At 40.4% G+C, this 57671-nt stretch carries 48 protein-coding genes (2 of these 48 cut by a window edge); 34 read left to right on the top strand and 14 right to left on the bottom strand.

All coding sequences use genetic code 11. From position 1 onward, the window contains the following. Nucleotides 1–14, bottom strand: the 5' end (the start) of a protein-coding gene (bfr, locus tag ACHUE3_RS02875) for a bacterioferritin (protein ID WP_149980077.1). It extends 460 nt beyond the left edge of the window; the window shows 14 of its 474 coding nt (coding positions 1–14); its start codon is at nucleotides 12–14; its stop codon lies beyond the left edge, outside the window. Between the two features lie 413 nt (nucleotides 15–427). On the opposite strand from bfr, the gene ACHUE3_RS02870 reads away from it, so the two are divergent. From ACHUE3_RS02870 to ACHUE3_RS02825, 10 genes are all read left to right on the top strand, one after another. Beyond that, on the top strand, nucleotides 428–808 hold the full coding sequence (locus ACHUE3_RS02870; RefSeq protein WP_394189981.1) for a hypothetical protein: 381 nt from the start codon (nucleotides 428–430) through the stop codon (nucleotides 806–808). A gap of 232 nt (nucleotides 809–1040) precedes the next feature. Continuing rightward, nucleotides 1041–2129: an efflux RND transporter periplasmic adaptor subunit gene (locus ACHUE3_RS02865; RefSeq protein ID WP_394189979.1), complete on the top strand. Its 1089-nt coding sequence runs from the start codon at nucleotides 1041–1043 to the stop codon at nucleotides 2127–2129. An 11-nt stretch (nucleotides 2130–2140) separates the two neighbouring features. After that, complete coding sequence (locus ACHUE3_RS02860) at nucleotides 2141–5293, top strand: efflux RND transporter permease subunit (protein ID WP_394189977.1); 3153 nt, start codon at nucleotides 2141–2143, stop codon at nucleotides 5291–5293. A gap of 376 nt (nucleotides 5294–5669) precedes the next feature. Next, entirely contained in the window at nucleotides 5670–10418 is a 4749-nt protein-coding gene (locus ACHUE3_RS02855; protein WP_394189975.1) for a PAS domain-containing protein, read from the top strand. Between the two features lie 11 nt (nucleotides 10419–10429). After that, nucleotides 10430–10912, top strand: a complete 483-nt coding sequence (locus tag ACHUE3_RS02850; RefSeq protein WP_394189973.1) for a GNAT family N-acetyltransferase — start codon at nucleotides 10430–10432, stop codon at nucleotides 10910–10912. An 87-nt stretch (nucleotides 10913–10999) separates the two neighbouring features. Further along, nucleotides 11000–11506, top strand: coding sequence for a hypothetical protein (locus ACHUE3_RS02845; RefSeq protein ID WP_394189971.1), 507 nt, complete (start codon nucleotides 11000–11002; stop codon nucleotides 11504–11506). A 31-nt stretch (nucleotides 11507–11537) separates the two neighbouring features. Continuing rightward, on the top strand, nucleotides 11538–12146 hold the full coding sequence (locus ACHUE3_RS02840; protein WP_394189969.1) for a superoxide dismutase: 609 nt from the start codon (nucleotides 11538–11540) through the stop codon (nucleotides 12144–12146). Nucleotides 12147–12228: 82 nt separating this feature from the next. After that, entirely contained in the window at nucleotides 12229–13590 is a 1362-nt protein-coding gene (locus tag ACHUE3_RS02835) for a DNA-3-methyladenine glycosylase 2 family protein (RefSeq protein WP_394189967.1), read from the top strand. Further along, on the top strand, nucleotides 13587–14069 hold the full coding sequence (locus ACHUE3_RS02830) for a methylated-DNA--[protein]-cysteine S-methyltransferase (RefSeq protein WP_394189965.1): 483 nt from the start codon (nucleotides 13587–13589) through the stop codon (nucleotides 14067–14069). The genes ACHUE3_RS02835 and ACHUE3_RS02830 overlap by 4 nt, the downstream gene beginning before the upstream one ends. 127 nt (nucleotides 14070–14196) lie before the next feature. Continuing rightward, nucleotides 14197–14781 (top strand): thymidine kinase, encoded by a 585-nt coding sequence (locus ACHUE3_RS02825; protein WP_394189963.1) that lies wholly within the window; start codon nucleotides 14197–14199, stop codon nucleotides 14779–14781. On the opposite strand, the gene ltaE is transcribed toward ACHUE3_RS02825, so the two are convergent. Next, nucleotides 14764–15771 (bottom strand): low-specificity L-threonine aldolase, encoded by a 1008-nt coding sequence (gene ltaE / locus ACHUE3_RS02820; RefSeq protein WP_394189961.1) that lies wholly within the window; start codon nucleotides 15769–15771, stop codon nucleotides 14764–14766. The two genes, ACHUE3_RS02825 and ltaE, sit on opposite strands and share 18 nt — an antisense overlap. A gap of 25 nt (nucleotides 15772–15796) precedes the next feature. Next, nucleotides 15797–16729, bottom strand: coding sequence for a 23S rRNA (adenine(1618)-N(6))-methyltransferase RlmF (gene rlmF, locus ACHUE3_RS02815; protein WP_394189959.1), 933 nt, complete (start codon nucleotides 16727–16729; stop codon nucleotides 15797–15799). 140 nt (nucleotides 16730–16869) lie between these two features. Between rlmF and ACHUE3_RS02810 the strand changes: the two genes are divergently transcribed. Next, complete coding sequence (locus ACHUE3_RS02810) at nucleotides 16870–17769, top strand: alpha/beta fold hydrolase (RefSeq protein WP_394189957.1); 900 nt, start codon at nucleotides 16870–16872, stop codon at nucleotides 17767–17769. Here the strand turns inward: ACHUE3_RS02810 and ACHUE3_RS02805 are convergent. From ACHUE3_RS02805 to ACHUE3_RS02795, 3 genes are all read right to left on the bottom strand, one after another. Beyond that, the gene (locus tag ACHUE3_RS02805; RefSeq protein WP_394189955.1) at nucleotides 17747–19189 is read right to left on the bottom strand and encodes a tetratricopeptide repeat-containing sulfotransferase family protein; all 1443 of its coding nucleotides are present in this window, start codon (nucleotides 19187–19189) and stop codon (nucleotides 17747–17749) included. The two genes, ACHUE3_RS02810 and ACHUE3_RS02805, sit on opposite strands and share 23 nt — an antisense overlap. A 109-nt stretch (nucleotides 19190–19298) precedes the next feature. Beyond that, nucleotides 19299–21941, bottom strand: coding sequence for a TonB-dependent receptor plug domain-containing protein (locus ACHUE3_RS02800; protein ID WP_394189953.1), 2643 nt, complete (start codon nucleotides 21939–21941; stop codon nucleotides 19299–19301). 287 nt (nucleotides 21942–22228) lie between these two features. After that, entirely contained in the window at nucleotides 22229–22402 is a 174-nt protein-coding gene (locus tag ACHUE3_RS02795; RefSeq protein WP_394189951.1) for an oxidoreductase-like domain-containing protein, read from the bottom strand. 100 nt (nucleotides 22403–22502) lie between these two features. Here ACHUE3_RS02795 and ACHUE3_RS02790 point away from each other — a divergent pair, with 100 nt between their 5' ends. Both ACHUE3_RS02790 and ACHUE3_RS02785 read left to right on the top strand, forming a co-directional pair. Continuing rightward, entirely contained in the window at nucleotides 22503–22928 is a 426-nt protein-coding gene (locus ACHUE3_RS02790) for a hypothetical protein (protein WP_394189949.1), read from the top strand. A gap of 93 nt (nucleotides 22929–23021) precedes the next feature. Further along, on the top strand, nucleotides 23022–24389 hold the full coding sequence (locus ACHUE3_RS02785; protein ID WP_394189947.1) for a leucyl aminopeptidase family protein: 1368 nt from the start codon (nucleotides 23022–23024) through the stop codon (nucleotides 24387–24389). A 1-nt stretch (nucleotide 24390) separates the two neighbouring features. Here ACHUE3_RS02785 and gloA2 read toward each other — a convergent pair whose 3' ends face one another. Together gloA2 and ACHUE3_RS02775 are read right to left on the bottom strand one after the other, a co-directional pair. Next, entirely contained in the window at nucleotides 24391–24777 is a 387-nt protein-coding gene (gloA2, locus tag ACHUE3_RS02780; protein ID WP_394189945.1) for an SMU1112c/YaeR family gloxylase I-like metalloprotein, read from the bottom strand. 53 nt (nucleotides 24778–24830) lie between these two features. Continuing rightward, nucleotides 24831–25904 (bottom strand): ketoacyl-ACP synthase III, encoded by a 1074-nt coding sequence (locus ACHUE3_RS02775; protein WP_394189943.1) that lies wholly within the window; start codon nucleotides 25902–25904, stop codon nucleotides 24831–24833. Nucleotides 25905–26057: 153 nt separating this feature from the next. Between ACHUE3_RS02775 and ACHUE3_RS02770 the strand changes: the two genes are divergently transcribed. From ACHUE3_RS02770 to ACHUE3_RS02710, 13 genes are all read left to right on the top strand, one after another. Continuing rightward, nucleotides 26058–27368, top strand: coding sequence for a metal-dependent hydrolase family protein (locus tag ACHUE3_RS02770; protein WP_394189941.1), 1311 nt, complete (start codon nucleotides 26058–26060; stop codon nucleotides 27366–27368). An 8-nt stretch (nucleotides 27369–27376) separates the two neighbouring features. Beyond that, a complete protein-coding gene (locus ACHUE3_RS02765) occupies nucleotides 27377–27781 on the top strand; it encodes a nuclear transport factor 2 family protein (protein WP_394189939.1) in 405 nt (134 codons plus the stop codon). Between the two features lie 32 nt (nucleotides 27782–27813). Further along, nucleotides 27814–29049 (top strand): ATP-binding protein, encoded by a 1236-nt coding sequence (locus ACHUE3_RS02760; protein ID WP_394190270.1) that lies wholly within the window; start codon nucleotides 27814–27816, stop codon nucleotides 29047–29049. Then, nucleotides 29049–29579, top strand: coding sequence for a response regulator transcription factor (locus ACHUE3_RS02755; RefSeq protein WP_394189937.1), 531 nt, complete (start codon nucleotides 29049–29051; stop codon nucleotides 29577–29579). The genes ACHUE3_RS02760 and ACHUE3_RS02755 overlap by 1 nt, the downstream gene beginning before the upstream one ends. Nucleotides 29580–29817: 238 nt before the next feature. Next, the gene (locus ACHUE3_RS02750; RefSeq protein WP_394189935.1) at nucleotides 29818–30222 is read left to right on the top strand and encodes a DUF1761 domain-containing protein; all 405 of its coding nucleotides are present in this window, start codon (nucleotides 29818–29820) and stop codon (nucleotides 30220–30222) included. 48 nt (nucleotides 30223–30270) lie between these two features. Further along, nucleotides 30271–30522, top strand: a complete 252-nt coding sequence (locus ACHUE3_RS02745) for a hypothetical protein (protein WP_394189933.1) — start codon at nucleotides 30271–30273, stop codon at nucleotides 30520–30522. Nucleotides 30523–31455: 933 nt separating this feature from the next. Continuing rightward, nucleotides 31456–31719: a CBU_0592 family membrane protein gene (locus ACHUE3_RS02740; RefSeq protein WP_058559215.1), complete on the top strand. Its 264-nt coding sequence runs from the start codon at nucleotides 31456–31458 to the stop codon at nucleotides 31717–31719. Between the two features lie 198 nt (nucleotides 31720–31917). Next, nucleotides 31918–33813 (top strand): TonB-dependent receptor plug domain-containing protein, encoded by a 1896-nt coding sequence (locus tag ACHUE3_RS02735; protein ID WP_394189931.1) that lies wholly within the window; start codon nucleotides 31918–31920, stop codon nucleotides 33811–33813. A 46-nt stretch (nucleotides 33814–33859) separates the two neighbouring features. Then, entirely contained in the window at nucleotides 33860–35596 is a 1737-nt protein-coding gene (locus tag ACHUE3_RS02730) for a sensor histidine kinase (RefSeq protein WP_394189929.1), read from the top strand. Beyond that, nucleotides 35593–36957, top strand: coding sequence for a sigma-54-dependent transcriptional regulator (locus ACHUE3_RS02725; protein WP_394189927.1), 1365 nt, complete (start codon nucleotides 35593–35595; stop codon nucleotides 36955–36957). Before ACHUE3_RS02730 ends, ACHUE3_RS02725 begins: the two co-directional genes overlap by 4 nt. Nucleotides 36958–37155: 198 nt before the next feature. Continuing rightward, entirely contained in the window at nucleotides 37156–38118 is a 963-nt protein-coding gene (locus tag ACHUE3_RS02720; RefSeq protein WP_394189925.1) for a porin, read from the top strand. Nucleotides 38119–38128: 10 nt separating this feature from the next. Continuing rightward, nucleotides 38129–39601 carry an SLC13 family permease gene (locus ACHUE3_RS02715; RefSeq protein ID WP_394189923.1) on the top strand — a complete coding sequence of 491 codons (1473 nt, stop codon included), beginning with the start codon at nucleotides 38129–38131 and terminating at the stop codon, nucleotides 39599–39601. 145 nt (nucleotides 39602–39746) lie between these two features. Continuing rightward, the gene (locus ACHUE3_RS02710; RefSeq protein WP_394189921.1) at nucleotides 39747–41168 is read left to right on the top strand and encodes a coniferyl aldehyde dehydrogenase; all 1422 of its coding nucleotides are present in this window, start codon (nucleotides 39747–39749) and stop codon (nucleotides 41166–41168) included. Between the two features lie 128 nt (nucleotides 41169–41296). On the opposite strand, the gene ACHUE3_RS02705 is transcribed toward ACHUE3_RS02710, so the two are convergent. Further along, nucleotides 41297–42022 carry a tetratricopeptide repeat protein gene (locus tag ACHUE3_RS02705; protein ID WP_394189919.1) on the bottom strand — a complete coding sequence of 242 codons (726 nt, stop codon included), beginning with the start codon at nucleotides 42020–42022 and terminating at the stop codon, nucleotides 41297–41299. A gap of 542 nt (nucleotides 42023–42564) precedes the next feature. On the opposite strand from ACHUE3_RS02705, the gene ACHUE3_RS02700 reads away from it, so the two are divergent. Then, on the top strand, nucleotides 42565–43380 hold the full coding sequence (locus ACHUE3_RS02700; protein ID WP_394189917.1) for a DUF6279 family lipoprotein: 816 nt from the start codon (nucleotides 42565–42567) through the stop codon (nucleotides 43378–43380). A gap of 158 nt (nucleotides 43381–43538) precedes the next feature. Continuing rightward, nucleotides 43539–44582, top strand: a complete 1044-nt coding sequence (locus tag ACHUE3_RS02695) for a GGDEF domain-containing protein (RefSeq protein WP_394189915.1) — start codon at nucleotides 43539–43541, stop codon at nucleotides 44580–44582. Here the strand turns inward: ACHUE3_RS02695 and ACHUE3_RS02690 are convergent. Then, the gene (locus ACHUE3_RS02690) at nucleotides 44579–45526 is read right to left on the bottom strand and encodes a LysR family transcriptional regulator (protein ID WP_394189913.1); all 948 of its coding nucleotides are present in this window, start codon (nucleotides 45524–45526) and stop codon (nucleotides 44579–44581) included. The genes ACHUE3_RS02695 and ACHUE3_RS02690 overlap by 4 nt on opposite strands. A gap of 121 nt (nucleotides 45527–45647) precedes the next feature. On the opposite strand from ACHUE3_RS02690, the gene ACHUE3_RS02685 reads away from it, so the two are divergent. From ACHUE3_RS02685 to ACHUE3_RS02665, 5 genes are read left to right on the top strand one after another with little or no spacing between them, the layout of a single operon-like run. Next, nucleotides 45648–46814, top strand: coding sequence for an efflux RND transporter periplasmic adaptor subunit (locus ACHUE3_RS02685; RefSeq protein WP_394189911.1), 1167 nt, complete (start codon nucleotides 45648–45650; stop codon nucleotides 46812–46814). An 8-nt stretch (nucleotides 46815–46822) separates the two neighbouring features. After that, nucleotides 46823–49978, top strand: a complete 3156-nt coding sequence (locus tag ACHUE3_RS02680) for an efflux RND transporter permease subunit (protein WP_394189909.1) — start codon at nucleotides 46823–46825, stop codon at nucleotides 49976–49978. Further along, nucleotides 49971–51347, top strand: a complete 1377-nt coding sequence (locus ACHUE3_RS02675) for a TolC family protein (RefSeq protein ID WP_394189907.1) — start codon at nucleotides 49971–49973, stop codon at nucleotides 51345–51347. The genes ACHUE3_RS02680 and ACHUE3_RS02675 overlap by 8 nt, the downstream gene beginning before the upstream one ends. A 16-nt stretch (nucleotides 51348–51363) precedes the next feature. Beyond that, nucleotides 51364–52383, top strand: a complete 1020-nt coding sequence (locus tag ACHUE3_RS02670; protein ID WP_394189905.1) for a zinc-binding dehydrogenase — start codon at nucleotides 51364–51366, stop codon at nucleotides 52381–52383. A gap of 43 nt (nucleotides 52384–52426) precedes the next feature. Continuing rightward, entirely contained in the window at nucleotides 52427–52927 is a 501-nt protein-coding gene (locus tag ACHUE3_RS02665) for a GNAT family N-acetyltransferase (protein ID WP_394189903.1), read from the top strand. On the opposite strand, the gene ACHUE3_RS02660 is transcribed toward ACHUE3_RS02665, so the two are convergent. The 3 genes from ACHUE3_RS02660 to ACHUE3_RS02650 are packed head-to-tail and all read right to left on the bottom strand — an operon-like array spanning nucleotide 52914 to nucleotide 56435. Then, entirely contained in the window at nucleotides 52914–53549 is a 636-nt protein-coding gene (locus ACHUE3_RS02660) for a PqiC family protein (RefSeq protein WP_394189901.1), read from the bottom strand. The genes ACHUE3_RS02665 and ACHUE3_RS02660 overlap by 14 nt on opposite strands. Further along, complete coding sequence (gene pqiB / locus ACHUE3_RS02655; RefSeq protein ID WP_394189899.1) at nucleotides 53550–55205, bottom strand: intermembrane transport protein PqiB; 1656 nt, start codon at nucleotides 55203–55205, stop codon at nucleotides 53550–53552. Between the two features lie 9 nt (nucleotides 55206–55214). Continuing rightward, a complete protein-coding gene (locus ACHUE3_RS02650) occupies nucleotides 55215–56435 on the bottom strand; it encodes a PqiA/YebS family transporter subunit (RefSeq protein ID WP_394190268.1) in 1221 nt (406 codons plus the stop codon). Between the two features lie 157 nt (nucleotides 56436–56592). Between ACHUE3_RS02650 and ACHUE3_RS02645 the strand changes: the two genes are divergently transcribed. Continuing rightward, complete coding sequence (locus ACHUE3_RS02645) at nucleotides 56593–57369, top strand: substrate-binding periplasmic protein (RefSeq protein ID WP_394189897.1); 777 nt, start codon at nucleotides 56593–56595, stop codon at nucleotides 57367–57369. Here ACHUE3_RS02645 and ACHUE3_RS02640 read toward each other — a convergent pair. Continuing rightward, nucleotides 57358–57671 carry the 3' portion of an acyl-CoA thioesterase gene (locus ACHUE3_RS02640; RefSeq protein ID WP_394189895.1) on the bottom strand. The gene runs 502 nt beyond the window's last position, so only the last 314 of its 816 coding nucleotides appear in the window; its start codon lies off the right edge, out of view; the stop codon is at nucleotides 57358–57360. The two genes, ACHUE3_RS02645 and ACHUE3_RS02640, sit on opposite strands and share 12 nt — an antisense overlap.

Genomic DNA, 57671 nt, shown 5'->3' with positions numbered 1-57671 from the left:
TGATTACCTTTCATAATGGTGGCCTCTTAAAATACTCAATGTGGCTAGTGTAGTAGAAAATCCAATAATAGCAAGTATTTTCCTTTTAAATCAGTTGGTTACTATTGAGTGTGATTCTCGTTTAAGTTTGCATTGTTGGTTGCTTTATGAACGGATTGTTATTTATATTCAAGATAAAAGGTTTAAGGTAAGTAATATATAACTCGCTTATTACCCTATATAATGAACGAGTTAGAAAAGCAGAGCATTAAAACAGCTTTTTAACACCGATTGTGGAGGTTGTACCGAGTCCCTTTATATTGTAACCGCCGTATGTATATGAGTGAGTATGGGCAGGGAAGTCGCCTTTATTAAATCGGTTTTTTATGCTTTTTAGTTTTATTATTTTCTGTTACTGTTTACGGTATGTATCCTTGAGGTTTAATCTTTGAAACAGTCGCTGTTATTTCTTTTAGCTTTTATATTAATTCAACCCGTGTTGGATAGCTTTGATGTGGCTAATTATAATAGTGCGATTAAACACACCTCTAATTTACTGCAACAGCAATCAGCCTTAGATGAGCATTGTTTATTGAATCGCGATCATCTATCGCATCAAGTTGAGCATGACGCGCTTAATACCGCTTTGACAGACGCGCTAGAAGACAGTCACTGTCATGTGTGCCATATTCCTGCCTTTTTTAGTTACGTTTGGCATTATCCTGTTTTACCTGCCTTTAAAGATGAAATAAACTTACTTGATGTGCGTTTTAATTCCCATCTGATTTCTCCTGATTTAAGACCGCCCATTTTTTCTCTAATAAGTTAACGGATTGATGGCCTCAAGGCCTGTTATTAATTTATAAATTAGAGAATAAATAATGATTTTTACCAAACTATTTAAGTTTGTGCGTGCGTGCGCGCGTGCAAATCTCCCCCGTTTTTTTATAACATTTTCACATATTTTTGCCCAACTTATTCAAGGTGATCGCACTTGCCAAAAGCCATATCGTTTTAATGGGGCTTTACTCATGAGGCCTATTTATTTGGGGTGTGTGCTGTTGAACCTGTCATCATTGGCTGCCAATAGTACAGAGCTTGCTAGCGAGCATGCAGAAGGGGGGCATGAAAACGAATCAAAGCAGGTCATTTACTTAACCCAAGCACAGCAAAGCTTGGCGGGCATTAAAGTGACAAAGCTGAGCAAACAGTTTTTTAAATCACAAATGTACGCGCCGGGCGAAATTAAAGCCAATGGCTATAGCAGTTATGTGTTGTCGCCACGGGTTGATTCAATCGTGGTGAAACGTCATGCAACGCTGGGCCAGCACATTAAAGCAGGTGAACCATTGGTGAGCTTATTTAGTGCTGAGGTTGCCAGTGCGCAAACTACTTATCGATTAGCAAAAGCACAGTGGCAACGAGTGCAAAAAATGGGCAAAGGCACCGTGAGTGAAAAAGGTTTACTGACTGCAAAAGCTGAATATGAGGTGGCGCAGAGCCAGCTGGTAGCCTTTGGTTTATCTAGCAAAGCGATTGAACAAAGTGCAGATATCGCCGCTGAAAAACTAGGTGAATACACGCTTTACGCGGGCACATCAGGTGCTGTACTCAGTGATAACTTTGCCCAAGGCCAGCGAGTCAATTCAGGCATTGAGCTGATGTTAATTGCCGATGAAAGTTTACTGTGGGTTGAGGCAAAACTATCTGCAAATCAAACAATCGAAATTGCCAAAGGGGCTAAGGCTCAAGTGAAAGTAAACCAAGTATTGTACCCAGCTACGGTGATCCAAGAAGCGCACACGATAGATCAAGTGACCCGTTCGAGGGTGGTTCGTTTAGCTGTTAAAAACAGTCAACATACTTTGCACCCGGGTATGTTCAGTGATGTGTATTTTGAATTTGCCACTGCGCAAAAAGTACTTGCAGTGCCTGAGCAAGCATTAATGAGAAACCCTGATGGTGATTGGGCGGTGTTTGTCCAAGATGAAGATGGTGAGTTTATTTCAACAGAAGTTGAACTAGGCCAACGCTTTGCTGGTTTTCGTGAAATAAAAGGCGTGTTAGAGGGCACTAAAGTGGTGACAGAAGGTGCTTTTTTTGCTGCATCAGAGCAAGCCAAAGGCGGCTTTGATCCGCATAACCATTAGGAGCGACGAGTATGTTTAATAAAATAGTTAATGCAGCTATTAGCAATCGACTACTGGTTTTTTTAGCCCTGTGCGTGGTTGTTGCGATGAGCGCTGTGGTTATTCCTAAATTGAATTTAGATGCGTTTCCTGATGTGACCAATGTTCAAGTGGCGATTAATACCGAAGCGCCAGGTTTGGCTGCTGTTGAAGTTGAGCAGTTGATCACCTATCCCATTGAAGCTGTGATGTATGCGTTACCTGATGTTGATCAAGTAAGGTCGATTTCAAAAACCGGTTTATCTGGCGTGACTGTGGTGTTTAAAGAAGGGGTGGATATTTATTTTGCACGGCAGTTGGTGTTTGAACGCCTGCAAGCAGCAAAAGAGCTGATCCCAGAAGGAATAGGCTTGCCAGAAATGGGACCGAATACCTCTGGGCTTGGTCAAGTGTATCAATACTTATTGGCTGCATCACCGGAGTCTGGCCTGGATAGTATGGCGCTTCGCAGCTTAAACGATTGGATTGTAAAACTACTCATTTTACCTGTTGATGGCGTAACAGAAGTATTGTCGTTTGGTGGTGATGTGCGCCAATATCAAGTTAACCTTAATCCAAATAAGTTACTTGCTTATCAATTAGATCAGCAACAAGTTGTGAGCGCACTTGAAGAAAACAACACCAATGTAGGTGGCTGGTATATGAACCGTGGTCAAGAGCAATTAGTGATCCGTGGTACTGGCTGGTTTAATGCAGGTAAACAAGGCTTACAAGAAATAGCGCAAACGCCGCTAAAAACCATTAATGGCACGGTTGTAACCATTGCTGATGTGGCTGAAGTGTCATTAGGCAGTGAAATTCGCCAAGGCGCGGCAACGATGAGTACCAAAGATGCGCAAGGTAACATTACCTCACTGGGCGAAGTAGTAACAGGTGTGGTGCTAAAGCGCATTGGCGCTAATACTAAACAAACCATTGACGGCATAACCTCTCGTATTGAACTAATCAATCAAGCGTTGCCTGAAGGCGTTACGTTTGAGCCGCTGTATGATCAAGCCGATTTGATCACCAAAGCGGTTGATACTGTGGTTGATGCACTGCTATTAGCATTTGTGTTTATAGTTGTCGTGCTAGCGTTATTTTTAATGAATTTACGAGCCACATTATTGGTTTTATTGTCGATCCCAATTTCAATTGGCTTAGCGCTTTGTGTGATGGCGTGGTTTGGGCTCTCTGCTAATTTAATGTCACTGGGTGGGATTGCTGTTGCGATTGGTATGTTAGTGGATGGCTCGGTGGTCATGGTAGAAAACATCTTCCGTCATTTAACGCAGCCGCCTGCACAATCAACCAATAAATCAGTTAACCATATTGATCGTATTAAGTTAGCTGCCCAAGAAGTGGCGCGTCCAGTGTTTTTTGCGGCGCTGATCATATTGGTGGTATTTATGCCATTATTTAGCTTTGAAGGCGTTGAAGCGAAACTGTTTCAGCCGATGGCAATCAGTATTATGTTAGCAATTATTGCGGCGGTTATTGTCGCACTGGTAATTGTGCCGGCGTTGGCGGTGTATTTATTTGCCAATGGCGTGACCTTAAGACGCAGTGTGGTGTTAGAGCCACTCGATAAAGCCTATAAAGTGTGCTTAGGCTGGGCGATGAATGCGCGTAAAACAGTCATTGCCATAGCGGGCGTGTTGGTGGTCATTGCGGGCGTATTATTGCCGCAGTTAGGTACTGAGTTTGTCCCTGAGCTTGAAGAAGGCACCATTAATTTACGAGTGACTCTGGCACCTTCCGCCAGTTTAGATACGGCATTGGCGGTTGCACCAAAACTTGAAGCAATATTGCTTGAGTTTCCTGAGGTCGAGTATGCGTTAAGTCGTGTGGGTCGTCCTGAAGTGGGGGGCGATCCAGAGCCGGTAAATAATATTGAAATTTACTTAGGGTTAAAGCCGGTGAGTGAGTGGCAATCGGCTGAAAACCGCATCCAATTGCAAGTCTTAATGGAGAAAAAGCTAGAGCAGTTCCCGGGCTTGCTCTTTAACTTTTCACAGCCGATAGCCACTCGGGTGGATGAGCTATTGTCTGGGGTAAAAGCGCAGCTGGCGATCAAGCTGTTTGGTGCTGATTTAGATGTACTAGTCAGCAAAGGCCAAGCAATTGAGCAAGCTGTAAAAGGCGTTGCTGGCGCAAAGGATGTCGCAATGGAGCAAATTGCTGGTGAAGCACAATTAGTGATCAAACCTAACCGCTTAGCGCTTTCTCGCTTTGGCTTATCGGTGGGCGATTTAATGACCATAGTACAGCATGGTATTGGCGGCACAGCGGCAGGGCAAATTATTAATGCCAATGAGCGTTATGATATTTATGTACGCATTGGTGCAGAGTTTCGTGACAGCCCTGAAGCTATTGCAGACTTACGTTTATCATCCCCGACCGGTGCCTTGGTGCGGGTTGGCGATGTAGCAAGTGTTGAAATAGAATCAGGTCCACCACAAGTGCGCCGTGACGATGTGCAGCGCCGCGTTGTTATTCAAGCTAATGTACAGGGGCGCGATATGGGCTCTGTGGTTGCAGATATTCGCACCGCGATTGCTGAGCAAGTCGATATACCAGCAGGTTATGGCATTAGTATTGGCGGCCAGTTTGAAAACCAACAGCGAGCACAACAAAGGTTATCAATCGTTGTTCCTATCTCATTGGCGCTCATTGCACTATTGTTATACTTTGCATTTGGCTCGATTGGCCAAGCTATGCTTATTTTAGTGAATGTACCATTAGCGGTGATTGGTGGTGTGGTAGCGCTGTATGTATCAGGCCAATATTTATCAGTTCCCAGTTCAGTCGGTTTTATTACCTTGTTTGGGGTGGCCGTACTCAATGGGGTGGTTATGGTAGAGAGTATTAATAACCGCGTTAAAAGTGGTGATAGTTTAGATACCGCTGCATTTAATGGCGCATTATCGCGATTACGACCAGTCCTAATGACGGCTTTAACCTCGGCGCTTGGTTTGATCCCGATGTTAATATCAACTGGTATTGGCGCTGAGATTCAAAAGCCATTGGCAACTGTTATTGTTGGCGGTTTGTTTACTGCAACATTCTTGACTTTATTTGTATTGCCAGTGCTTTACGCAATATTTAGTCAGCAGTTCTATCGGAGCAATAACGACAGTAAATAGGTTTAATTTATACCCAAACCACCTCAAAATGTGAGTGTCAGTTGGAATTAAAAGCGATTTAGGCAAGGCATTGATTGCAAGTAATAGTGGTTCTATTGTTAAAATCAATAACGCCGTATAAATCGCTTTTAAACCAACCCATTGGGCTTTTCACAGGCACTTAGTCTCATCTTTGTTCCTTCTTAAAAGGGATGGCCATTGTTGCAAAGTAACGCCTTGATATTAAGCCCCTGTGAAACGCTGAATTCTGCATCTTGAGGTAGCTTGGGTATATACCCTAACACAAGGTGTGCAAACTTGCGTCTTGTGTTATTTAGTGCATTATTATAGATGCGCGTGCTTGCGTAACTGATTAAATATTGATAATGGAAACATAATGCTACATAGCCTGATAAAAAATAAAGGCCAATCCATACGGACGAAATTGATTGTCACTTTTATTGTGGTTGCACTTGCTCCATTATTTTTAATGTCTTGGTTTAGCTATCAACATGTAAGCAACTCCCTTGAAAAAAATGCCCAAGTAGAGCTTGGCGAATTAAGTAGTATTGGTAAGCAATTTGCCAATATATGGTTTGCTGATCATATTGAAGATTTATATTTACTCAATGATCAAATCAGCCACAGTCAGCTTAATAAGCAACTGTTGATGGATAAGTTTGTTACTCGTTATGATTTTGTAAATGAAATTCATATTATTTTCAATCCCTTAAATACTCCAAACCCGATTAATAACGGTGCGTTTGCTGCTTTACAGCGCGATCAATTAATCGCAATGTTAGCAGCCATTGAACAAGGGCAGCAAAGTGTATTTATATCTTCAACGGGGAAACAACCACATCACTTTGTAGCGGTACCGATGGCAGATAAAACGCGCGGTTTATACGCAATAATTGTAGTTGATGTTAATTTGCAAGGCTTACTCGATAATCTAGAACATATACACAACGATAATGAAGAACTGACATTTTTTATTGTAAAAGGCGGTGAAATAACAGGCACTCAGTTACATCCTAATTTATTACCGATGACTAGCCTTTTAACTGACACAGTAAATACTGAGCAGGTGTTTACCTACCACAAAACAGATAACACATTACATTATGCAATTTTAACTGACTTAAATTTTGCCAATGCAGAAGGTTGGCAGTTATTGGTGGAAAAACCAGCAGCGGCCATGTTACAAAGTGCCAGTGACTATAAATTTGTTGCTGTGCTTGCCAATGGGTTGACATTTGTCGTGGTTTTACTCCTATCTTGGTGGTTTGGGCGGCGTTTATCTCGCCCGCTTATTAGCCTTGCCAATGCCAGTGCCGAAATTACTAAAGGTGAACGCAGCCATATTCCTATTTTGCATGATAGTAGTGAGTTGCATCAACTATCGATTGACCTTGAACATTTAGTAAGTAGTAAAGTGCGACATCAGCAGCGGCTTGAAGAGCAAAGCTCAGCATTGAAAATTGCCTTAAAGCAATTAGCTGAGCAAAAAAGTGCCCTTGATGAGCATGCAATTGTGGCTGTTACGGATATTAAAGGACAGATCACTTTTGTAAATAGAAAATTTTGTGAAATAAGCGGCTATAGCCAAAGCGAATTAATTGGTCAAAATCATCGATTATTAAATTCAGGTGTCCATCCGAAAGGCTTTTTTAAAAGTATGTACAAAACCCTCAAGCAGGGTAAAGTTTGGCACGAGCAAATTTGTAATAGGGCGAAAAATGGTGCTTTTTATTGGGTTGATACCACCATAGCACCATTTTTAGATGAGCATGGAAGGCCGCAAAGTTATATCGCTATTCGTACCGATATCACTGATTTAAAGCAACAAGAATTAGAACTTGAACAGCATAAAACTCAGTTACAATTAGTCCTTGATAGCACGGCAGTTGGTATTTGGGATTGGTATGTTGATACCGGCAAAGCGTATTTTAATAACCGTTGGGCGAGCATTATCGGTTATACATTAGATGAACTGCACGCAACCGATTTTAATACGTGGCTTAAGTACACTCACCCTGACGATATAATTACTTCAGGAAAGCTTTTAGAGCAGCATTTTGTTGGTGAGAGTGACTATTATGTCTGCGAAGTACGCATGCGACATCGATTAGGGCATTGGGTGTGGGTGCTAACCACAGGTCGAGTTGTTGAATATAACAGTGATGGCTCTGCAAAGCGCATGATAGGGACCCACCTTGATATTACAGAGCGAAAAGAGACAGAGTCACAGCTACAATCAAGTCGCGATCGCTTTGTATCTTTAGTTGGGAATATTCCAGGCATTGTTTATCGTTGCAAATATGATGAGCAATGGAGCATGCTGTATCTGAGTGAGCAAATAAAGCTCATTACCGGCTATGAAGCAGCTGATTTAGTAGACAATTTTAAGCTCAGCTTTGTTGAGCTAATCCATCCGGATGATGTTGCTAGCGTCGCTGAAAAAGTGAAAACCGATATAGATACAAATAAACCATGGTCATTAGAATACCGCTTGGTTGCTTTTGACGGCAGTATCCATTGGGTACATGAGAAAGGTCAAGCCGTGTATGATCAGGCAGGTAATGTTTTGTATTTAGATGGCTTTATTCACGATATTACCGAGCGATACCATACCCAGTCGCAACTATATCGTCAGCAAAGTCTGCTTGAAGCCATGAGTAAGCAAGGTCAAATAGGTGCCTGGGAAATAGATTTAGAGACTAATACCATGTATTGGTCTGACGAAGTTAAGGCAATTCATGAAGTAACCGAAGATTACCAACCTGTAATTGCAACGGCGATCGATTTTTATCAACAGGGTGAACACAGAGAAAGGATCAAACAATTATTTTCAAAGGCTGTGAACGACGGCAGTAGTTGGGAAGTTGAATCTATTATTGTTACTGCACTTGGCAATAATTGCTGGGTTAAATCAATCGGCCAAGCTGAATTTAAAGAAGGTCGCTGTATCCGGGTTTATGGTTCATTTCAAAATATTGATACCTATAAGCATCTTGAATTGGAAAGTAAAAAAGCCAATCAATACAACAAAAACTTAGCAAGCTTAACGGTGTCACATGAAGTATTAGCTGGTCATTTTGATGAGGTGAAAAGTTTAGTCACGCAGTCAATGTGTGAAGTACTGGGTGTGCATCGAGCGTCTGTGTGGTTATTCGACGAGCATAGCGATGAAATACGGTGTGTGAGTTTGTTTGTTGATCAGCAAGGCTTTGTCGAACAATCAGTAGTGCTTAAAGCGTGTGACTTTCCAATTTATTATCAAGCTTTATTTGAACAAGGCTTAGTAGCAATTGATGATGTTAATACGCACCCCGCAACAGTAGAATTTATTGACAACTATTTGGTAGGTTCAAACATCAAATCTATGCTTGATGCGGTGATCTCAACAGGTGAGGGGATTTTAGGCGTGTTATGCGCAGAAAGTGTTGGTCAACATCGCAGCTGGAGTCAAAATGAAGAAACTTACTTACGTTCGTTAGCCACATTGGTTGGCAGTGTATTGATGTCGCAAAGCCGTAAAAAAACAGCTGAAGAGTTAAAAGTCGCTCTGGTTAAAGCGAATGATGCGGCGACTGCAAAAAGCCAGTTTTTAGCAACCATGAGCCATGAAATACGCACTCCAATGAATGGGGTGTTGGGCATGTTAGAGCTGATTGGCCTCGAGACATTGCCAAAGCCTGTGCAAACTAAAGTGGCAATCGCTAAAAATAGTGCACACTCACTTCTATCGGTTATTAATGATATTTTAGACTTCTCAAAAGTCGAAGCGGGTAAAATCGAGCTTGAAAGCATCAACTTTAATGTTTGTAACTTACTGGGTGATGTGGCGGAATCTCAAGCCCTTGCTGCACAAGATAAGGGCATTGAAATTATTCTTGATTTGGTTGCGGTTGTGCCAAGCCATTTTAGAGGCGATCCGGGACGAATTCGCCAAGTGTTAACAAATTTACTCAGCAATGCTGTTAAATTTACGCCTCAAGGTGAGATAGTGATCACTGCTGCAATTACTGCAATTGATAAACAGTATCAGTTGAGTATAAGTGTAAAAGATTCGGGAATTGGAATTGATAAAGCCAAGCAAAAAGATTTATTTAGTCCTTTTTCGCAAGTAGATGCTTCGACTACCCGTGAGTATGGCGGTACTGGGTTAGGTTTGGCTATTAGCAAGCAATTGTGTGAGCTGATGGGTGGAGAAGTGACTTTAGTCAGTGAAGACGGACAAGGTTGTGAGTTTACCGCAACGGTGATGTTAGAGCCGGGCAATGAAACCGAACGCAGTATACCGACCATTGATATGAGCAAGCTCACCATATTAGTAGTTGATGATAACGAAACCAGCCGCATTGTAATAAGCCAACAGCTTGCCCAATGGGGCGCTAAAGTAGAGCTTGCCTGTAATGCAGCACAAGCTCTTCAGCTATGTAAAAAGCGCCTCGAAGATAAACTTAATATTTATGATATTGCTGTGCTAGATATGCAAATGCCAGAAATGGATGGCTTAGAATTGTGCCGAATACTAAAAGCTGACGCAGACTTAAAAGCAATGCCATTAGTAATGATGACCAGTATTGCAGGCATGGAAGGAGCGCAGAGCTTTAGTGATGCAGGGTTTCAAGCGTATTTTCCTAAACCGATCACTACGGCAGATTTAATTAGTGCAATGGCGGTGATAGCCCATGATAGCGGCTCAAATGATTTACCTTTAGTTACTTCGAGTTATATTTCATCGTTGCGTAGCCCTCATGATCAAAATATAAATATTTTATTGGTTGAAGATAACCCAATTAATCAACAAGTATCTAAGCTGATGTTAGGCAAGTTAGATTATAAAGTTACCTTGGCAGAAGATGGTCAACACGCACTCGATATTTTACAAAATGTACCAGATGGGCATTTTAGTTTAGTTCTTATGGACTGCCAAATGCCTATCATGGATGGCTTTGATGCTACTCGTGCTATTCGATCAGGGCAGGCTGGCACCAAACACCAAAATTTAACTATTATTGCGTTAACTGCCAATGCGATGGATGAAGATAAAGAGCAGTGTTTAGCCAGCGGCATGGATGATTACCTTGCAAAACCTATACAATTACAAACGCTCAAAGATAAACTCGAGCAGTATTAATAAGAGAATTTATGACAGATATTATTTTAAGAGACGCTACCCCTAGCGATGCGGCCACTATTTTGCATTTTATTACTGAGCTGGCCATTTATGAAAAAGAGCCCGATGCGGTTAAAACTGATGAGCAAGCAATTTTAAACACCTTGTTCAGTGATGGCGCCACAGCACATAGCATAATTTGTTTAGAGGGCGATACGCCAATTGGTTTTGCTGTTTATTTTTATAACTACTCTACGTGGCTTGGTAAAAATGGTCTGTACTTAGAAGATTTATATGTGAGCCCCGATAGCAGAGGTAAAGGAGCGGGCAAATTAATAATGAAGCACCTAGCACGCCAAGCAATTAGTAAAGACTGTGGTCGTTTCGAATGGGTAGTATTAGATTGGAATAAACCTGCGATTGATTTTTATAATAGCATTAACGCAAAGCCGCAAGATGAGTGGATTATCTATCGATTAACAGGGCAAGAATTGATCGACTTTGCTGAAAGTTAAAATAACAATATAAATAAAAATCATTTGCATTAAGTTGTGTTGCTGTGTAAATTAAACGCATCAATATAATTTTGTGCAGGTGATTTAATGTCACGCCCTCAACTTAATGACAAGTTAGACTTACCACAAGTCGATCAAGCACTGACTCCTTGGCAATCCAATATAATGGCGGGCAACTATGCCTTTGAACGCGGTGCTTTGCTTGAAGCAAGAGATAAATACACCACAGCGCACACTCTTGCAGCCCATCTATTAAGCCAGTTTAGTCGAGCAAAAGTTTGCCAGTCGGTTATCGGTGCAATTGAACATTGCTGTCCGGCGTTGGTGGTTGCAGCCCATAACCTCGCAGATACCTACCGTGCGATGAATCAATGTGAACAGGCTTGTAAATGGTTATGCAATGTACACCTTACTTTGATCCACCTTATTGAGCATCCATGTAATTCGGTGCGAGCTGTGGTGTTACATCATCACCATAAAACCTATTTAGAACTTGTCCAATTTGCCCAGATGCATAGCCATCACCCACATTTGATTGAACAAATAAATCACACTTTAAGTTATTCATCTGATCAAACTGCAACCATGCATTGATCAACTAACCTTAAGCCTTAAAGGAGTAATCATGGCATATACACTTCCTACACTACCTTATGAGTACGATGCATTAGAACCACATATTGACGCTAAAACCATGGAAATACACCATACATTGCATCACCAAACCTATATAAATAAAGCTAATGCAGCGCTTGAAGGGACTCATTACGCGCAGCAAGACACAGAAACATTATTACGTAAAATAACGACACTACCAGAGTCATTACAAAAAGCGGTGCAAGAGCATGTTGGTGGTCATAACAACCATTCATTATTTTGGACTATTATGAGCCCTGATGGGGGAGGCGAACCGCAAGGCGAATTGGCTCAGGCAATTGACAGTGCGTTTACTGATTTTGATAGTTTTAAAACGCAATTTACCAATGCAGCTGTAAGCCGCTTTGGCAGTGGTTGGGCGTGGTTATGTGTTACTGCAAATAAAGAGCTAGTGGTTCAAAGCAGCTTGAACCAAGATAGTCCTTTAATGCAGGGTAATACACCTATTTTAGCATTAGATGTGTGGGAGCACGCCTACTACTTAAAATATCAAAACCGTCGTCCAGAATACATTGCAGCGTTTTATAATGTTATTAATTGGGACGAAGTGCAGCGTCGCTACCTTGCCGCAATTTAAACGTTGAGTGCCGAAAATGGCTAGTAAACTGTTTTTTTTCGCGTAATCTAGTTGCCAGTAGCAGTTAGTTGAGCATTAATTTATGGATACTCGTCATTGGCAACATGCCCGTCAAAGTCGCGATCATCGCTTTGACGGACTCTTTTTTATTGCCGTTAAAAGCACAGGTATATATTGTAGGCCAATTTGCCCTGCTCCCACCGCAAAAGAGCACAATGTCGAATATTATCAATATGCACACAGTGCTGCTCAAGCAGGCTTTAGGCCGTGTATTCGTTGTCGCCCTGATAGTGCGCCAGGTAGTAGTGCATGGCAAGGCGTAAAAACCACGGCACTGCGTGCGAAACAGCTTCTTGACAGTAACTTTAGCGAGCCGCAAAGCTGTGAACAATTAGCAGAGCGATTAGGTGTAACCAGCCGATACCTTCGGCGTTTATTTAGTCAACACTTTGGTATTTCAATAACGCAATATCGTATATTTAATCAATGCCATTTTGCCAAAAGGTTGTTACAAGAAACCCGTTTACCTATTGCTGATATTGCTTTTGCATCGGGGTTTAATAGTATTCGACGTTTTAACGATGCGTTTTTGCAGCAGTTACATATTTGCCCAAGTAAAATGCGGACCAGTGTTAAACCCAGCGAATCGACCATAAAATTAAAGCTACCTTTTCGCCCCCCTTATAACTGGCAAGCTTTAAAGCAATTTCTTGCCAAAAGATTAATCGCCCCCATAGAGTGGCTAACTGATACTAGTTATGGTCGTAGTTTTAGTAACAACCATTGCCAAGGACAATTTACAGTCACTTTTGTTGAGGATAAGCATCATTTTTTAGTCGCTATTGATATCAACGAACCCCGCTATTTACACCCTATTGTCACTAATATACGGCGAATACTTGATTTAGATGCCGACACAACGCTGATTGAGCGGCATTTAAGTACTCATATTCATGCTGCGTTCCCTTTAACACAAGGGCTACGTTTACCTGGGATTTGGTCAACATTTGAAGCTGGGATCAGAGCGGTATTAGGCCAGCAAGTGAGTGTAACAGCCGCGCATAATTTAGTTGAAAAACTAGTCAATCATTTAGGACAGATTGATAATGGACGAGTGTACTTTCCGACACCTGAAGCTGTAGCAGCCTGCGAGTTAGACTTTTTTAAGATGCCACAGGCACGTAAAAATGCCTTAAGAAACTTAGCCAATTTTTGCCTACAGCAGCCAGATTGTGATGATTTAGAGCAATGGCTGGCATTAAAAGGAATCGGGCCTTGGACAGTGAACTATGCAAAATTGCGTGGTCAAAGTCAGCCTGATATTTTACTTGATGGTGATTTAGGGATTAAAAAGGTGCAAGCTAAAACAGCCGATTTTGACAGTGATGGCTGCTCACCTTTTCGAAGTTATCTAACCTTTCAATTATGGCAGCAATTAGTATGAATAAGCCCAAGCATATAATTCAAACGAGTATATCAAGCCCGATTGACTCTATTATTATCCAAGCAACAGATGAAGGGGTAAGTTACGTTGGGTTTTATCCACCGACGCAACACCCGCAAATAAGCATTGAGCACGTCACTAACCAGCATATTATTGAATGTGCAAAACAGTTAGCGCAATATTTTAATAAGCAACGAGAGAGTTTTTCACTCTCATTGGATACGCAAGGTACTGCGTTTCAGAAGTCGGTATGGCAGGCGTTAATGACAGTGCCTTTTGGTCAAACCCAAAGCTACAGTGATATCGCAAATGCGTTAAATAATCCTAAAGCTGTTCGTGCAGTTGGGGCGGCCAATGGTAAAAACCCAATCAGTATTATTGTGCCATGCCATCGTATTATTGGTGCTAGCGGTAAATTAACAGGTTATGCTGGTGGGCTAGAGCGCAAAGAGTGGTTGTTAAAACATGAAGGGATATAAATAACGAGATTTCAAAAAGCCGATTAATAACTGTTTTTGTTCAAGATGACATATAAAAGGTGATGAAAGGGTGAATATGCGCTAGCATACTCGCTCTTTTTTATGGTGATCAGTTCAAGGTAAATAGATGGCTCAGCTGTATTTTTATTACTCTGCAATGAACGCGGGTAAATCAACCACATTACTCCAATCGGCATTTAATTATCGTGAAAGAGGCATGGAGCCTGTGATATTAACCGCTGCAATTGATGATAGAGCCGGGGTGGGTAAAGTGTCATCTCGCATAGGTTTGCAAGCCGACGCACATATTTTTGATGCAGATAAAGATGTATTTGAACTCATAAAAAGCCTTAATTCAGAACAAAAACGACACTGTGTTTTAGTCGATGAGAGTCAATTTTTATCAAAAGATCAGGTTTTACAATTAACGGATGTGGTTGATGAGCTGGGTATTCCTGTGTTGTGCTATGGCTTGCGTAATGACTTTAGAGGCGAGCTCTTTATTGGGTCACAGTATTTACTCGCGTGGGCTGATAAGTTAATTGAACTTAAAACCGTGTGTTATTGTGGCCGAAAAGCAAACCATGTTCTGCGTACAGATGAAAATGGGCAAGCGATTGCTGATGGTAATCAAGTAGAAATTGGCGGCAATGACCGTTATGTTTCGGTTTGCCGCAAACATTACAAAGCAGCGTTAAATCTCAGCCGCTAATGCCTGTACAAACGTATCGACCGATTGTTTAGTGATACCCAAATGTGTCACTAGTCGAAGCGGTGCACCGGGTGAAAACAGTATATTTTGAGTTGCTAAGCGTTTACTGACAGCCGCCAAATCAATGTTAGCATCGACATTTACGTAGACAATATTTGTTTCTACGCTATTAAGCTCTACATTAAAGCCGCTAAGGGTGTTTAGTTGCGTAGCTAAATACAGTGCATTGTCATGATCATCCGATAAGCGCTTAGTATTGTGTTCAAGTGCATACTGTCCGGCCGCTGCGAGCATTCCTGCTTGGCGCATACCACCACCAAGTACTTTTCGCCAGCGGCGAGCTTTGGCAATAAGTACTTCACTGCTAAGCAGCAAAGAGCCCACAGGTGCCCCAAGCCCTTTAGATAAACACACTGAGACTGAATCGAAGTGGTTTGTTATACGTGTAATATCAACACCCAGTTTAGCCGCCGCATTATAGACTCTGGCGCCATCTAAATGCAGCGCAAGATTATGTGCATCAACAAACTCCCGCGCTTTACTAAGGTATTCAAGAGAAAGCACTTGGCCACCAATGGTATTTTCAAGGCTGACCAATTTGGTTTTAGCAAAGTGAAAGTCATCGGCTTTAATCGCCGCTTTTACTTTATTTAAGCACAGACTGCCATCTGCTTCGTTTTCTATGGGCTGCGGTTGAATCGAGCCAAGTACGGCTGCACCACCGCCTTCAAACTTATAGTTATGGGCACGTTGGCCACAGATATATTCATCCCCACGTTCACAATGCGCCATTAACGCAAGTAAGTTAGCCTGAGTACCTGAGCTACAAAATAATGCACTGGCAAAGCCATGTTTTTGCGCAGCGTATTTTTCGAGAGCATTAACACTGGGATCATCGCCATAAACATCATCACCTAACGGGGCATTGTTCATGGCTTGTCGCATTGCATCACATGGTTGAGTCACAGTGTCTGAACGAAGGTCGATCATTGTTAAGTTCCTTATAGTTGTCTTATTAGCTTAACGTTTGGCATATTTCTTCGCGTGTTGCTTTATCAAAGTAAGACCACGCGATAAAACGGCTTACTTTTTGCCCTTGGGCCATGTCGATTATTTTAACGTCGGCTACTGGGTGTTTGCTTAATATTTCCTGCAAAGCTGTTAGAGATTCTTTTTTTGATACTAAAGAGGTAAACCACAAGCACTGCTCTGAAAAATCAGCACTTTCGTTGATCATGGTTGATATAAATTTTACCTCGCCACCTTCGCACCATAATTCGTTATTTTGGCCACCAAAATTAAGCGTTGATTTAGGCGCTTTGCCAAGGTTACGCCATTTGCGTTCGCTACCTTGTGCGGCTGCTTGCTCACTGGCATGAAAAGGCGGATTGCACAGTGTTAAATGAAATAAATCTTTAGCGTTAATGACACCTTGAAAAATGTGCTTAGGATCTTTTTGTAATTTAATACTGATTTTGCGGTTATTAAATTGTGCAAGTTGCTTTGCAAGTTTAACTGAAACGGGGTCAATGTCTGTGCCTGTGAATGCCCAATTATACTCTGCGCTGCCAGTGAGCGGGTATACTAAGCTGGCACCAGTACCAATATCTAAAACGTTTACTTGTTTTCCTGTTGGGATCACACCGTTATTATCATCAGCAAGTAAATCAGCGAGGTAGTGTATATAGTCAACGCGCCCTGGGATTGGCGGGCACAGGTTATGCGCCGGCAGGTCCCAAAAATCAACATTATAATAGCTTTTTAATAAGGCTTGGTTGAGGGTTTTAACTGCTTTGTTGTCACTAAAGTCGATACTTTGTTGACCTGTTGGTGTTTGTACTAAATAAGGTGATAGTGCAGGCTCATTGTGTGTTAACAGCGCAAAGTCATACCCTTTGTTATGGCGATTACGAGGATGAAGTTTTGATTTTTTAGGCGCAGATTTCATGGGTACTATTTGCAGAGAGAACAAGAGCGTAGTTTATCATTTTGATTGCAAAAGTGCTGTAAAATTAGCGGTGTTATATTTTTTAAATACTGGTAGGATGAGTTGCATGAAAGGATAAAATAATAACACGGTATGCGACTATGTCTGTAACCCAAGAATCTATATATATTCAGCTCGACGAACAGCAAACTTTGCATTTAAGGCGCATTTATAATTCGACTAAATCTGGCCCATCAGTGTTGTTTGTTCATGGTGCAGTTGAAAACGGCAAAATATTTTATACCCACAGTAATAAAGGCTTGGCACCTTATTTAGCTGAGCAAGGGTATGTCTGCTATGTTGCAGACTTACGAGGCAGGGGAGAGAGCCGTCCAGCTATTTCACCAAGGTCTCAGTACGGACAAACAGAAGCTATAACTGAAGATATTCCCGCTTACATTGCTAAAATTAAAGAGTTAGAGGGAGCACCGCCTGCTTATTGGGTTGCGCATTCATGGGGAGGGGTATTAATGAATAGTGTTTTTGCACGTTTCCCTGATTATATAAATGAGGTAAAAGCGTGCGCGTATTTTGGCACTAAACGTTCTTTGTATAATCATCACCCCAAAAAGTATTTTCAAGGTAATGTTATTTGGTACTTTTTAGCACCTATTTTAGCTAAAAAATACGGCTACCTGCCAGCCAAAAAGTTAAAGTGGGGTAGTGATGACGAAACGCAAAAGTCTCACTATCAAAGTATGCAGTGGGCAAAAAGACGACCATGGGTAGATTCTGACGACGGCTTTGATTACGCAAAAGTGGTTAGTAATATGCACTTACCCCCTACCTTACATATTGCGGGTGTAAAAGATAAAGCTTTGGCCCAGCCTATTGATATTCAAAAGTTTATGGATGAATCGGGCAAAGGCAAGCAGTCACTGCAAATTTATGGCCGTGAACATGGACATCAACAAGATTATGATCACATTAATATGCTGACTCATCCAAATGCAAAACAAGATCAGTTTACTGACTTACTCAATTGGTTTGCGGCTCATTAAGTAAAGTTTTAAGCACTCTATCAAAACGTTTGTAGTGCTCTATTGCTTTGGTGTTTATTGGCTCGCGCACAGCGCCTTTACTCAGCGTTGTAACGGGTTTTTTGGACTTATAAAAGTTTAAGCAGGTGGGTTCAAACTCACAGCCCAAAAAGTCAAACACGGTTTTGAGCTGTGCTTCAGGCTCATTTACAAACTCTTCATATTGTACTGTAAGTATGGAATGTGAAAACGAACGATGCCAATGCTCCATCAGTGATTGATACAAACCATAATATGTTTTGAACTCAGGCATTGAGCAAAAATAGGGCTCATTTTCAGCAAAGTAATTGCTGTAAACCGACCACGCTGTTGCTTCAAAATTACGTTGCATATCAATAAACTTTGCATTTGGGTAAAGTAGTTTAATCAACCCCATTGATTGGTAATTAGCCGGCAATTTATTAATCATGAATTGGCGAATGGGTTTAGCTTGCTTTAACCTTTGTGTATAAATATCGCGGGCTTGTTCTATTATTGTAGGTGTTAATGCCATTACACAGGCTGGGTATGACAGTTGAGTTTTATGCTCTATAAACGGCACGACATCTCGGCTGATTGTCGTATCTTCACCAATGGTCGCACATTCACTGTGACTGGCTAGAACCTGCTCTAATAGCGTTGAACCACTGCGCGGCATGCCAATAATAAACACTGGGGTAACTGAGCCGGTAAAGTTTTTATCTATATCAGCAAAGATTGACGCAGGGTGGTGCTCAATCAACGCGGTATAAAAATCATTTAATTGCTGCGTTTTAAAATCAGCCAATTGAAACTGCAGGTTATTAGCGAGCTTATAATAATTTGCAGCTTGGTCGATATCATCAAGCTTGTCATAACTTTTAGCTAAGGCGTAATAACACACCATTTTTAGCCGTAGATTATTTGTTTGCGTCAGTAAGTGGTGCAAATTACTGATGTAGTTGTGTTGTTTATCAAAGCGACCTAATTGCACAAGTTCATATAGAATATAGGCAGTGACAGGATAAAGTCCGATACTAAGAGCTTGGGCAAATGTGGTGTGAGCTTTATCTAATTCACCATGGGTAAGGTAATGCTGAGCAAGGTAGTAGTGTGGATCAGGGTTATGGCTTGCCAAAGATTTTGCATACTCTAATACTGTTAACGCATCATTAGGAGAGTTCACACCGTTGAAAGCATCTGCAAGTGCATGAAGTGGCTCAAGCATATTTGGTAAGCGTTCACACGCTCTTTGCAAAAGATAAACTGCGGCATCAAAACGTTCTAAACGAAGTGCTATTCGGCCTAAACCAAATAAAGCGCTGCCGTTTTGAGGGTCGGTTTTTAGTATTGTTTTATAATGAAATTCAGCATCTTTTAATTTGTTTTGTGCTAAAAGTTCATTGGCTTTTTTAAGTAGCATGCGTTTATGTATTAATTTTTTTAATCACTATAAAACGAAAAAGGCGAAATGTGAAAGAAATCTCTTTCTGCATTTCGCCGGATACGTTAATTAACGTTTTAACTTTAGATTAGAAAGTGTACGTCGCTTTTACGTAGTAGAAACCACCGTTAATCCCATAAGGCGATGTTTCATAGTACTTACCACCCCAGTTATTATTAGGCGCTACGGTAAAATCAAGTTCCTCTGCATCTTGATCTAGTAAGTTTTGTGCACCCACTGATAAACTAATAGAATCATTTAAGAAGTAAGTGACTTCTGCATCTAATGTAATCGCAGCATCTGCTGTTTTAGCCGTTGCATCATAATCAACATGTACACCTTGGTACTCGCCATAGTAATTTAGGCGAGTGAATGCAGAAAAGTTTTCCCACTGCTGAGCCCAACTAAGTGTTGAACGATGATTAGGTAAGTCATTCTCAAGTCGACTTACTTTAAATTCACCAGTAATTGGGCTTGAACGTGTAACTTCAGTGTCATTCCAGTTGTACGCTAAGCTAAATGTAGAGCTTCCACCGAATAAATCGGCAGAATAGTTCGCAACTAAATCAACACCCTGAGTGGTTGTATCAAAGTCATTAGTAAAGAAGCTTACTTGCGCTAAGCTTTGTACATTTGGAACACCAGCTGCTTCTAATGTGTCTTTGTCTGCTTGGCTTAACTCTATTTTTTCAGATTGACTGATACGGTCTTCCACTTGAATGTTGTAGTAGTCAACGGTAAAGAATAAGTCGCCTATAGTGTAAACAGCACCAAAGGTATAACTTTGTGATTCTTCAGGTTGTAGCTCTGTACCGCCTAGTTGAACCGCAATTGGGTTTGTTGGTGGTAAAAGCGCAGAATCCACTAATACACCACTGCTTAAGTTTGTTTGTACGTTACTAACATTGGCTTGACCAACCGTAGGTGCGCGGAAACCAGTACTGATTGAACCACGAATATTTAAGTCATCAGTCAGGTGATATTGACCTGTTAGCTTGTAGTTTGTTGTAGAGCCAAATGAGTCATAGTCTTCGAAACGTAGTGCTAACCCCAGTAAAAACTCTTCTGTGAATGGTGCCTCTACGTCCATATACGCGGCGTAGTTACGACGGGTGTATTCGCCTGCATCTGATGGTTTAAAGCCAGGGAAACCATTTGAACCAATACCAAAGCCTTGATCCGTAAATGGGCCTGCAGTGAATGAGGCTACATCGCCAGAGGTTACAGTAAAGGTTTCTTCATGCCATTCAAGACCACCTGCAACGTTCACGTCGTACGCTAAACCCCAATCAAACCCTTTTGATAAGTCAAAATTAAAGTTTTTCTCGAGTTGTGAATATTTACCTGGACTAAAATCACGCGGACTATCTAAACCCAAAGAGGCATTAACCGTATCGTAAATAAAGTAGCGTGATTCGTTAAAGCCAACAGTACCACTTAGGTCATAGTACGCGCCTTCTAGGTAACCGCCTGTGAATTCACCTTTTGTACCAATGGTTAAAGAGGTATCAACAATATTACCGCCAAAGTTTGGTGTAAAACCACCAGGGATCTTCTCGTTAAATGCAAAGCAATTTGCAGCTGTTAATGAATCCAGTGCATTTTGATCAGGTGCACCATTGGCTTGAAGTTCAACTAGAGGACAATTAAGTTGTTCATCATAACCATCGAGAGAACCAACTAATACGGTCGGGGTTGCTGCATCCCATGCTTCTTGGCCTTGAGGATCATCATCACCAGGGCGACGCATATTAACACCATTTACATCACGTATGTTTCCGCCATAAACGCCCGGGCGTGTTGTTGGATTACGATAATAGAAACCACCACGCACGTCACGCTCAGAGTAATTACCAAACATATAGAATTCAGAATCATTGGTTAACTCAAGGCCAATGTTACCAAAAATAGAGATATCGTCATCTACTTTAGGTGCGCCCCAAACTTGTGCTAAAGAAGAAACATCTGGCACACCTGCAGCTGCAAGTGCAGCAGCATCTGGGCGTTGTACTGAGCGGCTTGTTGCATCCGCTGTTTTATACTGGAAGCTTAAGTTTGCAAAGCCACTATCAGTGAATGGCAAGCCGACGTTACCAGAGATTTGTGTCGTATCACCGTCGCCTTCATAGTATTCACCTTGACGAACTTCAAAACTACCGCCTTCTGAGGCATCTTTTAATACAAAGTTCATTACGCCAGCAATAGCGTCAGAGCCGTATTGCGCCGCAGCACCATCACGCAGTACTTCAACCTGCTTTAAAGCAATGCTTGGAATAACTGAAATATCAGCACCTTGTGCGCCATCATTAATACCACCACCTAAAAAGGCAATAACTGATGCACGGTGACGACGTTTACCGTTTAATAAAACTAATGTGCTGTCAGACGGAAGGCCACGTAAGTTCGCTGGGCGAACTAGAGAAGCTGCATCACTGATAGGGTTTTGGTGAACGTTAAAAGAAGGCACCGACCCTTTAAGGAGTTCTAGCATGTCAGTATTACCTGATTTGCCTAATTCTTCTCCACCAATAATATCAATAGGTACTGGTGAATCACCAATCGAACGAGGCGCAGAGCGTGTGCCGACAACGGCAATCTTTTCTACATTCTTTTTTACTTCTGTGGTTTGTGCCTCTTCAGCCATAACAGTACCAGACATAAATAAGCCGGCTGTTGTGGTAGTTAAGGCAAGCTTTACAGCTTTATTCAACATGTTGTTTTTCAATTTCATTCTAATTTCCCCAGTTAGAATTATTATAATTTTCACACCAATATTAGTCTACAAATCAAATAGGTGTAATTTATTTATACATATTGTTAACCAGTTGTGCAAGATGTTAAAAAGAAACGTTTTTTTTATTTTTCTATAGAGGAAATTTGGATGTGGCTAACCCATATGATAAATAACGATTTTTTCCATGAGTATTATATGGGTTGCTCAATAATGCAGCTAAAAGGCTTGATTTTAAAAATAATTAATTTAATTTATTCAGTGAGTCATGAGAATAATTTGCCATATTAAGAAATTTGGGCGTCGTTATTTGTCGAATCTCGCCATTGCTTTAATGCTTCGCGATATTCATCCCACACACATGGGCAACAACTGCCACCACCACAACACTCATCTGGGGATGGTCTTTGTGGTTTGCTTATTATTTCTTGGGGTTTTGATACAGGCTCGTGCGGTTTCATTTTATTAAATATGATTTTAATTATTTAAAGTAAACAAAGTATATCACAGCAAATGTAAATTCTACTTTGTGAACGCGCGTGGCTATGTGAAAATGCCAGCATGAAATTATACAAAGTAATTCACCGAGCACCTATTCGCGTAGTCAAAATAGGTAAAAGGCGTCAGCAGCTGCGTTTTAAGCGCGCTATGGTGGCGTTGAAAATTGCTTTGGCGCAAGAAAAACACGAAACCAAAGAAATGCTCTCGATTTATCGCCGTTATACTCAAGGTGATGTGAGTAAAGATGAGTTAACGAAAGCCAATAGCCAATTTGTGGATATTCTCAAGGGGTTAGGACTTGGAGTATTTGCTGTTTTACCATTTGCACCCATTACGATTCCATTCGTTGTGAAATTAGGGCGGTGGGTAGGTGTTGATGTGCTGCCAAGTTCTTTTAATATCAATAAACCGCTAAAAGAAATAGATCAGCAAATCGCAAAAGATGAACATAAAAACCGCTCAAGTGATCAATCTGTAAAAAAATAATGCCGCAACTTAGGGAAGTCGATGCTTAACCTATACCTTTTGTTTGGGGTTATTGGTATGCTAGGTATAAATTTTTACTAAATGAGTCATTCAATGAGTGCATTAATTTGTCATACTTCTTCTGGAATTCCTTTATCTTTTGTTACTAAAAGCAACCTTTCAGATTGGTTAGCGCAGCAGTCCATTTTTTTACAAAACTGGTTAAAAAGTTGCGACTTTAAAAAGCAAGGTTTAGCTTTGGTTGTAAATGAACAATCAGGCTCGTTGGCGCATGCTTATTGCTTAGTGGATAACCTTGATGACTTTTGGTTAGCGGGAGATCTGGCTACAAAATTACCAGAAGGTCTTTACAAGGTTCAAGGGCTTGATGATAAATTAGAGCAAATTGCGCTTGGCTTTATGCTGGGGGGCTATGAGTTTAGCGAATATAAAGCTAACAGTGCAGTAAGAGCGCAGTTGGCTATCGAAGACAAAGATGTGTTTACACGTTTAAACCAACAAGCGAGTGCTATAAACCTTGTACGTGATTTAGTAAATACACCTGCAGCGGATATGATGCCTCAGCACTTATCGCAAGTGATGGCTGATCTTGCTACCACTTATCAAGGCGAATTCAGTGAATGGGTTGGTGATGAACTGCTTGAGCAAAACTACCCTACTATTCATATGGTTGGCCGTGCGAGTGAAAATAAACCTCGGTTACTTGATTTAAAGTGGGGCGATAAAAAAGCACCTCTAGTTACTCTTGTAGGTAAAGGAGTGTGTTTTGACTCGGGTGGATTAGATTTAAAGCCAAGCTCTGGCATGCGTAATATGAAAAAGGACATGGGGGGCGCTGCCCATGTTATTGGCCTAGCGCAGCTTATTATGGCCGCTGGTTTACCTATTCGACTTCGTGTACTTGTACCAGCTGTAGAAAATGCCGTGTCGCGTAATGCATTTCGTCCAGGCGACGTGATTAAAACCCGTAAGGGCATTATGGTTGAGATTGATAATACAGATGCAGAAGGCCGTTTAGTGTTATGTGATGCACTTAGTGAAGCTCAAAATGATGAGCCGGAATTACTGATCGATTTTGCAACTCTCACTGGCGCATGTCGTGTAGCGTTAGGAACGGAGCTACCAGGCTTTTTCTCAACAAATCGCGATGTAGCTAATGGTATTATCGACTCAGGCATGGGAGTGAGTGACCCTGTTTGGCAACTTCCGTTATTTCATCAATACAAGAGCTTTTTAAAGAGTGATGTTGCTGATATGACTAACTGCTCAAGCACCCCATTTGGTGGAGCAATAACAGCCGCGCTTTACTTAAAAGAGTTTGTAGAGCCTACAACTGATTGGGTTCACTTTGATGTAATGGCATGGAACTTACGTTCATTACCGGGCCGCCCTGCAGGCGGCGAGGCGCTGGGTGTTCGTGCGGTATTTAATTACCTACAAAGTCGTTTTGAAAGTGCGTAAATTAAACTTGGTATAACTCTAAAGGTAAATCATCGGGATCGGCAAAAAATGTAAACGCTTTCCCGGTGATTTCGTCCACTCTTATGTCCTCAACATCAACACCTTGTGCTTCTAATACCTGTTTTGCTTGTTTTATATCTTTGACTGCAAATGCTAGATGTCTAAGTCCCTGTGCTTCGGGGTAGCTAGGCCTGATAGGGGCATCAGGAAACGAGAAAAGTTCTATTTGACTGCCATCAGCAAGTGCAAGGTCCAACTTATAAGAATCCCGCTCTGCACGATAATCCTCATTGATAACCGTTAATCCGAGTATCTCTGTGTAAAAAGCCTTGGATTCAATGTAATTACTGCAGATTATTGCAGCATGATGAATAGCTAAAAGTTCCATAGTAACCCATAAAAAAAGCGCGAAAGTCGCGCTTTAATCTATAATTTAGCAGATTAATCAGTGCCTTTACATGCTGCAGCCGCTGCAGAAACAAGCTCTAATCCTGTTTTATCACAAGGTGGTAAATTCGCATCGCTTATTGCAATTGGCGTTACACGATCACCCCATTTTATATAACTTGCTGCCCAAGTTAATCCAGCACCAAAAGCGGCTGACATAATATTAGAATGAGGTTTAATTAGGCCTTGCTCAACAGCTTCGCATAGTGCGATAGCGATGGTGGCGGCCGATGTATTGCCGTATTCGCTAATGTTCACCATCACTTTTTCATCAGCTACTTTTAAGCGTTGTTGAATTGCTTGAATGATACGTAAATTAGCTTGGTGGGGAACCAAAACATCAATTTCATCCAGCTTCAAATCGGCTTGTGAAAGCACGTCATCGCAGGCTTCGCTCATACCTTTTACAGCGCGTTTAAAAATTTCGCGACCTTCGAATAGTAAATCGGATGGGCCTGCTGGGCTGTATTTATCTATATCACTACCAAAGTTGGTAATGTGTAAAATATCGCGGTCTTCGCTATCACAACCGGTTTTGGTTGCTAACAAGCCTGCTGGTGTATCGGCGGCTTCTAATACCACGGCACCTGCACCATCGCCAAATAAAACGGCGCTATCGCGGCGCTCCCAATTGACGTACCAGGTCATACGTTCAGCAGCAATAACAACCGCTTTTTTGATCATGCCCGCTTGAATCTGTGCGGTTGCAGCTTGAATTGCATATAAAAAACCAGAGCATGCAGCGTTGGTATCCATAGCAGCAGCACCTATAGCGCCAATATTTTTTTGTACTAATGAGGCAGTATTTGCCACCATAGTTGAAGGTGTACAAGTGGCTAATAATACTAAATCGATATCTTTAGCATCAACACCTGCGCAAGCAATTGCGTGCTTTGCTGCTACAGTTGCTAGCTCTGCGGTGCTAACATGACTTACTCTTCGGGCTTTAATGCCGGTGCGAGTCGTGATCCACTCATCATTGGTATCAACAAGTTGGCTTATATCATCGTTGCTAATGCGTGCTGGTGGAATGCATTTACCCCAACCAGTAATATGTGCGTAAGACATAGTGTGTTCTCTTTAAGTGGTCAGACATCTGTCATTAATAGCGTGTTTATACCAAAAATCCCGTTATAAGACTAGTTTATCGCTTTGTTTATATCGTAAATAGTGGTAATCAAACATAATTTACGTTAATGGTAGTAGAAAAAAGGGGCCACCATGAAAATTAAAATAATAAATACGTCTGCTTTATTAGCATTAACAACTTTAGCCAGTACATGCGTTGCAGCGCAGACTCAGGTTATTTATGCTGGATCACTGTTAAGTGGTGTTGAGCAAACCGTTAAAAAACAGCAAACGATCGTGATTGAAGATACGTTTATTACGCGCATAGAAAGCGGTTATTTGACAATGGAACAGCTAGCGCTAACCGACGCTAAGGTTATTGATTTAAAAAATAACTTTGTAATGCCAGGGCTTATAGATATGCATGTTCATGTTACCTTTGAGCGTGATGCTAAAGTTAACCCACATCGTTGGGCAACGGAATACGAAGCTGATTATGCCCTTAGGTCAATCAAGTATTTACAGCGAACACTAGAAGCTGGTTTTACGACTGTACGAGATTTAGGTAGTAGCCATCAGGTTATATTTCCATTAAAGCGTGCGATTGACCGAGGCGAAATTGTAGGGCCACGTATTTTTGCTGCAGGTGACATGATCACTCCCACTGGCGGGCATGCTGATTTACATGGCTACAGACAAGATATAACAGATGAAATAACGGGTGGTTTAGGTGTTTGTGATGGTGCCGATGATTGTCGCCGCGCGGTTCGACAAGTTATAAAAACAGGTGCGGATGTGATTAAAATCACTGCAACAGGTGGTGTATTAAGTAATACGGCAGCAGGCGTTAATCAACAATTAACAAACGATGAGTTAACGGCAATTGTTGATACTGCACATCATCTTGGGCGAAAAGTGACAGCTCACGCACACGGTAATGAGGGTATAAAAGCCGCGCTTCGAGCTGGTGTCGATTCGATTGAGCATGGCTCTTATTTAGATAGAGAAGCTATTAAGTTGTTCAAAAAACAAGGGGCTTACTTGGTTCCAACATTATTAGCAGGTGCTACTGTGAGTGAGGAAGTGTTGAGCAACCCTAATATGCCCAAGGCCATTGCAGATAAAGTGCGTGAAGTGACACCAAAAATGCAGGCCTCGTTTAAATTAGCACTGAAAAACAAGGTTAATATTGCGTTTGGTACAGACTCAGGGGTATCTCGCCATGGCTTGAATGCGCATGAGTTTGAGCTGTTAGTTCAAAATGGGATGACTGAGCAACAAGCAATTCAATCAGCTACTGTTGGGGCGGCTAAGTTACTTGGCCAAAATGCGCAGCTTGGTGACTTGAGTGTTGGTAAGCAAGCGGATATTATCAGCGTTAAAGGATCGCCTATGCAAGATATAACGATAATGCGAAATGTACAGTTTGTTATGAAAGCAGGGCAAATATATAAACAACCGTAGGAGCTACTATGCGTAGCAAAATAAAGGCATCATTGTTTAACCATCTTATTGATGCCGAACGCCAGCTACTTGAACCGGAAATCCGACAGTCAGAGCAAGCTTTAGATGCACTTCTGGATGACGAGTTTATAGAAATTGCTGGTAATGGCACGGTGTTTAATAAATACCAAGTGCTGACGCGTTTGCCTACAGAGGTTGTACCGCAGTTTTATAATCAAAACTTTAAAGGCCGCATGCTTAGTGACGATATTGTACAACTGAGTTATCAAGCTGCTTATAGACGTTCAGCACGCGCAGAGTTTAATTATTCCATTCGAATGTCACTATGGCGCTTTAGTGACTCGTCGTGGAAAATGGTGTACCACCAAGGTACCCCTTGTCCTGTATTTAATATTTCAATGGATGAAGATTAACTCTTCTTGCTAGGTTTTTTATGGCATTTTTAATGCGAACAGATCCAGCCATTAGCCGCTTGTTAATGCTGCGCAGTGGTGCTATTGCTATTCAGCTATTAGCCGTTATTGCAGTTTACTTTTTATTGGAGCATCAAATTGCCCTATTTGAATTGTTGCTTGTTATCTCACTAGAAGCAGCTTTTCAAATTTTAAGTGTGGTTGCTTATCGTAATGTGAGTAAAGCCAAAGAAATGGGTATGTTAATGCAGCTTACTGCTGATGTATTATTTTTAGCCATTTTATTATCACTTAGCGGCGGGGCAACGAATGCGTTTGTGTCGCTATTACTTTTACCAATTATGATTGCTGCGGTAAGTGTTAGCGCAAAGGGCTTGGCATACATTGCAATTTTGGCTATCACGGCTTACAGCCTACTACTATTAAAAGTGCCTCAACACAGTATGCATGATATGGATATGACGAGTCATTTTATCGGTATGTGGGTCAATTTTGTGATCAGTGCCAGCGTTATTGCTTTGGTGGTGGGGGCAATGAATCGTGCTCTGCGTTTTCGAGAACAAACCATCGCCAGTGTAAGAGAAAAGCAGTTACGCTCTGAACAGATTGTCACGCTTGATGGTGCGGCAGTACAAATAACTCACCAACTGGCGAGTCCAATTGCTAACCTTCAATTGATTTTAGAAGAGCTTAAGGAAGAGCAACCTAACAATGAATTGATCATTGAAATGCAAAAACCGCTTGCGCAGTGCACAGCCCAATTAAATAATTTCAGAGAGCTGTCAGCGCAGTTGAGAACAGGCAGTAAAATAAACGCTGTAAAGTTATTAGATATAGCGCAACAAATTCAAGACACCATGCTCTTACACTACCCAGACCAGCAGCTGAAATGGCAAAATGAAACACCTAATGTCAGTGTTAAAAGCGATGCGATGTTATTACCCGCATTACTAAATTTATTACAAAATGCAACAACTGCGAATCAACAAAACAATCAAAACCAGTTGGCGTTAAGCTGGCAACTTACCAACCAAGGGAATGAACCAGAGGTTAGTCTTCTGATCCGCGATTATGGCAAGGGCTTTACTAAAGAGCAACTAAGTCAACTTGGGGGGCAAGTTATGCCAAGCCGCTCAGGAATGGGATTAGCAGTGATGTTATCAAATGTTACGTTTGAACGGTTACAGGGTTCTTTAACACTTTTTAATCATGAACAAGGCGGTGCCGTGGCAAAAGTGAAACTGGCAATAACAAGCGAAGGTGAATAATGAAACTGCTGATAATCGAAGATGATGAAAACCTAGCCAGCACTTTATTAAGACGATTGACCAAACAAGGGTTTACTTGCAATGTAGCACATAATAGCCAGCAGGCTTTAATGCTCGCAGAGCAAATTACACCGACCCATATTTTATTAGATATGAAGCTTGCTGATGATAATGGAATGGACCTTCTTTCTCCATTGCGGTGTTTATTACCTCAGTGCCAAATTGTTTTATTAACTGGTTTTGCAAGCATTGCAACGGCTGTAGAAGCGATGCGCTTGGGCGCTAATGATTATTTAACAAAGCCAGTAGATATGCCGACTTTAGTGAATGCATTATGCCCAAATAATAAGCTGCAAAAAGAGGTCGTTAATTCACCTGACTCGGTGATGTCAGCTGAACGGTTAGAGTGGGAGCACATTCAACAAGTACTGCATTGTAACCAAGGAAATATTTCAGCAACAGCGCGACAACTCAACATGCACCGCCGGACATTACAGCGTAAATTGCAAAAAAAGCCTGTGAAACAGTAATTGCAAAGGGTTGCTAGATTAGCGGAGGCTGTATCAGAAAAGTCATATTTTTTGGATTAAAGGGTACAGGGTTTTTTAAAGTTTATAATTTAATACAATAAAATCAATGGTTTGTTTTTTATTCGTTACTTGCGTGTATAAGTAAGTATTATTTTGTTATTAGCAATTGTTGCTGCAATAGGATTCATTAACTACAGTAAAAATATTCACTTTATTTAAGTTGTCATGATGAGTCCTTATGGATATTTCCCATGTTAATCTTTTTGCTGTTTTTATTGCCGCTTTATCTTCATTTGCGTTAGGTGGGATTTGGTATTCCCCATTACTTTTTCAACGAGCATGGATGGAGGGTTGTGGTCTTACTGAATTAGATTTGAAAACAGTAAACCCTAAAAGGGTATTTGGTGGGAGTTTTATTCTGTCTTTATTTATTGCCCTCAGTTTATCACTCTTTTTTGGACCCACTCCTACTTTAGGCGTGAGTGTTGGCGCTGCTTTTTTAATTGGGGTTTGTTGGATAGGAAGCGCTTACGGGATCACTTATTTGTTTGAACAACGCCCACTCAAATTGTTTTTGATTAACAGTGGTTATCATATTTTACAATTTACAATCATGGGGTTAATTTTGGGTTTACTGCCATAAGCTGATAAACTTCAAGCCTATTTTTTGCAATGTGTATTCCTGTGAGTTATGGCAAAACCCAATAAAAAAGGCCCAACGAAAACGGTAGATGTTTTTTGTGGGCATTGTAAAGCTCAGCTTTATAAATATCGCAAAGGCGGAAAAGGCGCACTCGTAAAATGCTTTGTTGAGCGAATCAGCCAAGACTTCACTTCCACACCGTGTATATGCCCTCAATGCGAACGTCCCTTTGCCCGCGAAACCATGATCCGCGGCGCACCTGCTTATAAAATGATTGGCGGTAAAGTGACGTTTAAGTGACTGCTTAAAGCTTTTTGATATTTTGTGTATAAAAAGTCTGTTAATCAAAGTCTGGAGCAGTTGAATATTGTTTCATAAACTTATGCTCAGATTATATTGGGCTCTTTTAGGATGAAAAGTAATAGGTAAAATAGCACTGAATAAATGCCAAGTTAGTATGAGGTCAAATTTGTGCCTCAGGTTTTTAGTTAGCCAAATAAAAAGCTACAAATGTTTATAAAGTAAACATTGTGGTAGCATTTGCTGTGGAAATTGTCTTACAGCTTATGAAATTAAATTTCAGCGAGGGGTTTAGGTATGGAAGGATACAATTTTGATGCATCGGTTTTAATACCAATCTTAACTCTATACAGCCTTATATTTATATGTTCAAACCTATGGGTATCAGCCGGCCACTCAGTATCAAAAAGAAAAGTTGTTCTTTATGCATTCTTTATTGGAATGTTCTTCACATTAATTTCGCCTTTGTACTTGTTTTTTAGATTATATAAATATCGCTTTAAACACACTTGAGCTTCAGAGAAATTTTTGCGGTTAAATTTTTTATAAGGCTAATTACTTAATTAAGTTTAGTTTATTACTCATTTTTCCCACATTTGACAAAGATATAAAGCTATAGAACAAAAAAGCAGTATTTTCTCTTACACATCCAAAATCGGGCGAGGCGATTCAACTGTCTGCTCAATACATATAATCAGATGCCGATAGACTTTTCGGCGAAGTATATGAGGTACGCAACAATTAAACACTATTATTTATCAAACTTACACGCCTTTTAGATACAGTTCATTTTAAAAGCGGACATTTATCCTGTGGCAATTTTCTTACCCTGCTAAACTTGCTCGGTTTGCTGTTTCAATGAATGAAAACAACCCTCCCCATGGAATGGGCCAGTAGTGTGGGTAATTATAGTAATGGACAAGGGAACCCCTCGTGATTGCACTTTTATTTGATATTATTGGTATGACAGGTACTTTTTTAGTTGTAGGCGCGTTTTTTATGCTGCAACTGGGCAAAGCAACACCAACTGGTTTGCTTTATAACATAATGAATTTATCTGGCGCGATATTGCTACTGATAAGCCTTTGTTATAACTTCAATTTGGCGAGCTTTGTTATTGAGATTTTTTGGATAGCAGCATCGTTAATCGGCTTATACAAATATTTAAAAGCAAAACCCGTGAGTTCGAACGCTTAAGATACGAAAATTTATAGAAAAATACCTTACGCCGTGACACATTTGTATTAATATTGTAAATAGATGGTTATAATGCACCGTCGAGCTTTTATTAACTACTGGTGTTGTGGCGTAATGAATTTAAAGCAAATCTTTTGTGTACTTTTGTGCTTAAGTGCAGCCCCTCTATTAGCTGCAGAATCGGAGGATCTGTTCTCCATGAGCTTTGAAGATTTGCTCAACGTTCAAGTCGATATTGGCTCTAACACCTCAGAAACACTTGCTTCCGCTCCTTCTACAATTACTGTATTCAATAAACAAAAAATTGACCTTTTAGGGGTCGACAGCGCCTACGAACTAATGAATTTTGTTCCAGGTATGCAATCTACACGTGGAGATTGGGTTGGTGCAGTGCCAAAAGATCATGCGCGTGGGGTCTACTTAGATAGCGGCAATGTATTAGTGATGATCAATGGTGAACGCATTAATGAGTCGTCGTTTGGCAAAGCATCTGTTTATATGCCTTTTATACCAGTAGAGATTATTGAAAAAGTTGAATTCATCCGCGGTCCTGGCTCTGCACTCTATGGTAGTAATGCATTTATGGGGGTGATGAATATTGTTACTAAACAAGATGTTAATGAAGTTACTGCAATGCTAGGGTCAAACGCTAAGCAAGGCTTGTCGTTAAGTGGGCATTATCAATTCAATGAAGATGTAACCGCATTTGCTTCTTTGGCAATCAATAAAAAAGACGGTGAATATTATCCTCAAGCTGTTCGAGACCCTTTGGAATCAATGTATTTTGAAGCGGGTTTGAACATTCACGCGCTAAAAGTAAGAGGTCGATACAACAAAGTTGAACTGGATGAGTTTATCAATCTTGCCGGTTACTCTAAACTAAATCAGCATCGTAGTGAGAACAAGTTTATATCATTTGGCTATGACTTGCTGCAAAATACAAAAACACAATTAACAACAAAAGTGGCGTATTCAGAGCATGATATTGAAAGTGCAGGGTTAATTCTAGCAGCTAACGATAACCCCTCTGCAAGCAATGATTTTTTACTTGGACCTGCATGGAGAACTACTGATCTTAAAGTAAATATCGATTTTAAACATCAGTTTATTAACGAATGGGTGCTTAATGCCGGTTATGAATACTCTGATGCAGAGCAAAAAAAGGCCGGTGTCCGCACCAATTTTTATGACTCTGAAAGTGGCAATATAATTCTAGAAGATGACTATTATTTAGGTAAGGTTCTTACGTTAGAAGATTATGCTCCTTTTGCAAGCCTGAAAGAATCTTTTGAAACACACAGCCTATACGGTCAATTGAAAATCCCTTTTTCTGAACACATAACTGTTTTTTTAGGCAGTCGCTTTGATGACGTAAAAGGCATTGATAGTAAATTATCCCCACGTTTTGCCACTATATACCAACCTACGCCCGCGAATACGTTTAAATTACAGTACGGTGAGTCATTTAGAACCCCAGTTACTAATGAATTATATTCAAACGATGATGTTACTGTAGGTAATCCAGAACTCAGATCTGAATATGTTAAAACAACAGAACTCATATGGCGTCACGAAGCAAACACATGGCATTCGAACATGGTTTTATTTCACAATCAACTGCATGATTTTATAACCACAGTGCCGCAACTAAACAACGCTAATATGTTTACATTTTCAAATCAGTTAGATGATACTAACCGAGGTGTTGAATTTGATAGCCGCTGGAATATAGCGCCTGAAATTTCTTTGACAGCTACTTATACCCAGTATTTTGACAAGCCTATCAAACCGACCTTCAAGCGTTTTGCAAGCATTGTAAGCAGCTACGAGTTGGACCAATGGCTATTTAGTATAAACGGTTTATGGCGCGGGGAAGTAAAAGGTGAAACTTTAGCAGCAACCCCCTTTATGCAATCAAGCTATATGCTATTTTCAGCGACATCACGATATTCAATAAACGATAAAAGCCGTTTAACCTTAAAAATGTATAACCTATTAGATAAACAGCATAATACCTATGATCCACGGGTCGCGAATGGCGCTGTAGCTGGTGTATCTAGAGAAATATCGTTAAACTATTCAATGGACTTTTAAAAGGGACTAGCGCCCTCACATTATTCTTGTAGGTAAACGATACGTAATGCAGCGCATTTCAAAAAAATATTTGGCGGGCTCAGGTGTTCTGCTTATACTACTGGTTTGCGCATTTTGGCTTGGGCGTCAGTATGATTTACAACAAAGTGCTGGGCAAGCTAAACAACAGGTAACACAATTAAGCCGATATTTAGATACTGAACTTGCTCGTTTTTCTGCGATACCTCACCTTGTGACAGACAATCAATTGCTGTCTGGTTTTATTCAAAATGATGATAAATACGCTAATGCGGTTAATAATTACTTAGCAGATATACAGCAATCAAGCGGCGCGTCTGATGTATATGTATTGAACCTAAAAGGGGATGTAGTCGCATCAAGTAACTGGGAGTTAGATTATACGTATATTGGCAATAACTTTGCTTTTCGGCCCTATTTTTATGAGGCAATAGAAGGTAACAAGGTGGCATACTTTGCACTTGGGTTACGTTCAAATGAGCGGGGGATATATTTTTCAGAGCCCATATATAAGGGTGAAAATATCATTGGTGTTGTAGCGTTGAAGGTGAACGTATCAAAATTCGAAAGTGATAGGCAATTATTGAGTGCGTCGCAAACAAGTCACTTTTATCTGACGCTCAGTGATGGTGTTATTGCGATGTCTAATAAAGCGAAGTGGCGATTGAATACAATGAAATCGTTTAGTGAAACAGAGCTTGAAAAACTACGTAGCAAACGAAGTTATCTAAATCATATACCTAAAAAAATCACAACTTATATAAGTAATGCCCAAGATATTGAGTTATTAAATATAACGCAAGAAACAGAGCTCACTCAGTTTGTATTTGCAGAATCGAAAATTAAGCAACTTGATGCCAAAATGACTGTGTTGGTGGATGTATCTTCTGTTAACTTTGCGCAAATCCCTCGTCTTTTTTGGCTAAGCGTTTTTTATATTTTAGCTCTTATAATTGGCTATGGATTGATGTCACGCTTTGCTGGTTATAAAAAGTTGCTATATTCTCGCTATAGCCTCGAACAAGAAGTTATTGAACGAACTGACGCTTTAGAAAAAGCACAAATGGCGTTAGTACAATCTGCTAAGTTAGCCACAATAGGGCAGTTGAGTGCAGGTATAAATCACGAAATCAACCAACCGCTCAGTGCGATGAGTACTTACCTAGTCAGTGCCAAAAAGCTGATAGCGAAAGGAAATATCCAAGCAGCCCAAGATAACATTATTATTGTGCAAAGCTTGATTGAACGTGTGCACCAAATCGTAGGGCAATTGAAACATTTTAGTAAGCCTGCGCAAACACAGTTACGCTCACAAAGCCTTTCTCAATTGTTAAAAAATGCGATGTTGATTGCCAACCCACAGCTCAAACAAAATCAAATTATGGTAAAACCCATCGAAATAGATGATTCGGTGACTGTTTGGGTGGATGGTGTGAAGTTTGAGCAAGTGTTGGTAAACGTGATCACAAATGCGAGCCAAGCAATGGCAAACCAAAGTGTTAAAGAGTTAAGCTTTGAACTTGAGCAATTTGATGGGCGAGTTAAGTTTTCTATACTCGACACTGGTCCGGGGATTGAGCAGCATGCCCTAGGTACCATATTTGAGCCTTTTTATAGTACCAAGTCCAGCAATGGTTTGGGCCTTGGCTTATCAATTTCAAAACAGATAATCAATTCTTTTAATGGCTGCCTTACAGCACATAATCGACCAAATGAAGGTGCGCAATTTATTATTACCTTAGCCTCGGATAAAGGAAGTATATGACCGAATTAGACCAGCAGTGTAAGCAGGTTATTGTTATAGATGACGAAGCAATGATCCGTGACTCACTCAAACAACTGCTTGAGATTGAAGGTTACCAAGTGCAGTGCTTTAGTGAGCCACTTGCTGCGTTATCCAAATTAACAAGGCGGTTCAACGGTGTAGTGATCAGTGATATTAATATGCCAAAAATGGACGGTTTGGCGATGCTTGAGCAAGTCCGTGCATTTGATAGTGAACTCCCTGTTATATTTTTAACCGGATTTGCAGATGTGTCAGTTGCTGTAAAAGCAATGCAATTAGGGGCGTACGATTTGTTTGAAAAGCCCCTTAATGAACAACTTCTGGATTGTCTTGCTCGCGCATGTGATAAGCGTGCACTTGTGATGGAAAATCGTGCATTGAAGTTGGCGGTTGAGAAAACATCGGCACCGGGCGTCAGAATTTTAGGTGATACGCCCCAAATGCAGCATATGATGCATCTTTTAAACACGGTGATTGATACCCCTGCAGATGTGATGATTGAAGGTGAAACAGGCACAGGTAAAGAGCTGGTGGCTCGGTACTTACACGATCAAAGTAATCGTTCTAATAGCAATTTTGTCGCGATTAACTGTGGCGCTGTACCAGAACAATTAATTGAAAGTGAACTTTTTGGTGCTGCCAGCGGTGCGTATACAGGTGCCACTCAAAGCCGACAAGGGAAGTTTGAATTTGCAAAAGGCGGAACGGTTTTTCTAGATGAAATAGAAAGTACACCAATGTCATTACAAATCAAACTACTGCGAGTGCTTGAAGAAAGAAAAGTAACGCCAGTTGGCGAGAATAAAGCCATTGAGTTAGACGTTAGAATTGTTGCAGCGACTAAAGTTGATTTATTAACGTTGGTGGATGAAGGGAAATTTCGCGCTGATTTATACTACCGTTTGAACTTGGTAAAAGTCAGTATTCCTGCGCTGCGTGATAGAAAGGCAGATATCCCTTTACTGTTTAAGCACTTTAGTTCGATTGCTGCTACGCGTTTTCATAAACCGCCTGCGCCATTAAATGCTCAATCACAGCAATATTTATTGCAGTATGATTGGCCTGGTAATGTAAGGGAGCTTCGAAACCAGGCTGAACGTGCTGTTTTATTGGGGGCAGATCTCGCCTTTGCTACAAATAATGTAAATCAATCAACCCCCCCGGTAGATCTTAGCTTGGCAGAAAAGGTGAGCTTTTATGAGCAATCACTAATTAAAGAAGCGTTAGAACGTAATCAAGGCAGTATTAAACAAACCATGCACACTCTGCAACTTGCCCGAAAAACACTTTACGACAAGATGAGTAAGTATGGTTTGAATAAAGATATGTTTAAAGATTAGTATTTAAAAATGGGTGGTTTTGGTGACAAACCTGCTTTTTTCTTGTGTGGTTTTCTACCCAAAAGGAAAGCGAGGATTAATGTGTTTTGTTTTAAGTTTATGATTAATAACGTTTTTAACATTTGCTAACGGGTTGGCAACATATTTGCCTTTATATGAAGGAACAACAAATTCCTTTAATAATAAAGAAGGCACATAATGACTATAATAGATAAAAATCAAACGTTGCTACTTGCAGTTTCATCGCTCGCTCTATTGGCCCCTTTGCAAAGTGCATATGCAGCAGAGTACGATATTTACGGAAAAGCAGAAGTACAAATAGCCCACACTGATAAAGGTACTATGCGATATGCAGGTGAAGGCACTCAAATTGACGCTCCTTTTTCTCGCATTGGTGTTAAAGGTAACCACAAGCTAACAGAATCACTTAGCGCGATATTTAAGTATGAAGTGCAAGTCAAAGGCTTTGAGCACGATAATACCAGTGAGCCATTTAGTGCGCGAAACACGTACTTGGGTTTAAAAGGAAACTTTGGTGAAGTGGTTATCGGTCGCAACGATACCCGATTTAAATACTCTGAAGGTAAAGTAGATAACTTTAATGAAACCCAAGCGGATATTGCTCAGCTTTTACCAGGTCAAGATAGACTGGGTGACACACTAACTTACACATCAAAATCTTTTTCTGGTGCGCAACTATCCCTCACTTATGCACCCAAAGATGACAGTGCTAATAACGAAGCAGGCTTTGCTGCAACGGTTATTTACGGCGATCGTGGTTTAAAAAATAAAGATTACTATGTTGCGATTAGTCATGTTGATTCTTTAAATAATATTAATGCTACCCGTGTAGCGGGTGTGCTTAAACAAGCACAATGGCAATTTGGTGCAATTTATCAGCGCAGTGAATCACTTGATGGCAGCAAATCAGGTAATGGGTATGTGGTTAGTGCAAGTTATACATTAGATAAATGGGTACCAAAGGTGCAGTTTGCTAGCGACGATTCTCAGTTACGCCATGATAACGATGGCAGTCAATGGACCGCAGGGGTAGATTATGTATTTGATAAGCAAACACGTGCTTATTTGTTTTATACAGATTTAGATCTTGATCAAAAAAGCGATAGCAGCCTTGCACTAGGCCTGAAGTACAAATTTTAAGGGGTAAGTGATGAGTGAAATAATCAATAACGATCAAGGTAAATCACCGCTTACGCAGTATATTATACTGTTGTTAGGTCCGTGTATAATGTTACTCACCTGTCTAATTGATCCTCCATCAGGTCTGAGTGTTGCGGCTTTTCGAACCGCAGGTTTAGCATTTTGGATGGCATCATGGTGGGTCAGTGAAGTAGTGCCTATTCCTGCAACGTCACTGTTGCCGCTCGTGTTTTCGCCTTTAGTGGATATAGCATCTATTAAAAGTGTTGCAGCACCTTATGCGCATCCATTAATCTTCTTATTTTTGGGTGGATTTTTAATATCTATTGCCATGGAGCGTTGGGGTTTACACAAACGTATTGCTTTAAAAACTATGCTTTACGCGGGGTCTAAGCCAAGTTTACAAATATTAGCGATGATGCTTGTAACTGCTTTTTTATCAATGTGGATGTCAAATACTGCAACAGCGGTAATGATGCTGCCTATAGCTCTATCTATTACGCATTTAGTGCAACAATCGAACCCACAAAATAATGGCTTTGGTAAAGCATTGTTACTGTCGATTGCTTATGGTGCCAGTATTGGTGGTATAGCTACACTGATTGGTACACCACCTAATGCGTTAATGGCTGCTTATTTGTCTGATAGCTATCAAATTGAAATTGGTTTTTCACAATGGATGATGGTCGGTGTACCTTTGTCTTTGGTTATGTTAGTTATTTGCTGGGTGTGGTTAACACAGTTTGCCTATAAAGTAGACAAGGCTGAGGCAGGGAGTGTAAAAGTAGACACCAAATCGTTATTTAGTTCGCAGTTACTGGAACTTGGTTCAATGCAACGAGCAGAAAAAGGCGTTTTAGCTGTATTTGCTCTGGCTGCTGTTTGCTGGATTTTCAGGCCTCTACTTGCTGATTTTTCAGGTTTAAAAATATCTGATACCGGTATTGCAATCGCTGCAGCGCTAATGTTGTTTATATTACCTGCAAACAAAGGCAGCAATGAACGTATTTTAGATTGGCAAAGTACATCAGGCGTTCCTTGGGGTGTGTTATTGTTATTTGGTGGTGGTTTAACCCTTGCTGCTCAGATTAAATCTTCAGGTTTAGCCGAGTACATTGCGCATATGATTGATGGTGCAGACACAATACCATTGGTATTAAGTGTACTATTGGTGGCAACTATGATCACTTTCTTAACTGAAATAACGAGCAATACGGCAACGGCCGCAGGATTCTTACCGTTGCTAGGGCCAGTTGCAGAGTCAATTACTGGAACTCCATTAGTGTGGGTTATTCCTGCTGCAATAGCCTGTAGTTGTGCCTTTATGATGCCAGTTGCAACGCCGCCTAATGCGATTGTGTTTGGCTCTGGACAAATACAGATGCGAGATATGATTAGATCAGGATTTGTTTTAAATATCATTGCAATCGTGCTGATCACATTAGTTACTATGACCATAGCTGCATCAGTCTTTAATTTTTAACTCCAACGGCGCTCGTATCTTGAGTTGCCTTGGTTATAATTACCCAACCAAGAGTGCTTATGTTTAGTATAAGCACTCTTTATTGCTCCTCAGTATAAACACGGTTATAGTATTTTTCTGGTAATTTTAATGAACGGATTTTCTTTTGACTGACAGTGCTAGTATTTCTGCTGACTTAACGTCTGCTTTCAACGTCATGCAAACACGCTTTGACAGTGCTCCATATCCCGCTATAAAAGATCGTATTAATCTTTTAAAAACACTTAAAAGCAAACTTATTGCGGGTGAAGGTGAGATAGTCGCTGCTATTTCAAAAGACTTTGGCTACAGAACAGGTTTTGATACTGTTTTAGGTGATATCTTACCGACAGTAAAAGCCATTACTTATAATATTAAGCATCTCCCTAAGTGGGTGAAAGATACGCCGCGTCGTGCAGGTGTTTCGTTAGCACCTTCTAAAGTCTCGGTAAGTTATCAACCAAAAGGGGTCGTGGGTGTTATTTCTCCGTGGAATTACCCAATTCAGCTTGCTCTCGTACCAGTAGCAACGGCGCTAACCGCAGGTAACCGTGTGTTACTGAAGCTAAGCGAGTTTACACCTCATACTAATCAAGTTTTGAAACGACTTTTTAGCGACGAATTAAGTGAGTATTGCACTGTAATTGAAGGCGAGACGCAGGTAAGCCAGCAGTTTTCAGCTCTGCCATTCGCACACCTGTTTTTTACAGGTTCCACTAATGTAGGGCGCCATGTAATGGCCGCAGCAAGCAAAAATTTGACACCTGTGACCTTAGAGCTAGGTGGAAAGTCGCCAGTGGTAGTAGCTCCTGGTACAGATATTACTAAATCTGCAAAGGCTATATTGTTTGGTAAAATGTCTAATGCTGGACAAATTTGTGTCGCGCCAGATTATGTTTTAGTTCCTAAAGAGTTACAACATCAGCTAACACAAAGCTTATGCGCCTTATATAAAAAATATTATGGATTGGGTGTAGAGGGAAAAAATTTAACATCAGTGGTAAATACTGCTCATTACGAGCGATTAAATAGCTTACTTGAGGATGCAAAAAGCAAAGGTGCACAAGTAATAGAGCCTCTTGACGATAATATGACCGATCAACAGAAGCATCGCATGGGATTGCACATAGTGACGCATGTGAATGATGATATGTTGATAATGCAAGAAGAGATATTTGGGCCAGTATTACCTATCATGAGTTATGACAAGCTAACGGACGCTATAGCGTATATTAATAACCATCCGCAACCGCTTGCATTGTATGTGATGGGTCATGATAAGGCTGCTAACGAATCCATAGAGTTGCAAACGCAAAGTGGCACGTTTGCAGTAAATGATACGCTTATGCAAGTAACAGCGGAAGATATACCATTTGGTGGTTTAGGAGAGTCTGGTATGGGAAACTATCATGGTAGAGAAGGGTTTATTACTTTTAGTCACCAAAGAAGTAAACTATTGAGTGGTCAATTTAATCCACGATTAAACTTACTGCTATCTCAAAACTCTTTTCTTATTAAATTGCTTAAGTGGATGTATTTGCGTAACTAACAAATATTGGGTCGCTATTTGATTCACACGGCCTTACCAAATATTTATAAAGAATATTCAAGTTGCCCGATAAAAATCTGTTCTTAAATGGTTTTATCGGGCAATTGCTATATGAGTGTTAATTGCTGTTAATAGATTCGACCTTCTCCAGCATAGAGTCCTGCTTGAATTCGCTCGTAAAGTTCATTCGCTTTTTCTTTAGCGTCAGTTATTTGTGCAGGCAGCATTTTTCTTTCATCTAGCTTGCGGCTGTGGCTTGCGTTTAAGTTTCCGTTAAACTCGGCTACTGAATTCCAGATATATGACTTTTCGATATTCTTTTCTACACCTAAACCTTCATAATACATGAGTGCAATATTGAACTGGGCTAAGGAGTAGTTATTTCCGGCTGCTTTTTCATACCATTTTAGCGCTTCTTTGTAGTCAAGTTTGACGCCATCACCATTTGAGTACATTACCCCGAGGTTAAATTGTGCTGCTGGCAAGTTTTTTTCTGCAGCTTGCTTAAATAAGGACACGGCCATTTGCTTATCAAGCTTAACGCCTTTACCTTCATCATAAAGTACAGCGAGGGCAAACATAGAATCAACGTGGCTCTTTTTAACTGCTTGCTGGTACAAATCAGCAGCTTTACGGTAATTGCGTGTTACACCGTGGCCATTTTCGTATAATTGCCCCAGTTCATAAATACCAGGTGCGAACCCTTTATCAGCAAGGTAATTAAATTCTTTTAAGGCCTCTTCAAATTGCCCTTCATTGGCGGCTTTAATACCTTCTTCAAGGCCTGCATGGCTAAAACAAGACACGCTCAATGCACCAATCATTAACAATACTTTTAATTTCGGTTGCCACATGACAAAACCTCCAATAAGTTGTAACTGTATAATTTTAGTTCTAAGCTGCAAAAAACCCAACTTATAATTAAAAATCGTAATAATGAAGGTAAGATACAGATATTAAGAGATAAATCAAAGAAATAAAAAAAGCCCCTGAGGGGCTTTTCAGTCATATCTACCGTCACCGATATGAGCAATGTAGCAAGTAAATGTGATCTAAAAGTGAAATACTTTGGGTCGAGTAAAGTATCTCACTGAAGCGGCACGCTCTTCATCAACATACAGTTTAATGGTTCCAGCATCCATGCTGGGAATTCCATCCTTAGGCACTGAGGTCGGTACTTAAATAAATTGGTTACCCTGTGTTAATGAAAATGATTATTACTTACAGGTGAGTGTTCGTCAATACTTAAATGATAATTATTATCAAATAATGTGATCGTATTTAATTTAGCTACAGTATAAATAAAGCCAATTTATTTATTGGCAGAATAACAAGGGATTTTACTTACATGTGCAAAAAAAATAACAAGTTAAGCTTAAGAAATGGGCTGTTGGTTATGCTCATTGTGTTTGTCAGCGGATGCTCTGCAAGTTTTACCTACAATAATATTGGCTGGCTTTCAGGCTTCTGGATTGATGATTATGTAGATCTAAATAAGCAACAGTCGCAAACAGTCAAATTATTGATTAAAGATACGCGTGACTGGCACAGAACAAGCCAGTTACCACTTTATAAATCTGATCTAATATATTTGCAAAACATACTCAGTGATTCACCATCTGAGCAGGCGCTCATCGAACACTTTAATAATTCAAGGGAGCATTGGCAGACCTTGGTCAACAAAATTGCCCAACCGTTAATAGACGTTGCTAAATCTCTTGATGAAAATCAAAAAATGCAATTCATTGCTAAGATTCGAGATGACATAAATGAAGAGTTGGAAGAATATGAAAAGCAAACTGATGCAGAGCGAAGCGAGGAACGGTTAGAGAAACAGACCGATACCTACAAAGAGTGGTTAGGAAAGCTCTCGCAACAGCAACTCACTCTAATTGCGAAAGCCAATGACAGCTATGAACCCCGATTTGTACAATGGCAAAAATACAAAAACACGCGATTAGATGCCTTGGTTGCAGTTTTTGATAACCCTGCAATAAATGAGGCTGAATTTAGCCAAAACATGCTGCATATTATTACTGAACGTGAAGCCTTTATGAGTCAAGAGTTGATTGCTGCAACTGAAAAAAATCAAGCTTTGTATGCGAAGCTATTAGTTGAATTACGCCATACACTTAGCCCGAAACAAATTAAGCATGCTAAGGATAAATTTAAAGATATGATTGAAGAAATCGATGATTTAATAGTCGATTAACGTACCATATTTAATTTATTGGTTTTGATATTTTCGAGATAAGTGTTATGGCCGCTAAGTACAAGGGCCAGCTTTAAATAATGGATTGGCCATTTTAGCTTGAGTTATAACAAAGAGTGTTTAAACTTGATGTTATAAATTTAAAATTAAGTATTTAGATGACTATTGCAGCACTTAACAGTACACATGTCTTACGCAGTAAGATACTAAAATGGATGTGTTTCTGTTTAAGTTTTGTAGCCGCAGCGTTTACCTATTTTAATGTGTTTATCAACAACTTTTTAGTACTCGGCATCCTAGAAGGTGTGTTTGCAGTTTATTGCTTCTTTATATATATCACTGTTTCGAGTAAGAAAGTTAGGCTCTGGCAATCTCTAAGTATTTGTTTATTTTTAGCTTTGCTGGTTGTGTTTGGCAGTTACCTGGCCGCAATGAAAAACGCATTGTTTGTCTGGATGTTAGTGCTCCCAATTGCCTATTATTTGTTAATGGGAGTTCGTTGGGGGGCGTCATTATCTTGTCTCACCATAGTGCTAGAAGGTATTGTACTTTTTTCTAAACCTGATCTTTTTCCATTTGCCGCATTGAATTTAGGCTTGAACCTTTCTCTTGGTTATCTTCTTATTTGGGTGTTGGCGCATGTATTTGAAAGCAGCCGAGAAAACTCATACAAACAATTGCAAAATTTGGCTCTGCTTGATCCATTAACAGGCACTGGAAATCGCCTAGCCATGAACCATATTTTCGAGACTGAGCTTGTTAATAAGCTCGGCTTGTACACTCTTGTCATGGACTTAGACTTCTTCAAACGCGTTAATGATGTTTATGGCCATGCGGTCGGTGACAAAGTATTGGTTGCCGTTACTCAAATCTTACGTGATGCGTTACCTGATGCTCATGTGTTTAGGATAGGTGGTGAAGAGTTTGCAATTTTTATATATGACTGCTCTTTTGATGAAGCAAAATGCAGTGCGCAGATGATACGTAGCAGTATTGAAGCACATCCATTTTTGATTGATGATCAAACAATTGCACTAACAGTTAGCGTAGGTGTTGCTCAATATAAATCAGGTGAAACATTAAAATACACCATAAAAGCGGCAGATGATAGGCTATATGAGGCAAAGCGAAATGGTCGAAACCAAGTTGTTATGCCACCAGAGGATGTTGTTATGCTGAGTGACCTAAAGAAGATCTCTTAACGACTACGATACATGCTGTCAAAATTTGGTATGTTCTTTTCCCAAATCGGCGTGTCTTTGCCTAAATGTTCCCTCATTGCATCAAAGAAGAGGCGTGTTCTAACCGGTAAATCTCGATGCGGATAAACAGCGTACATTGCACTGTACTCCGTGAGATGTAGATCTGTTAATAAGGGGACTAATCGACCTGTTGTGACTTCGCTATCAATAATAAAAGCGGGCGCCAATACATAAGTGGTACCGGATAGTGTTTTTTCTAGTAAAACCTCAGCATCGTTTGCTCTAAACACACTTTTTATTTTTTGCTCTTGAGCATCACCATTTTGGTCAATATAGCGAACACCTTCTACTCTTAATGAAGTACTAGAGTAGCTAGCAGCCGGCAAATCGGCTAAATCTTCAATACTTTTAGGCATTCCGTAAGTATCTATAAATTCAGGTGAAGCTAATAGTAATAGTCTATTGCGTGCAATTTTACGGGCAATGAGCGAAGAGTCTTTGGGCTCGCCAACACGAAAAGCCAAATCAAATCCTTCAGAAACTAGATCAACTAATTTGTCATCTAATCTCAATTCAATTTCTACTTGTGGAAAGCGCTTTTGAAAGTCGTTGATTACAGGTTGTAAGTAGCGCCTGCCGATAATTGTAGAAGAGGTTATTTTTAGCACACCGCGTGGCTCTTGATGATAATTTTCAGCAAGGCGAACTGTTTCACCTAGTAGCTCTCTTAATTCTGCTGCTTTTTTTACCATTTCTGCACCAGCAGCCGTTAGTGAAAAAGACCGTGTTGTTCTATTGAGTAAACGGACACCTAGATCATCCTCTAAGCGGCTAATTTGTTTAGAAATAACAGAACGATCAATGTTGCGTGTTTCGGCAGCTTTAGCAAACGACCCTCTTTCGACGACTTCTAATAGCATCAATAAACGGCTCGTTGTGTCCATGATATATCCAATCAATAATAATTGATGCCATTTTGGCATTAATGAATTTGAAAATCTATGGTTTTTGTCCGCATGTTTGTTCCGTACCATTTAAATATAGATAAAATGGAGAAGCGTCGATATGAACAAGCACTTAATAGCTACCGCAATTATAGCGGCATTACTAACCTTAAGCGGGTGTGCAGAAGAATCTGCACAAAAAAATACCCAACAGCAGCTACAACCTATAGATGTGGCAACAGTAATCACAAAGCCAGTGCAAAGTTGGCATACATACACAACTCGTTTAGAGGCGCCTGAAGAGGTTTCTTTAATGCCTCGTGTTTCGGGTGTTATTGAAAACATTGCTTTTGAAGAAGGTGATGTAGTTAAAAAAGGCGACTTGTTATTCGAGCTAGATGCACGTCCTTACGCAGCTATTGTTGCAAGCTTAAAAGCGCAAGTTACCAGTGCAAAAGCTGCACTGCAGCAAGCTAGCAGTGAAGCCAAAAGAGCTGAGCGGCTAACGCAGCGCAAAGCAATTTCAACAGAACAGGCTGAATCACGCACTTCAACTTTACATCAACGTAAGGCACAGCTTGCTGCTTATAAAGCGCAGTTAACAGCTGCTGAACTTGATTTGGCTTTTACTAAAATTCGCTCACCGATAGAAGGTATTGTTTCACGCGCTAACATTACAAAAGGTAATAATGTTCAAGCTGGTCAATCGGTTCTAACCTCGATTGTTTCTAATAAAACAATGTATGCGTATTTTGATGTAGATGAGCGTACATGGAATCGCTCATTCAGCGATGTTACCCGTTCAGATAAACAAGCGGTTGTGATGCAAAAAGTAGGTGAAGCAACATTTGACCATGCAGGCCATATCGATTTTATCGATAATCAAATTAATGTAGCAACAGGTACATTGCGTGTAAGAGCACGGTTTGAACAGTCAAAAAATGAATTAAGAGCGGGCTCATTTGCACGGATTAAACTTGCCGCGAATGCAGTGCAAGAGCATATAATTGTACCTGAGCGTGCTATTGGCACTGATCTTAAAAACCGTTTTGTATTAACCGTTGGCCAAAACAATGTTTTACAGTACAAGCTAGTCACTGTGGGTGAGCGATATGGGCGTTTTAGGGTTGTTACTTCAGGTTTATCTGAGTCTGATGTCATTGCTGTAAATGGCCCTGCTAGAGTTGGTCCGGGTATGCCTGTTGCACCAAACAATGTGGCATTAGATACCTCAGGTATTGCATTTACTTTACAGCCGTCTTCTCATAATTTAATGGCTAGGAAGTAGGGCATATCATGAAATTTTCACACTTTTTTATTCAGCGACCTATTTTTGCAGCAATGCTGTCATTAATTATTCTTATTGCTGGTGGTATTTCTTTGTTTCAGCTCCCTGTGAGTGAATACCCGGAAGTTGTGCCGCCTACAGTGGTTGTTACTGCTAACTATCCAGGTGCTAATCCAACGGTTATAGCTCAAACTGTAGCAACACCATTAGAGCAAGAGATAAATGGCACTGAAAACATGTTGTATATGTTTTCACAAGCTACAAGTGATGGCCGAATGACGTTAACTGTTACGTTTGCACTTGGCACTGATCTCGATAGAGCGCAAGTACAAGTACAAAACCGCGTAAACAGTGCGTTACCCCGCTTACCGGAAGAGGTACAGCGTTTAGGTGTCGTTGCAGAAAAATCATCACCAGATCTAACGATGGTTGTGCATTTATATTCACCGCAGAAGACACACGATACAGCGTACTTATCGAATTATGCTGATTTGTATATCAAAGACCAAATTGCACGATTAGCGGGTGTGGGTGATGTGCAATTATTTGGTGGTGGTCAGTACTCTATGAGAGTTTGGCTAAATCCTGATGCATTGTCTGCACGTGGTTTGACTGCGATGGATGTTGTTACGGCTCTTCGTGCTCAAAACCAACAGGTTGCAGCGGGGAGTTTGGGTGCTCAACCTGCCTCAACAGACAGTCAGTTTCAAGTATTGTTGAATGTTAAAGGGCGTTTAAACAGTGTTGAAGAGTTTGATCAAGTTATTATAAAAGTGGGTGAACAAGGGCAATTAACTCGCCTTAGTGATGTTGCGCGGGTAGACTTGGGACAAAACACCTACTCATTACGCGCTGAACTTGATAATCAACCAGCACTGGCTATGCCTATTTTCCAACGACCGGGTTCAAATGCGATTGAGCTTTCTGATCAAGTACGTGAAACTATGGCACGGCTATCTAAAGCATTTCCTGAAGGCGTTGAGTATGACATAGTTTATGATCCGACAGTATTCGTGCGTGGTTCAATCGATGCTGTTATAGCGACTTTGCTTGAAGCAATTGCATTGGTTGTTATTGTGGTTGTGTTGTTTTTACAAACTTGGCGAGCATCTATTATTCCATTGATTGCGGTCCCAGTTTCGTTGATTGGTACATTTGCTGTGATGCAATGGCTAGGTGTATCAATCAATACCTTATCGTTATTTGGTTTGGTGTTGGCTATTGGTATTGTGGTTGATGACGCGATTGTGGTGGTTGAAAATGTTGAGCGAAATATCGGCCAAGGTTTATCACCTTTAGAAGCAACCCGTGTAGCGATGACCGAAGTAACCGGGCCAATAATTGCGATTGCTTTAGTGTTATGTGCCGTATTTATACCTACTGCATTTATTAGTGGTTTATCGGGCCAATTTTATAAACAATTTGCATTAACGATCACCATTTCAACTGTAATATCAGCATTTAACTCATTAACACTTTCACCTGCGTTATCTGCTTTATTACTTAAAAGCCATGACGCAAAACCAGATGCATTAACACGTTTGCTAAATCGCTTATTTGGCCGCTGGTTGTTTAATCCGTTTAATCGTCTATTTGACCGTGGCGCAAAAGGTTATCAAAAGCTGGTGCAAAAGTTAATGCGTATGAGTGCTATCGTATTGGTTGTTTATATTGCATTAGTTGGTGGCACAATTAAATTGTTTGATGCAGTGCCAGGTGGCTTCATCCCTGCACAGGATAAACAATACTTAGTTGCCATTGCTCAGCTACCTGATGCAGCGAGCCTTGATCGTACGCAAGATGTTGTAAAGCAAATGCAAGAAATTGCATTGCAAGTACCAGGCGTTGCAAATACGGTTGCGTTTCCAGGATTGTCTGTTAACGGATTCACAAATAGCCCTAATAGCGCCATAGTGTTTACTCCTTTAGATGCATTTAGTGAGCGAGCAGAACCACAGTTGTCAGCCATGGCAATTGCTGCACAACTAAACCAGCGTTTTTCAGCTATTGATGAAGCATTTGTTGCTGTCTTTCCACCTCCGCCAATTCAAGGGCTGGGTACTACGGGTGGCTTTAAATTACAAATAGAAGACCGCGCAAATAAAGGCTTTGAAGCTTTGTTTAATAGTCTTCAAGCGGTAATTACAAAAGCACAGCAAGATCCGGCGTTGATGGGGATGTATTCGAGTTTTCGCATTCAAGTGCCACAAATGGATATTGATATTGACCGTGAGCAAGCTCTAATACAGGGTATTCCACTAGATGAAGTCTTTAATGCGCTGCAAATATACTTAGGCTCAATGTATGTAAATGACTTTAATATGTTTGGTCGTACTTACCAAGTTAATGCGCAAGCAGATGCTCAATATAGGCTCGATCCAGAGCAGATATTGAACCTTAAAGTACGTAATAACCAGGGGAACATGGTGCCACTTGGTTCAGTACTGACAGTTACACCAACCATTGGACCAGACCGAGTTATGCATTACAACGGTTACCCAAGTGCTGAACTCAATGGCAGCCCTGCGCCAGGTTTTAGCTCTGACCAAGCGCAATATGCAATAGAGGCAATTTTAGCTGATACCCTGCCTACTGGGATTGAGTATGAATGGACTGAAGTAACATTCCAGCAAATTCTGGCGGGTAACACGATGGTTTATGTTTTCCCTTTGGTGGTTTTACTTGTGTTCATGGTATTAGCAGCGACGTATGAAAGTTTACGTTTGCCATTAGCTATTATTTTGATTGTACCCATGACTATATTCTCTGCACTAATGGGTGTGTGGCTAGTGGGCGACGATAATAATATTTTTACACAAATTGCCTTAATTGTTTTAGTGGCACTTGCATCAAAAAATGCCATTTTGATGGTTGAATTTGCCCGTGACAAAACCAAGCAGAACATGAGTCATTTTGATGCCATTTTAGAGGCATGCCGTATGCGTTTGCGCCCCATATTAATGACATCAATAGCATTTACCGCAGGTGTTATTCCGCTTGTACTGGCTACAGGAGCAGGAGCTGAAATGCGCCATGCAATGGGGAACGCGGTGTTTTCTGGCATGATAGGCGTGACAGTATTTGGCTTATTGTTTACACCTGTATTTTATATTTTAGTAACCAAGACACGTAAAGCCCCATCACAGGAGCAAATTAATGAATAAGTTAAGATTAACAGCTGTGATTGTTGCTGGTTTATTAAGTGGTTGTGCGAGCAAAATTGATGAGCAACAGTATCAATTAGACTTACAATCATTTGTTGAAAAAACGCAAATTGCACAGCAATTACAGGGCACTGATGAGCTTAATTGGTGGCAACAATTGGGCTCACAACAGCTCAATAATCTAGTTGTCAAAGCGCGCAGTAATAATTTTGATTTAAAGACCCGCCAGTTTGAATTGCAAAGTGCTTTAGCGCGCTTAGGTGCTGAACGTGCCCAGTACTTACCACAAGGAAATATTGGTGCGAGTGCGACGCGCACTAGCACCGATAATAGTCAATCACGTGAATCGCAATCAGGTGTTAATTTAGATTGGCAGATAGACTTGTTTGGTAAAGTCACTGCACTGGTTGACGCTGCAAACGCCGGTGCAATGAGTCAAGCTGAGCAATTAAGGGCATTGCAAATAGAAACACTTTCTTCAGTAGTGAAAGGGTTTGTAAGTTACCAAGGTAACTTACAAAAAAAGCAAATAATAAACTTGCAAATAGAGGCACTTTTACAAAGTATTGACGTACTAAAAGCACGTGTTGAAGAAGGCGTTGCAAGTGAGCTTGATTTAAATCGGACGATGGCACAACTAAAACAGCAGCAAGCACTGTTACCTGAAATTGAATTTGCTCAGTTTAGTGATTTGTCAATGTTAGCTTTATTAACAGGGCAGCTCGCTAGTGATATAAAATTACAGTCTGAAAGAGACATACTCAATCGCAATTTTACGGTAAGTTTAACCAGCCCAAGCAAAGCGGTTGCACTTAGGCCAGATATCAGCCGAGCACTTTTTGAGTTTAGCCAAGCAAGCTCACTGAGTGTGGCTGCAAGTAAAGCTTTACTGCCAGATATTAGCTTGACTGCTTTTGCTGGGGTAATTAGCTTAGGTAATAATCAATTATCTGATACACAACAACAGTGGCAGTTAATGCCACAGATCCAGTGGTCATTATTGAGTTACCCTGCTTTACTTGCTCAGCGTGACGCGCAACAATATTTGACGAAAGCGGCGTATAGTCAATACCAGCAAGTAGTGTTAAATGCGATGAGCGAAAGTGAACTATCGTTACAGCGTTTAGTCAAACAAAGCGAACAAAGCATGTATGCAAATGAGCGTTTTAAGTATGCCAACAATGCATTTTTACAAGCACAAGCGATGTATCAAGAAGGGCAAATTCCCTACTTAGAGTTGTTAGATGCGCGACAGGATGTTTTAATAGCCCAAGAGAATGCAGTAGATTCAACCATTTCATCATTACTTGCCAAAGTAAATACTTACCAAGTATTCAATGGACGTTGGGGCTACGCGTTAGTTAATTAGTTAAATAGAGTCATTAATGCCACATACTGATATTTTATCAACAATCCCTAGGCTTATGCGTGCAATTGTGCTCGAGGAGCCTAACGAGCAGATTTTACTTTCTGAACGTGAAATACCTGTGCCTGATGTATCAGGGAATGATTTGTTAATTAAAGTGGAGTATGTGGGGTTAAATCCCACGGATGCGCAGTTCGCTAAAACAGGATTTTGTAAATGGAGTTACCCACACACTTTAGGCTTAGACGCCGTTGGTGTTGTTGTAAAGGCTGACAAAGGTGTTTTCCCTGGAGTGGGAAATCGGGTTATGTTCCATGGTAATTTAGGTGAGCAAGGCGTGTTATCCGAATACGTAAAAGTCCCTAATTTTGCGGTATCAGTAATACCTGATTCGGTTAAATCAAGCCATGCGGCGACACTCCCCTGTGCTGGTATGTCAGCATTAGTTGCACTGGACAAACTGCAATTAAACGAAGGTGATTCAATATTAATCGAAGCGGGTGCAGGTGCAGTGGGCCAATTTGCAATTCAGTTTGCAAAACAACGTGGTGCAACAGTGTTTACGACAGCGAGTAAGCGCAATCATAAGCTTGTTAAGCAGCTCGGAGCTGATGTTGCATTTGATTATCACGATAAAAAGTTAGCAGATAAAATTCGCCGAGAGCTCGGGCCCCAAGGTTTTGATGCCGTTCTGGATTCAATTGGGGGAGAAACGACTATTCGTAACGTTGAGTTAATGCGTTTTTGTGGACGTATTGCTTGTTTAAATCCTTTACCAGCATTTGAACAAGAGCTAATGTTCCGCCGAGCTCCCAATATAGGTATTGTTTCACTAGGCGGTGCTTGGCTTGCAAATAGCTTATGTGCACAGCAAAGAATGAGCTTTATGGGTAATTTGTTATTAGAGAGCTTAGCAAACAATGCATTGACCATTCCTTGTATTATTCCTGTTGAGTTTAATGCTTCCAATGTATCTGCAGCGCTCAATAAGCAATTACAAGGTGGTTTTACCGGGAAGCAGGTTGTGCAGGTGAGCTAAATTAAATGCGTTTGTTGTATTAAGCCTCACTTAAAAGGATGTTATGACTAATATTAAATCACAACGATTGTTAATGCGTACCGGTCAATTAAGTGATAGTGCTTTTATTTTGGCGCTACTTAACCAACCTAGTTTTTATAAAAATATTGCAGATAAAGGCATTTATACACCTGAGCAGGCACAGGATTATATTCAAAATGCATTTATAAATTCGCATAAAATAAATGGCTTTGGCCCTTATGTAGTAACGCTTAAAGACTCTACCCCTGTTGGGATGGTTGGGTTGTTTAAACGAGATTATTTACATTTTCCTGATATTGGTTATGCCTTTTTAGCAAACCATACAGGTAAAGGCTATGCAACAGAGGCTTGTGAACAATTGATTCAAAATGTTCACAATCGCTTTGAAAGGATTGCAGCAATTGCCTCTAAAAATAATATCGCATCACAAAAAATACTTAAAAAGTTAAACTTTTCCCGCATGACAGATATAATAGCAAGCCCCGACAAGCAGCCTATTTGCCTTTATATTAAGGCGTTGTAACTTTAATTTGCATTGTTTTTAATTGCTCTGCAACGTTTAGGTTGACCGCCAACCATGTTTTTTCAAGTGTTTCAACGAGCCCTTTGTAATCATCATCTATCAAAGGAGTTAATTCACTAAAGTAGTGAATTTCCTTTAACGTGCGGCCATTCTTAAATGTTGTGTGGTAAAGCCGCCACAGACCTGATATGTCTGCATTACCTGCATTGTCACCATTAAAGTGGTGAATTTCATATTCAATTTCATAAAAATCTTGTTGGTCGGTGTCGGTAATTACAGGTAATCCTTTGACGACCATCCATGTATCTAATTGGGTAAACAGTGTTTGATGAGCACTTGCTGTTAGCATAATATCCGGCGCTTCGCTCCATAAATGATAATTTGCCGATGTGACTTGGTTATTATCTACCTCTAGTGCAATACCGCGATTATTTAAAGCACCGCGCAGGTTGACGGTTAATATACGCAGTTGTACATCTGTATTATCACTAGTGCGCGCAGAAGGGGTTATTTTCTGATTAAACTGAAAATACTTCACGGGGGCATTCAATGATTGACTACAGCCAGTGATACCTAGCATGCAAGTAACGAATAGCGTGTTAATTAAACTGGAAATACGCATTTATTGTTTCCTCGGCGTTGGGTCAGCTGGTAATGATTTATCAAAAATAAACATGTTTGGCTGCTCATTTAAGCCACGTGTTAAAGGTTGCAACTCTTCACTTAAGCGCTTAAATTCAGAAAGTGTTTGTTGTAATTGGTGATGAAATTGCGAACCTTGCTGATAGCTTGCCATGGTTTTTTCAAACTGTTTCATCGTGACATCAAATTGTTGCATGCTTTTGGTCATTTCAGCAAAGTTGCGGTTAATATCACCGGGCAAATTTTGTGTATCTTGTTGATTGAGCAAGTCACGCATTTCATTGGCAAGCGCTTGATAATCAGTAAATGTAGATTGCATTTGGGCTAAGCTGTCTTCAATCTTTAGGTTATTCACCTTGTTGAGTACATCTGAGACTTGATCAGCCAATACCGTGATCCCACTGGAAACGCTTGGGAATACTTGATATTGAGACACAGTTGTTAGCTTAGCGTCATCAGCGTCGTTATATATATCAAAATCAACATACACGGCACCAGTAAGTAGATTTCCTGGTTTAAGCGATGCGCGTAAACCATTTTTAATCCACCCTTCGACGTTGCTGCGCCAAAAATCGCGGGCTTGATTACTGTCATGGTAAATTCGGCCATATTCAACCTTAATAAGAGCAGGTACGGCTGTATTATCAGTTCTAAAATGAGCAGGCACACCATCAATCATCACATTAGCTGGCGCTTCTACTACTGTTCCGACGCGCATACCTCGGTATTCAACGGGGGCGCCAGGTCTTAAGCCACGTATAGATTGCTCAAATTCAATCAGGTAATAATCAAAATCATAAAAACGTTCTTCTAGAGCATGCTTGTAGCTTTTACTTAATGAAAATGCGTGGCCATCATTAGCTATATCACCAGGGGCTTGTTGTTCAGGTAAGCCAACAGATATACCGCCTTTAAGTAATTTACTTAAAGAACCCGTATTAACATTAATACCATCAGCAGATAAATCAATTTCAACACCCGCGTTAACCCAAAAAATTGAGTTAAGTGTAATTAGGTTTTGATACGGCTCATTGATGAAGATGCCGTATTTCATTGCTTGGTTTTTCCAATCAAAAGTGGCAGTCTCAACTTGGCCAATTTTATAATTTTTATAATAAATGCTGGTACTTACATCCATTACTTCGGCATCATAGCTTTGCAGAACAAACCGACCACCTTTGACATCTTTACCAATTAATGCGGGTTCGTCTTGTAAAATGAAATGTTCTTTTATTTGTTTGCTTTCACCCGGTGCAAATTCTAAATACACTCCAGATAATAAGGTACTCATACCACTAATACCTGTTTCATCAATACGTGGTTTTACAACCCAAATAGTAGCGTCTTCGGTCATTAAACTATCGTAATGCTTTTCTATTTGCGCTCGCGCAATAACACTATTTTTATCATCAGATAATCGAATGTGATCTATTTGGCCTATTTTTACGCTACGAACTTTAATTTCAGTTTTACCAGCAATAATCCCTTCTGCTTGCGTCATGGTGATATATATAGTCGCACCTTTATTTGTCTGGTATTGATACAACATCCACGCACCAACAAATAGGGCTATTATAGGAATAATCCAAATAGCAGAAATGCGAGGCTCTTGTTTTACGTTGGCTGTTTCACTCATGAACTATCTCTAATTACGTGTAACGTCATTTGGCGAATCCCAAAGCAGACGGGGGTCGAATGCGTGCGCTGCCATCATTTGGCTGAGCACCATAGCAGTAAAAAATACAGTCCCTAGGCCTGGGCTCACAGACATTAAATTACCTAACTGGACCAAGGCTACTAGAATTGCAACTACAAATACATCAATCATAGACCATTTACCAATAAATTCAGTTAATTGATACACTTTGGTATATCGTATTGACTGGCTGTTTGCTGGTTGTTTTACGATAATGCATAAAAAAATTAATATCAGTGCTTTTGCTAGTGGCACAACTACACTTGCTAAAAATATAATTATAGCGATGGGGTACGAACCTGCTTGCCATAACACAAAAACACCACCAATAAGAGTAGAAGGCGATTGATCACCCAAGCTAGTGGTATACATAATAGGAAATATGTTTGCAGGGATATAACAGGCAACGGAAGTTAATAACCACGCGAATGCTTTTTGAATACTATTAGGGTTACGAACATGTGCTTTACTGTGGCAGCGGGGACAATATTCATGCTCAGATAATTGGTGACACACATGACATGCTCTAATGTTTTTATCAATCCCTCTGTCGCCATTGTTTGCTTCACTAATATTAGCTAATGGGCGCACTTGTTCCCATAGACGCTGACGGTTTAGGTGCCTAAGTGCAGCGATATACAAAATGACGAAGCAGATATAAGCCCAAAAACTAATCCCAAAACTAATGTCTGCCATCGACATAATTTTAACCATACTGACAAGTACACCAATCAGAAAAATTTCACACATTATCCATGGCTCTAATGCCAACGTGAATTTAAGTAACCGCTTTGCAATAGCAAAAGGTAGTACTTTTAAAAGTCCTAAATGCAGTGGGATAAGTGTTGCAAGTAACGCCATGGGCAAACCAATAATGCTCACGTCAATAAAAATACCGAGTAATTCACTGTCATAATTAAATAAAATTTTTGCCGCATCAGGTAACGTGATGGTTTGCGTAATACCGCTACTACTGAATGAAATAAAAGGATAGAACATACTGCTTAAAAGCATGATTAACGCACTTATACTTAATGCCACAATAAGGGTATCGTTGTTTGTATTTAAGCTAGACAGTTTGGTGCGGCAATGAGGGCACACAGCTATCTGCTTGGCTGCTATTTGAGGAAGCTCAACAATTAGATCACAGTTAGGACAAGCTGTTTGCAATGCGATAGCCAAATAAAGTACACACGGATTAAAGTCTGCACCAAATAAATGTGAATTACAATTGGATGATTGTTTTAAATACACTATCATAAGATAAGAATGAATGGAGTCATACATGCACGCATTTAGGCGTAAATAATGCCTCAAGGGTTAATTTGTGAAGAAACTATTTTGTTTTTGCTTTATTTTAATAAGCGTAAATCTACATGCTCTAACAGAGCAAAAATCGACTAACCCTATTAATATTGGTGTAAGCCCTTCATTACCTCCATATGTATTTAGTAAAGATAACTCGGGTTTACAGTTAGAGTTAATTAAAGCAGCCTTTAAAAGCCAAGGCGTAACTGACCTTAATATTATTTACATGTCGAATAAACGTGTAGAGTACTCCTTAGAGCAAGCTGAATTAGATGTTGCAGTGAATTACGCCGGCTCTCGTGTCGAGGGGATTTATCCAAGCCAAAGTCTTTTATCTTATCAAAATGTAGCTGTAAGCCTTGCTAAAAATAACTTTAAGATAAACTCAGTGTATGCGTTAACAGGTAAAAGTGTATTGGCTTTTCAAAACGCCACCGCATTCTTGCCACATCCTTATAAAAGGGTGACGACAAAATTGAATCACTATGAAGAGGTCGTCAATCAGGCTGCGCAGGTTGATCATTTAATGAAAGAGTGGGTTGATGTAGTGGTCCTGGAAAAGCGGGTGTTTTTATATTATTTACAGCAATACCAGTCAAACAATGAGCCAAAAGAGATAACAATACATCCTATATTTAGCGAAGCTGCGCGCCCTGCGTACTTCAATAATAAGTCATTACAAGAATTGTTTGATATGGGACTAGACCATATCAAACAAAGTGGAGAGTACAACGCAATTATGGCCTTCAATGGTACTAATTACGCAACTGCTCCAGACGATGGTTTAGTCAAATAAAGCAACAGTTTGACGTGTTAGCGCAATAAGCTCACCGGATTGTGACCAAATAGCGCCGTCTTCAAGTCCATACCCATCTTTACAGTGATGTGTGATTGCTTCAAATCCTAGCCATTCATGCGCTGCTAATTGTGGTTCTTGCACGAATTCTAAATACCAAGACATACTGCTTGCTGGCGCCGGTTGTTGAAACATTTGTAATAGAGTGGGGGGCCAAGCATCGGTAAGCGCAATAATGTGTGCTTCATTTAAATTTTTTGGGGTGTGCTTTAGTTTCATCCAACCACCTAAGTGCGATGTAT

The organism is Pseudoalteromonas atlantica, from assembly GCF_043641955.1.
Taxonomy (GTDB): Bacteria; Pseudomonadota; Gammaproteobacteria; order Enterobacterales; family Alteromonadaceae; genus Pseudoalteromonas; species Pseudoalteromonas atlantica_A.
This window is presented reverse-complemented; position numbering and strand designations above follow the sequence as displayed.

Excerpts from the sequence above, each read along its gene's own strand:
- ACHUE3_RS02850 (WP_394189973.1), top strand. The coding sequence starts at position 10,430 with ATGACAGATATTATTTTAAGAGACGCTACCCCTAGCGATGCGGCCACT.
- rlmF (WP_394189959.1), bottom strand. The coding sequence starts at position 16,729 with ATGAAATCTGCGCCTAAAAAATCAAAACTTCATCCTCGTAATCGCCAT.
- ACHUE3_RS02845 (WP_394189971.1), top strand. The coding sequence starts at position 11,000 with ATGTCACGCCCTCAACTTAATGACAAGTTAGACTTACCACAAGTCGAT.
- ACHUE3_RS02830 (WP_394189965.1), top strand. The coding sequence starts at position 13,587 with ATGAATAAGCCCAAGCATATAATTCAAACGAGTATATCAAGCCCGATT.
- ACHUE3_RS02730 (WP_394189929.1), top strand. The coding sequence starts at position 33,860 with ATGCAGCGCATTTCAAAAAAATATTTGGCGGGCTCAGGTGTTCTGCTT.
- ACHUE3_RS02675 (WP_394189907.1), top strand. The coding sequence starts at position 49,971 with ATGAATAAGTTAAGATTAACAGCTGTGATTGTTGCTGGTTTATTAAGT.
- ACHUE3_RS02795 (WP_394189951.1), bottom strand. The coding sequence starts at position 22,402 with ATGAAACCGCACGAGCCTGTATCAAAACCCCAAGAAATAATAAGCAAA.
- ACHUE3_RS02835 (WP_394189967.1), top strand. The coding sequence starts at position 12,229 with ATGGATACTCGTCATTGGCAACATGCCCGTCAAAGTCGCGATCATCGC.
- ACHUE3_RS02840 (WP_394189969.1), top strand. The coding sequence starts at position 11,538 with ATGGCATATACACTTCCTACACTACCTTATGAGTACGATGCATTAGAA.
- ACHUE3_RS02855 (WP_394189975.1), top strand. The coding sequence starts at position 5,670 with ATGCTACATAGCCTGATAAAAAATAAAGGCCAATCCATACGGACGAAA.
- ACHUE3_RS02680 (WP_394189909.1), top strand. The coding sequence starts at position 46,823 with ATGAAATTTTCACACTTTTTTATTCAGCGACCTATTTTTGCAGCAATG.
- ACHUE3_RS02760 (WP_394190270.1), top strand. The coding sequence starts at position 27,814 with ATGCGAACAGATCCAGCCATTAGCCGCTTGTTAATGCTGCGCAGTGGT.
- ACHUE3_RS02765 (WP_394189939.1), top strand. The coding sequence starts at position 27,377 with ATGCGTAGCAAAATAAAGGCATCATTGTTTAACCATCTTATTGATGCC.
- ACHUE3_RS02685 (WP_394189911.1), top strand. The coding sequence starts at position 45,648 with ATGAACAAGCACTTAATAGCTACCGCAATTATAGCGGCATTACTAACC.
- gloA2 (WP_394189945.1), bottom strand. The coding sequence starts at position 24,777 with ATGGAACTTTTAGCTATTCATCATGCTGCAATAATCTGCAGTAATTAC.
- ACHUE3_RS02785 (WP_394189947.1), top strand. The coding sequence starts at position 23,022 with ATGAGTGCATTAATTTGTCATACTTCTTCTGGAATTCCTTTATCTTTT.
- ACHUE3_RS02745 (WP_394189933.1), top strand. The coding sequence starts at position 30,271 with ATGGCAAAACCCAATAAAAAAGGCCCAACGAAAACGGTAGATGTTTTT.
- ACHUE3_RS02705 (WP_394189919.1), bottom strand. The coding sequence starts at position 42,022 with ATGTGGCAACCGAAATTAAAAGTATTGTTAATGATTGGTGCATTGAGC.
- ACHUE3_RS02725 (WP_394189927.1), top strand. The coding sequence starts at position 35,593 with ATGACCGAATTAGACCAGCAGTGTAAGCAGGTTATTGTTATAGATGAC.
- ACHUE3_RS02800 (WP_394189953.1), bottom strand. The coding sequence starts at position 21,941 with ATGAAATTGAAAAACAACATGTTGAATAAAGCTGTAAAGCTTGCCTTA.
- pqiB (WP_394189899.1), bottom strand. The coding sequence starts at position 55,205 with ATGAGTGAAACAGCCAACGTAAAACAAGAGCCTCGCATTTCTGCTATT.
- ACHUE3_RS02735 (WP_394189931.1), top strand. The coding sequence starts at position 31,918 with ATGAGCTTTGAAGATTTGCTCAACGTTCAAGTCGATATTGGCTCTAAC.
- ACHUE3_RS02660 (WP_394189901.1), bottom strand. The coding sequence starts at position 53,549 with ATGCGTATTTCCAGTTTAATTAACACGCTATTCGTTACTTGCATGCTA.
- ACHUE3_RS02700 (WP_394189917.1), top strand. The coding sequence starts at position 42,565 with ATGCTCATTGTGTTTGTCAGCGGATGCTCTGCAAGTTTTACCTACAAT.
- ACHUE3_RS02770 (WP_394189941.1), top strand. The coding sequence starts at position 26,058 with ATGAAAATTAAAATAATAAATACGTCTGCTTTATTAGCATTAACAACT.
- ACHUE3_RS02695 (WP_394189915.1), top strand. The coding sequence starts at position 43,539 with ATGACTATTGCAGCACTTAACAGTACACATGTCTTACGCAGTAAGATA.
- ACHUE3_RS02715 (WP_394189923.1), top strand. The coding sequence starts at position 38,129 with ATGAGTGAAATAATCAATAACGATCAAGGTAAATCACCGCTTACGCAG.
- ACHUE3_RS02810 (WP_394189957.1), top strand. The coding sequence starts at position 16,870 with ATGTCTGTAACCCAAGAATCTATATATATTCAGCTCGACGAACAGCAA.
- ACHUE3_RS02670 (WP_394189905.1), top strand. The coding sequence starts at position 51,364 with ATGCCACATACTGATATTTTATCAACAATCCCTAGGCTTATGCGTGCA.
- ACHUE3_RS02790 (WP_394189949.1), top strand. The coding sequence starts at position 22,503 with ATGAAATTATACAAAGTAATTCACCGAGCACCTATTCGCGTAGTCAAA.
- ACHUE3_RS02720 (WP_394189925.1), top strand. The coding sequence starts at position 37,156 with ATGACTATAATAGATAAAAATCAAACGTTGCTACTTGCAGTTTCATCG.
- ACHUE3_RS02755 (WP_394189937.1), top strand. The coding sequence starts at position 29,049 with ATGAAACTGCTGATAATCGAAGATGATGAAAACCTAGCCAGCACTTTA.
- ACHUE3_RS02860 (WP_394189977.1), top strand. The coding sequence starts at position 2,141 with ATGTTTAATAAAATAGTTAATGCAGCTATTAGCAATCGACTACTGGTT.
- ACHUE3_RS02690 (WP_394189913.1), bottom strand. The coding sequence starts at position 45,526 with ATGGACACAACGAGCCGTTTATTGATGCTATTAGAAGTCGTCGAAAGA.
- ltaE (WP_394189961.1), bottom strand. The coding sequence starts at position 15,771 with ATGATCGACCTTCGTTCAGACACTGTGACTCAACCATGTGATGCAATG.
- ACHUE3_RS02805 (WP_394189955.1), bottom strand. The coding sequence starts at position 19,189 with ATGCTACTTAAAAAAGCCAATGAACTTTTAGCACAAAACAAATTAAAA.
- ACHUE3_RS02775 (WP_394189943.1), bottom strand. The coding sequence starts at position 25,904 with ATGTCTTACGCACATATTACTGGTTGGGGTAAATGCATTCCACCAGCA.
- ACHUE3_RS02750 (WP_394189935.1), top strand. The coding sequence starts at position 29,818 with ATGGATATTTCCCATGTTAATCTTTTTGCTGTTTTTATTGCCGCTTTA.
- ACHUE3_RS02665 (WP_394189903.1), top strand. The coding sequence starts at position 52,427 with ATGACTAATATTAAATCACAACGATTGTTAATGCGTACCGGTCAATTA.
- ACHUE3_RS02825 (WP_394189963.1), top strand. The coding sequence starts at position 14,197 with ATGGCTCAGCTGTATTTTTATTACTCTGCAATGAACGCGGGTAAATCA.